This is a genomic window from Cecembia lonarensis LW9 (assembly GCF_000298295.1).
Lineage (GTDB): Bacteria > Bacteroidota > Bacteroidia > Cytophagales > Cyclobacteriaceae > Cecembia > Cecembia lonarensis.
In genome coordinates this window covers 1-55,395 of the sequence record NZ_AMGM01000003.1, presented here as the reverse complement: position 1 = coordinate 55,395, position 55,395 = coordinate 1, and the positions used below count along the sequence as shown (strand labels likewise).

Annotated in this window: 67 protein-coding genes (1 of these 67 only partly in view); 50 read left to right on the top strand and 17 right to left on the bottom strand. The window is 40.7% G+C overall.

All coding sequences use genetic code 11. The features are described from left to right. The 32 genes from rplC to B879_RS01450 all read left to right on the top strand — a co-directional run. On the top strand, positions 1-266 hold the end of the coding sequence (gene rplC / locus B879_RS01600) for a 50S ribosomal protein L3 (RefSeq protein WP_040400094.1). Its footprint begins 367 nt before the window's first position; only the last 266 of its 633 coding nucleotides appear in the window; the start codon falls outside the window, past its left edge; it ends in the stop codon at positions 264-266. Between the two features lie 4 nt (positions 267-270). Then, a complete protein-coding gene (gene rplD / locus B879_RS01595) occupies positions 271-900 on the top strand; it encodes a 50S ribosomal protein L4 (protein WP_009183379.1) in 630 nt (209 codons plus the stop codon). Positions 901-904: 4 nt separating this feature from the next. Then, positions 905-1,192 carry a 50S ribosomal protein L23 gene (gene rplW / locus B879_RS01590; RefSeq protein WP_009183378.1) on the top strand — a complete coding sequence of 96 codons (288 nt, stop codon included), beginning with the start codon at positions 905-907 and terminating at the stop codon, positions 1,190-1,192. Between the two features lie 13 nt (positions 1,193-1,205). Beyond that, complete coding sequence (gene rplB / locus B879_RS01585) at positions 1,206-2,030, top strand: 50S ribosomal protein L2 (RefSeq protein ID WP_009183377.1); 825 nt, start codon at positions 1,206-1,208, stop codon at positions 2,028-2,030. A 2-nt stretch (positions 2,031-2,032) separates the two neighbouring features. Next, the gene (gene rpsS, locus B879_RS01580; protein ID WP_009034213.1) at positions 2,033-2,311 is read left to right on the top strand and encodes a 30S ribosomal protein S19; all 279 of its coding nucleotides are present in this window, start codon (positions 2,033-2,035) and stop codon (positions 2,309-2,311) included. Positions 2,312-2,313: 2 nt separating this feature from the next. Continuing rightward, positions 2,314-2,703 carry a 50S ribosomal protein L22 gene (rplV, locus tag B879_RS01575; RefSeq protein WP_009183376.1) on the top strand — a complete coding sequence of 130 codons (390 nt, stop codon included), beginning with the start codon at positions 2,314-2,316 and terminating at the stop codon, positions 2,701-2,703. Positions 2,704-2,712: 9 nt separating this feature from the next. Next, positions 2,713-3,444, top strand: coding sequence for a 30S ribosomal protein S3 (gene rpsC / locus B879_RS01570; protein ID WP_009183375.1), 732 nt, complete (start codon positions 2,713-2,715; stop codon positions 3,442-3,444). Between the two features lie 23 nt (positions 3,445-3,467). After that, entirely contained in the window at positions 3,468-3,887 is a 420-nt protein-coding gene (rplP, locus tag B879_RS01565) for a 50S ribosomal protein L16 (protein WP_040400091.1), read from the top strand. An 8-nt stretch (positions 3,888-3,895) separates the two neighbouring features. Beyond that, positions 3,896-4,090 (top strand): 50S ribosomal protein L29, encoded by a 195-nt coding sequence (gene rpmC, locus B879_RS01560; RefSeq protein WP_009183373.1) that lies wholly within the window; start codon positions 3,896-3,898, stop codon positions 4,088-4,090. A gap of 8 nt (positions 4,091-4,098) precedes the next feature. Next, positions 4,099-4,362, top strand: a complete 264-nt coding sequence (gene rpsQ / locus B879_RS01555) for a 30S ribosomal protein S17 (protein ID WP_009183372.1) — start codon at positions 4,099-4,101, stop codon at positions 4,360-4,362. 2 nt (positions 4,363-4,364) lie between these two features. After that, the gene (rplN, locus tag B879_RS01550; protein WP_009183371.1) at positions 4,365-4,733 is read left to right on the top strand and encodes a 50S ribosomal protein L14; all 369 of its coding nucleotides are present in this window, start codon (positions 4,365-4,367) and stop codon (positions 4,731-4,733) included. A 2-nt stretch (positions 4,734-4,735) separates the two neighbouring features. Further along, positions 4,736-5,080 (top strand): 50S ribosomal protein L24, encoded by a 345-nt coding sequence (gene rplX, locus B879_RS01545; RefSeq protein WP_009183370.1) that lies wholly within the window; start codon positions 4,736-4,738, stop codon positions 5,078-5,080. Continuing rightward, positions 5,073-5,627: a 50S ribosomal protein L5 gene (rplE, locus tag B879_RS01540; RefSeq protein ID WP_009183369.1), complete on the top strand. Its 555-nt coding sequence runs from the start codon at positions 5,073-5,075 to the stop codon at positions 5,625-5,627. Before rplX ends, rplE begins: the two co-directional genes overlap by 8 nt. Before the next feature lie 8 nt (positions 5,628-5,635). After that, complete coding sequence (rpsN, locus tag B879_RS01535) at positions 5,636-5,905, top strand: 30S ribosomal protein S14 (protein WP_009183368.1); 270 nt, start codon at positions 5,636-5,638, stop codon at positions 5,903-5,905. Positions 5,906-5,990: 85 nt separating this feature from the next. Continuing rightward, positions 5,991-6,386: a 30S ribosomal protein S8 gene (rpsH, locus tag B879_RS01530; RefSeq protein WP_009183367.1), complete on the top strand. Its 396-nt coding sequence runs from the start codon at positions 5,991-5,993 to the stop codon at positions 6,384-6,386. A gap of 9 nt (positions 6,387-6,395) precedes the next feature. Beyond that, positions 6,396-6,953 (top strand): 50S ribosomal protein L6, encoded by a 558-nt coding sequence (gene rplF, locus B879_RS01525; protein WP_009183366.1) that lies wholly within the window; start codon positions 6,396-6,398, stop codon positions 6,951-6,953. Between the two features lie 5 nt (positions 6,954-6,958). Next, positions 6,959-7,309 carry a 50S ribosomal protein L18 gene (rplR, locus tag B879_RS01520; RefSeq protein WP_009183365.1) on the top strand — a complete coding sequence of 117 codons (351 nt, stop codon included), beginning with the start codon at positions 6,959-6,961 and terminating at the stop codon, positions 7,307-7,309. A gap of 8 nt (positions 7,310-7,317) precedes the next feature. Next, on the top strand, positions 7,318-7,836 hold the full coding sequence (gene rpsE, locus B879_RS01515) for a 30S ribosomal protein S5 (protein ID WP_009183364.1): 519 nt from the start codon (positions 7,318-7,320) through the stop codon (positions 7,834-7,836). A gap of 4 nt (positions 7,837-7,840) precedes the next feature. Next, complete coding sequence (gene rpmD / locus B879_RS01510; protein ID WP_009183363.1) at positions 7,841-8,020, top strand: 50S ribosomal protein L30; 180 nt, start codon at positions 7,841-7,843, stop codon at positions 8,018-8,020. Between the two features lie 2 nt (positions 8,021-8,022). Then, the gene (rplO, locus tag B879_RS01505) at positions 8,023-8,469 is read left to right on the top strand and encodes a 50S ribosomal protein L15 (protein ID WP_009183362.1); all 447 of its coding nucleotides are present in this window, start codon (positions 8,023-8,025) and stop codon (positions 8,467-8,469) included. 4 nt (positions 8,470-8,473) lie between these two features. Then, complete coding sequence (secY, locus tag B879_RS01500; protein ID WP_009183361.1) at positions 8,474-9,796, top strand: preprotein translocase subunit SecY; 1,323 nt, start codon at positions 8,474-8,476, stop codon at positions 9,794-9,796. Next, on the top strand, positions 9,793-10,566 hold the full coding sequence (map, locus tag B879_RS01495; RefSeq protein WP_009183360.1) for a type I methionyl aminopeptidase: 774 nt from the start codon (positions 9,793-9,795) through the stop codon (positions 10,564-10,566). The genes secY and map overlap by 4 nt, the downstream gene beginning before the upstream one ends. 2 nt (positions 10,567-10,568) lie before the next feature. Continuing rightward, the gene (gene infA / locus B879_RS01490) at positions 10,569-10,787 is read left to right on the top strand and encodes a translation initiation factor IF-1 (RefSeq protein WP_009183359.1); all 219 of its coding nucleotides are present in this window, start codon (positions 10,569-10,571) and stop codon (positions 10,785-10,787) included. Positions 10,788-10,793: 6 nt separating this feature from the next. After that, positions 10,794-10,910 carry a type B 50S ribosomal protein L36 gene (gene ykgO, locus B879_RS22040; protein WP_009053196.1) on the top strand — a complete coding sequence of 39 codons (117 nt, stop codon included), beginning with the start codon at positions 10,794-10,796 and terminating at the stop codon, positions 10,908-10,910. Between the two features lie 5 nt (positions 10,911-10,915). Next, positions 10,916-11,293 (top strand): 30S ribosomal protein S13, encoded by a 378-nt coding sequence (rpsM, locus tag B879_RS01485; protein WP_009183358.1) that lies wholly within the window; start codon positions 10,916-10,918, stop codon positions 11,291-11,293. 15 nt (positions 11,294-11,308) lie between these two features. Further along, positions 11,309-11,707: a 30S ribosomal protein S11 gene (gene rpsK, locus B879_RS01480; RefSeq protein WP_009183357.1), complete on the top strand. Its 399-nt coding sequence runs from the start codon at positions 11,309-11,311 to the stop codon at positions 11,705-11,707. A 20-nt stretch (positions 11,708-11,727) separates the two neighbouring features. Then, entirely contained in the window at positions 11,728-12,330 is a 603-nt protein-coding gene (gene rpsD, locus B879_RS01475; protein ID WP_009183356.1) for a 30S ribosomal protein S4, read from the top strand. A 31-nt stretch (positions 12,331-12,361) separates the two neighbouring features. Further along, positions 12,362-13,351 (top strand): DNA-directed RNA polymerase subunit alpha, encoded by a 990-nt coding sequence (locus B879_RS01470; RefSeq protein ID WP_009183355.1) that lies wholly within the window; start codon positions 12,362-12,364, stop codon positions 13,349-13,351. Positions 13,352-13,356: 5 nt separating this feature from the next. Beyond that, positions 13,357-13,878: a 50S ribosomal protein L17 gene (gene rplQ / locus B879_RS01465; protein WP_009183354.1), complete on the top strand. Its 522-nt coding sequence runs from the start codon at positions 13,357-13,359 to the stop codon at positions 13,876-13,878. Between the two features lie 127 nt (positions 13,879-14,005). Beyond that, a complete protein-coding gene (gene carA, locus B879_RS01460) occupies positions 14,006-15,103 on the top strand; it encodes a glutamine-hydrolyzing carbamoyl-phosphate synthase small subunit (protein ID WP_009183352.1) in 1,098 nt (365 codons plus the stop codon). Between the two features lie 21 nt (positions 15,104-15,124). Further along, positions 15,125-16,405 (top strand): phosphopyruvate hydratase, encoded by a 1,281-nt coding sequence (gene eno, locus B879_RS01455; RefSeq protein ID WP_009183351.1) that lies wholly within the window; start codon positions 15,125-15,127, stop codon positions 16,403-16,405. A 985-nt stretch (positions 16,406-17,390) separates the two neighbouring features. After that, the gene (locus tag B879_RS01450) at positions 17,391-17,657 is read left to right on the top strand and encodes an FAD-dependent oxidoreductase (protein WP_009183350.1); all 267 of its coding nucleotides are present in this window, start codon (positions 17,391-17,393) and stop codon (positions 17,655-17,657) included. 319 nt (positions 17,658-17,976) lie between these two features. On the opposite strand, the gene B879_RS01445 is transcribed toward B879_RS01450, so the two are convergent. From B879_RS01445 to B879_RS01420, 6 genes are all read right to left on the bottom strand, one after another. Continuing rightward, positions 17,977-19,137, bottom strand: coding sequence for a hypothetical protein (locus B879_RS01445; protein ID WP_009183349.1), 1,161 nt, complete (start codon positions 19,135-19,137; stop codon positions 17,977-17,979). Positions 19,138-19,145: 8 nt separating this feature from the next. After that, positions 19,146-19,853: a hypothetical protein gene (locus B879_RS01440; RefSeq protein ID WP_009183348.1), complete on the bottom strand. Its 708-nt coding sequence runs from the start codon at positions 19,851-19,853 to the stop codon at positions 19,146-19,148. Between the two features lie 78 nt (positions 19,854-19,931). Beyond that, complete coding sequence (locus B879_RS01435; protein ID WP_202949562.1) at positions 19,932-20,453, bottom strand: DUF6340 family protein; 522 nt, start codon at positions 20,451-20,453, stop codon at positions 19,932-19,934. An 88-nt stretch (positions 20,454-20,541) separates the two neighbouring features. Further along, positions 20,542-21,249 carry a gluconate 2-dehydrogenase subunit 3 family protein gene (locus B879_RS01430; protein WP_009183346.1) on the bottom strand — a complete coding sequence of 236 codons (708 nt, stop codon included), beginning with the start codon at positions 21,247-21,249 and terminating at the stop codon, positions 20,542-20,544. 11 nt (positions 21,250-21,260) lie between these two features. After that, positions 21,261-23,003, bottom strand: a complete 1,743-nt coding sequence (locus B879_RS01425) for a GMC oxidoreductase (RefSeq protein ID WP_009183345.1) — start codon at positions 23,001-23,003, stop codon at positions 21,261-21,263. 175 nt (positions 23,004-23,178) lie between these two features. Beyond that, the gene (locus B879_RS01420) at positions 23,179-23,895 is read right to left on the bottom strand and encodes an arylesterase (protein WP_009183344.1); all 717 of its coding nucleotides are present in this window, start codon (positions 23,893-23,895) and stop codon (positions 23,179-23,181) included. 172 nt (positions 23,896-24,067) lie between these two features. Here B879_RS01420 and B879_RS01415 point away from each other — a divergent pair, with 172 nt between their 5' ends. Then, entirely contained in the window at positions 24,068-24,745 is a 678-nt protein-coding gene (locus tag B879_RS01415) for an ABC transporter ATP-binding protein (protein WP_009183343.1), read from the top strand. Next, a complete protein-coding gene (locus B879_RS01410; protein WP_009183342.1) occupies positions 24,738-27,260 on the top strand; it encodes an ABC transporter permease in 2,523 nt (840 codons plus the stop codon). Before B879_RS01415 ends, B879_RS01410 begins: the two co-directional genes overlap by 8 nt. Positions 27,261-27,312: 52 nt before the next feature. On the opposite strand, the gene B879_RS01405 is transcribed toward B879_RS01410, so the two are convergent. Next, on the bottom strand, positions 27,313-28,452 hold the full coding sequence (locus B879_RS01405; protein WP_009183341.1) for an ATP-binding protein: 1,140 nt from the start codon (positions 28,450-28,452) through the stop codon (positions 27,313-27,315). Between the two features lie 145 nt (positions 28,453-28,597). Between B879_RS01405 and B879_RS01400 the strand changes: the two genes are divergently transcribed. From B879_RS01400 to B879_RS01365, 8 genes are all read left to right on the top strand, one after another. Next, the gene (locus tag B879_RS01400; protein WP_009183340.1) at positions 28,598-29,050 is read left to right on the top strand and encodes a hypothetical protein; all 453 of its coding nucleotides are present in this window, start codon (positions 28,598-28,600) and stop codon (positions 29,048-29,050) included. Positions 29,051-29,415: 365 nt separating this feature from the next. Next, on the top strand, positions 29,416-32,232 hold the full coding sequence (locus B879_RS01395) for a S9 family peptidase (protein ID WP_009183339.1): 2,817 nt from the start codon (positions 29,416-29,418) through the stop codon (positions 32,230-32,232). Between the two features lie 106 nt (positions 32,233-32,338). After that, on the top strand, positions 32,339-33,931 hold the full coding sequence (locus B879_RS01390) for an amidohydrolase family protein (protein WP_009183338.1): 1,593 nt from the start codon (positions 32,339-32,341) through the stop codon (positions 33,929-33,931). A gap of 59 nt (positions 33,932-33,990) precedes the next feature. Further along, positions 33,991-34,794, top strand: coding sequence for an alpha/beta fold hydrolase (locus B879_RS01385; RefSeq protein WP_009183337.1), 804 nt, complete (start codon positions 33,991-33,993; stop codon positions 34,792-34,794). Between the two features lie 79 nt (positions 34,795-34,873). Then, positions 34,874-35,326 carry a MarR family winged helix-turn-helix transcriptional regulator gene (locus B879_RS01380; RefSeq protein ID WP_009183336.1) on the top strand — a complete coding sequence of 151 codons (453 nt, stop codon included), beginning with the start codon at positions 34,874-34,876 and terminating at the stop codon, positions 35,324-35,326. A gap of 74 nt (positions 35,327-35,400) precedes the next feature. Next, complete coding sequence (locus B879_RS01375; RefSeq protein WP_009183335.1) at positions 35,401-35,916, top strand: YceI family protein; 516 nt, start codon at positions 35,401-35,403, stop codon at positions 35,914-35,916. A gap of 96 nt (positions 35,917-36,012) precedes the next feature. Further along, complete coding sequence (locus B879_RS01370) at positions 36,013-36,963, top strand: ring-cleaving dioxygenase (protein WP_009183334.1); 951 nt, start codon at positions 36,013-36,015, stop codon at positions 36,961-36,963. Next, entirely contained in the window at positions 36,956-37,567 is a 612-nt protein-coding gene (locus B879_RS01365; protein ID WP_009183333.1) for an alpha/beta hydrolase, read from the top strand. Before B879_RS01370 ends, B879_RS01365 begins: the two co-directional genes overlap by 8 nt. Positions 37,568-37,625: 58 nt before the next feature. Here the strand turns inward: B879_RS01365 and B879_RS01360 are convergent, their stop codons facing one another. Then, positions 37,626-39,200 (bottom strand): calcineurin-like phosphoesterase C-terminal domain-containing protein, encoded by a 1,575-nt coding sequence (locus B879_RS01360; RefSeq protein ID WP_009183332.1) that lies wholly within the window; start codon positions 39,198-39,200, stop codon positions 37,626-37,628. A gap of 303 nt (positions 39,201-39,503) precedes the next feature. Between B879_RS01360 and B879_RS01355 the strand changes: the two genes are divergently transcribed. Further along, a complete protein-coding gene (locus tag B879_RS01355) occupies positions 39,504-40,697 on the top strand; it encodes an ATP-binding protein (RefSeq protein WP_009183331.1) in 1,194 nt (397 codons plus the stop codon). A gap of 144 nt (positions 40,698-40,841) precedes the next feature. Here B879_RS01355 and B879_RS01350 read toward each other — a convergent pair whose 3' ends face one another. The 5 genes from B879_RS01350 to B879_RS01330 all read right to left on the bottom strand — a co-directional run bounded on the left by B879_RS01350 (position 40,842) and on the right by B879_RS01330 (position 48,019). Next, the gene (locus B879_RS01350) at positions 40,842-42,014 is read right to left on the bottom strand and encodes a hypothetical protein (RefSeq protein WP_009183330.1); all 1,173 of its coding nucleotides are present in this window, start codon (positions 42,012-42,014) and stop codon (positions 40,842-40,844) included. 551 nt (positions 42,015-42,565) lie between these two features. Next, the gene (locus B879_RS01345; RefSeq protein ID WP_009183329.1) at positions 42,566-45,598 is read right to left on the bottom strand and encodes an SbcC/MukB-like Walker B domain-containing protein; all 3,033 of its coding nucleotides are present in this window, start codon (positions 45,596-45,598) and stop codon (positions 42,566-42,568) included. Positions 45,599-46,020: 422 nt separating this feature from the next. Next, the gene (locus B879_RS01340) at positions 46,021-47,238 is read right to left on the bottom strand and encodes a metallophosphoesterase family protein (protein ID WP_009183328.1); all 1,218 of its coding nucleotides are present in this window, start codon (positions 47,236-47,238) and stop codon (positions 46,021-46,023) included. 116 nt (positions 47,239-47,354) lie between these two features. Beyond that, a complete protein-coding gene (locus B879_RS01335) occupies positions 47,355-47,774 on the bottom strand; it encodes a type II toxin-antitoxin system VapC family toxin (RefSeq protein WP_009183327.1) in 420 nt (139 codons plus the stop codon). Beyond that, complete coding sequence (locus B879_RS01330) at positions 47,771-48,019, bottom strand: DUF6364 family protein (protein WP_009183326.1); 249 nt, start codon at positions 48,017-48,019, stop codon at positions 47,771-47,773. Before B879_RS01330 ends, B879_RS01335 begins: the two co-directional genes overlap by 4 nt. A 251-nt stretch (positions 48,020-48,270) precedes the next feature. Here B879_RS01330 and B879_RS01325 point away from each other — a divergent pair, with 251 nt between their 5' ends. From B879_RS01325 to B879_RS01310, 4 genes are all read left to right on the top strand, one after another. Next, positions 48,271-48,480 (top strand): hypothetical protein, encoded by a 210-nt coding sequence (locus B879_RS01325; protein WP_009183325.1) that lies wholly within the window; start codon positions 48,271-48,273, stop codon positions 48,478-48,480. A gap of 58 nt (positions 48,481-48,538) precedes the next feature. Next, complete coding sequence (locus tag B879_RS01320; protein ID WP_009183324.1) at positions 48,539-49,702, top strand: hypothetical protein; 1,164 nt, start codon at positions 48,539-48,541, stop codon at positions 49,700-49,702. 2 nt (positions 49,703-49,704) lie between these two features. Next, positions 49,705-50,085 (top strand): hypothetical protein, encoded by a 381-nt coding sequence (locus B879_RS01315; protein ID WP_438501542.1) that lies wholly within the window; start codon positions 49,705-49,707, stop codon positions 50,083-50,085. Positions 50,086-50,342: 257 nt separating this feature from the next. Then, positions 50,343-50,900 (top strand): septal ring lytic transglycosylase RlpA family protein, encoded by a 558-nt coding sequence (locus B879_RS01310; protein WP_009183322.1) that lies wholly within the window; start codon positions 50,343-50,345, stop codon positions 50,898-50,900. A 30-nt stretch (positions 50,901-50,930) separates the two neighbouring features. Here B879_RS01310 and B879_RS01305 read toward each other — a convergent pair whose 3' ends face one another. Together B879_RS01305 and B879_RS01300 are read right to left on the bottom strand one after the other, a co-directional pair. After that, positions 50,931-51,383: a hypothetical protein gene (locus B879_RS01305; protein WP_040400088.1), complete on the bottom strand. Its 453-nt coding sequence runs from the start codon at positions 51,381-51,383 to the stop codon at positions 50,931-50,933. A 51-nt stretch (positions 51,384-51,434) separates the two neighbouring features. Next, positions 51,435-52,604 carry an ATP-binding protein gene (locus B879_RS01300; RefSeq protein ID WP_040400102.1) on the bottom strand — a complete coding sequence of 390 codons (1,170 nt, stop codon included), beginning with the start codon at positions 52,602-52,604 and terminating at the stop codon, positions 51,435-51,437. 455 nt (positions 52,605-53,059) lie between these two features. On the opposite strand from B879_RS01300, the gene B879_RS23110 reads away from it, so the two are divergent. Next, positions 53,060-53,527, top strand: coding sequence for a DUF4934 domain-containing protein (locus B879_RS23110; protein WP_009183318.1), 468 nt, complete (start codon positions 53,060-53,062; stop codon positions 53,525-53,527). Next, positions 53,503-53,892, top strand: coding sequence for a hypothetical protein (locus tag B879_RS23105; protein ID WP_009183317.1), 390 nt, complete (start codon positions 53,503-53,505; stop codon positions 53,890-53,892). Before B879_RS23110 ends, B879_RS23105 begins: the two co-directional genes overlap by 25 nt. Here the strand turns inward: B879_RS23105 and B879_RS01290 are convergent. Further along, positions 53,889-54,263 (bottom strand): type II toxin-antitoxin system VapC family toxin, encoded by a 375-nt coding sequence (locus B879_RS01290; RefSeq protein WP_009183316.1) that lies wholly within the window; start codon positions 54,261-54,263, stop codon positions 53,889-53,891. The genes B879_RS23105 and B879_RS01290 overlap by 4 nt on opposite strands. Further along, positions 54,260-54,487: a hypothetical protein gene (locus tag B879_RS01285; RefSeq protein WP_009183315.1), complete on the bottom strand. Its 228-nt coding sequence runs from the start codon at positions 54,485-54,487 to the stop codon at positions 54,260-54,262. The genes B879_RS01290 and B879_RS01285 overlap by 4 nt, the downstream gene beginning before the upstream one ends. A gap of 193 nt (positions 54,488-54,680) precedes the next feature. Here B879_RS01285 and B879_RS01280 point away from each other — a divergent pair, with 193 nt between their 5' ends. Continuing rightward, entirely contained in the window at positions 54,681-54,977 is a 297-nt protein-coding gene (locus B879_RS01280; protein ID WP_009183314.1) for a hypothetical protein, read from the top strand. Positions 54,978-55,395: the final 418 nt, after the last annotated feature.

Below are 55,395 nucleotides of genomic sequence, written 5' to 3'. Positions count from 1 at the left end.
AAGGTGTTGTAAAAAGGCATGGTTTTGCTGGTGTTGGTGGTCAAACCCACGGTCAGCACAACAGGCAAAGGCACCCAGGTTCTATTGGTGCGTGTTCTTGGCCTTCAAGAGTATTTAAAGGAATGAGAATGGCGGGAAGAACAGGTGGAGACAGAGTAAAAGTCTTGAACCTCAAAGTCCTAAAAATCTATCCTGAAAAGAACTTGCTACTGGTAAGTGGTTCAGTTCCTGGTCCAAAAAATTCTTTCGTTATTCTAGAGAAGTAAGAAAATGGAATTAGCAGTATTAAAACATAACGGCGAAGAGACAGGCAGAAAGGTTAACCTTTCTGAGGAGGTATTTGGGATCGAACCTAATGATCATGCCATTTACCTGGATGTCAAACAATATTTGGCTAACCAGAGACAAGGAACACATAAATCCAAGGAAAGAAACGAGGTAGCTGGTTCAACCAAAAAGATTAAGAAGCAAAAAGGAACAGGTGGTGCGAGAGCTGGTTCATTGAAATCTCCTATCTTCAGAGGTGGGGGTAGGGTTTTTGGTCCAAGACCAAGAAACTACAATTTCAAATTGAACAAAAGCCTTAAAAGATTGGCGAGAAAATCTGCACTATCCTATAAAGTAAAGGAAAATAGCTTGATGATTTTGGAAAATGTGTCTTTTGATGCTCCCAAAACCAAAAACTATTTAGCGCTTTTGAATGGACTTTCACTTGCTGACAAGAAGACTTTATTGGTTTTACCAGAGGTAAACAAAAATGTCTATCTGTCCAGCAGAAATTTACCAAAAGCAAAGGTGGTAACAGTAGACAGTGTAAACACTTACGAACTGTTGGATGCTGACAGCTTAGTACTGTGCGAGGGTTCTGTAAGTAAGTTAGAAAACCTTTTATTGAAGTAAGATCATGCAGATACTCAAGAGACCTTTGATTACGGAAAAAATTTCTGCTATGAATGAGCAGGGAGTTTATGGTTTTGTTGTGGAAAAAACCGCAAGCAAGCCAGAGATAAAAAGAGCCGTAGAAAAAATGTATGGTGTGACAGTAGAGGATGTGCGTACCATGAGGTATGCGGGTAAGCCTAAAACAAGATACACCAAGACAAAAATCGTTACAGGCTACAGTAATGCTTATAAAAAAGCCATTGTAAAAGTAGCTGAAGGTGAAATAATTGATTTTTACGGAGAAATTTAATTGAATCATAATCATGGCAGTTAAAAAATTAAAGCCTGTAACCCCGGGTACCAGATTTAGAGTTGCTCCGGCATTTGATGAGATTACAGCGTCAAAGCCTGAGAAATCTCTTTTGGCACCCAAAAAGAAATCAGGTGGTAGAAATAATGTAGGTAAAATGACTTCCAGATATATTGGAGGAGGTCATAAGCAAAGACTTAGAATCATTGATTTTAAGAGAGATAAGTTTGGCGTACCGGCTGTAGTGAAATCTATTGAATACGATCCAAACAGAACTGCACGCATCGCTTTGTTGTATTATGTAGATGGTGCAAAGACCTATATTATCGCTCCGGAAGGTCTGCAAGTCGGTCAGACAGTGATTTCCGGAGAGAGTGTTGCTCCAGAAGTTGGTAATGCAATGAGATTGATGAGCATACCTTTGGGTACTATTGTTCACAATATCGAATTGAAGCCAGGTAAAGGTGGTGCTATGGCAAGAAGTGCTGGTGGCTATGCCCAGGTAGTTGCAAGAGAAGGAAAATACGTGACCGTAAAGTTGCCTTCCGGTGAAATGAGATTGGTATTGGGAACATGTATGGCAACAGTCGGTACGGTATCCAATGGTGATCACATGAATGTGGTATTAGGGAAAGCGGGTAGAAACCGTTGGTTGGGTAGAAGACCAAGAACCAGAGGTGTGGCTATGAACCCTGTAGATCACCCAATGGGTGGTGGTGAAGGCCGTTCTTCCGGTGGTCATCCAAGATCAAGGAAAGGTTTGCTTGCCAAAGGTAAGAAAACCAGATCTCCTAAGAAGTATTCTAACAAATTCATCATTAGTAAAAGAACCAAATAATTATGGCACGTTCATTAAAAAAAGGTCCTTATATAGAACATCACTTGGCCAAAAAAGTGGATGTAATGAACGAATCAGGGAAAAAATCGGTAATCAAGACTTGGTCAAGAAGATCAATGATTTCCCCAGATTTCGTGGGCCATACCTTTGCTGTGCATAACGGTAATAAGTTTATACCTGTTTTCGTAACCGATAACATGGTTGGGCACAAGCTTGGAGAATTTGCACCTACTAGAAACTTTAGAGGTCATATTGCCAAAAAAGATAAAGGAAAGAGATAATCATGGAAGCAATAGCAAGATTAAAAAATGTTCCTACTTCTCCCCGCAAAATGCGTTTGGTAGCTGACCTCGTGAGAGGTAAAAGAGTAGGACAAGCATTGAGCATACTGAAGTTTACCCCTAATCATGGTTCCATTAAATTGGAAAAGCTTCTGCTTTCTGCTGTGGCCAATTGGCAGGCAAAAAATCCTGATGCAAAACTTGAAGAAGCAGACTTGTATATAAAAACCATCTTTGTGGATGGTGGTCGTACACTTAAGAGATTGAGGCCTGCACCTCAAGGTAGAGCACACAGAATTCGTAAAAGATCAAATCATGTAACCCTCATTGTAGATGCTTTCAATGCTGAAGTTACCGCTGATGAAGTAGAAACAACTGAAAAATCTAATTAAAATCAGACTATGGGACAAAAGATAAACCCAATTGGTTTTAGGCTTGGAGTAATCAAAGGATGGGAATCCAACTGGTATGGAGGTAAAGACTTTGCTGATAAGCTTTATGAAGATCAGCAAATCAGAAAATATGTCAATGCCAGAATCCCTAAGGGGGGTATCTCCAAAGTGATCATTGAAAGAACTTTGAAGAGAATCACCCTTACTATCCATACTGCACGTCCAGGAGTGGTTATCGGTAAAGGTGGTGCTGAGGTAGATAAGTTAAAAGAGGAATTGAAGAAACTTACAAACAAAGATGTTCAGATCAACATTTTTGAAATTAAGCGTCCTGAAATTGATGCTAAATTGGTAGGGGAATCAATCGCTCAACAGCTTCAGGCCAGAATTTCTTTCAGAAGAGCCATGAAGCAATCTATTGCTGCGGCCATGCGTGTTGGAGCAGAAGGTATAAAAATAAAACTTTCAGGCAGATTGGGCGGTGCTGAAATGGCAAGGTCTGAGATGTACAAAGAAGGAAGAATTCCTTTGCATACCCTGAGAGCAGATATCGATTATGCTGTTTCCGAGGCCAATACTGTATATGGAATCATTGGTGTCAAGGTGTGGATATTTAAGGGTGAGGTTTTCGGTAAGAGAGACCTTTCTCCAAACATCGGTGCCGCCAATGAGCCTAAATCTTCCGGTGCGAGAAGCAAAAGAAGAGAGGGCGGTCCAAAAAGAAGAAAGAGAAATAACTAATTTTCACCGTTTAGTGAGAAATCATGTTACAGCCAAAAAGAACTAAATATAGAAAAATGCACAAGGGGAGGATCAAAGGAATCGCCCAAAGAGGACATACGCTCTCTTTTGGCAACTTTGGTATCAAGTCCCTTGAAGCTGGATGGATCACCTCCCGTCAGATTGAAGCAGCCCGTATTGCAATGACGAGAGCCATGAAAAGAGAAGGACAGGTTTGGATCAGGATTTTCCCTGACAAACCTATCACGAAGAAACCTGCAGAGGTTCGTATGGGTAAAGGTAAAGGTGCACCAGAATACTGGGTGGCAGTAATAAAGCCGGGCACAATCCTTTTTGAAGCAACTGGCGTGAGTCTTGAAGTAGCCAAAGAGGCATTGAGATTGGCACAGCAAAAACTACCAGTTAGTACAAATTTCGTGGTACGTAGAGATTACGTAGGTTAATAAATACTATGAAAAACTCAGAAATCAGATCACTTTCCGAAAGTGAGATCGCAGAACGCATAGCCGCTGAGCAGGATAACTTGACCAAGTTAAGATTTGCTCATGCTATCTCTCCAATAGAGAATCCTAATAAAATTAAGGAATCAAGACGTTTCATCGCAAGACTGCAAACGATCTTGAAAGCAAAACAATTAGCTAAATAACAATGACAATGGCTACTACTGAGAGAAATCTTCGTAAAGAAAGAATAGGAAAAGTAGTCAGCAACAAAATGGATAAGTCCATTACAGTTGCCGTGGAAAGAAAGGTGAAACACCCAATTTACGGTAAGTTTGTTGCTAAGACTACAAAATTTATGGTTCATGACGAGAAAAATGATGCTAGAGAAGGCGACGTCGTCAAAATTAGCGAAACTCGTCCGCTGAGTAAAAACAAGCGTTGGAGATTAGTAGAAATTTTAGAAAGGGCTAAGTAATCATGATACAACAAGAATCCAGATTAGGCGTAGCGGACAACTCAGGCGCTAAAGAAGTGCTGGTTATCCGTGTGTTGGGTGGAACCAAAAAAAGATATGCTTCCATCGGCGATAAAGTTGTGGTAACTGTTAAGTCTGCGCTTTCTTCCAGCAACATGAAAAAAGGAACCGTTTCTAAGGCGGTTATCGTGAGAACAAAGAAAGAGATCAGAAGAAAAGACGGTTCTTATATCCGCTTTGAGGATAATGCAGCAGTTCTTCTGAATAACAACGACGAGCCTAGAGGTACCCGTATTTTCGGTCCAGTGGCAAGAGAGTTGAGAGAGAAGCAGTTCATGAAAATTGTGTCTTTAGCCCCAGAAGTATTGTAATCATGGAAAGAAAATTCAATAAGCAACCCAAATTGCATGTTAAAACCGGAGATACTGTCAAAGTGTTGTCCGGTGATGACAAGGGCAAAACAGGCAAGATCCTTTCAGTAGAGCTTCAGAAAAATAGAGCGATCGTGGAAGGCCTTAATATGGTCACCAAACACGTGAAGCCAACTGCTGCCAACCCACAAGGTGGTATCGAAAAGAAAGAAGCTCCTATCCATGTAAGTAACCTGATGTTGGTAGATCCAAAAACAGGTGAAGCTACCAGGACTGGTAGAAAACGTGGAGAAAATGGAAAATTAGTAAGGTATTCTAAGAAAACAGGGGAGGTGATCAATGGCTAAACCTAGAGTTAAAGAAAGATATTTATCTGAAATTGTACCTTCTTTGAAGGAGAAGTTTCAATATAAGTCTGTAATGCAAGTGCCAAAATTGACCAAAATTGTTATCAATAAAGGTATCGGTGCTGCTGTTGCAGACAAGAAATTGGTAGATCACGGAGTAGAAGAAATTTCTCTTATTTCCGGTCAGAAGGCTGTTGCCACCATAGCAAAAACTTCTGTTTCCAACTTTAAGTTGAGAGAAGGTATGCCAATCGGTGCGAAAGTAACCCTAAGAGGGGATAAAATGTATGAATTTCTCGACAGGTTGATGACTGTTGCTTTACCTCGTGTAAGGGACTTCAAGGGAATCAATGATAAAGGTTTTGACGGTAGAGGCAATTATACGCTTGGTGTAACCGAACAAATCATTTTCCCTGAGATCAGTATTGAAAAAGTGAACAAAATTTCCGGTATGGATATCACTTTTGTTACTACAGCACAGACAGATGAAGAGAGCTACGCATTATTGAAAGCTTTCGGGATGCCTTTTGTTAACAAAAATAACTAAGAAATATTATGGCAAGAGAGTCATTAAAAGCTCGTGAGAGAAAAAGAGAAAGACTTGTAGCAAAATATGCTAAGAAAAGAGCAGAACTTAAGGCTGCAGGTGACTTCGAAGCTTTGGACAAACTACCTAAGAATTCTTCCCCGGTAAGATTGCACAACAGATGTAAACTGACTGGCCGTCCTAAGGGATACATGAGGAAGTTTGGTATCAACAGGGTAACCTTCAGGGAAATGGCTTCTGCAGGTAAGATCCCAGGTGTAACCAAGTCTAGCTGGTAAAATTCAAGCAAGAGTTTTTATTCTAACAATCATTGTGTAACTTTGCACGCCCTAAGCGGGAGAGTGCAGTTAGACTTATATAAATATGACTGATCCAATAGCTGATTATCTAACAAGATTGAGAAATGCCATCAAGGCTTCTCACAGAATCGTTGAGATACCTGCTTCTAATATCAAGAAGGAGATCACGAAGGTGCTTCATGATAAAGGATATATTCAAAATTACAAATTTGAAGAAAACGGTCCTCAGGGATCTATCAAAATTGCTTTGAAATATAACCCGTCGACCAAGCAGAATGCCATCGTTAGCCTGTCCAGAATTAGTAAGCCAGGTTTGAGAAAATATGTTAAACATGAAGATCTACCAAGAGTTATCAATGGCTTGGGGATTGCCATTCTTTCTACTTCTAAAGGTGTAATGACCGATAAAGAAGCAAGAGTTGAAGGAATTGGTGGAGAAGTACTTTGCTACGTATATTAAAAAACCGTCATGTCAAGAATAGGTAAAAAACCAATAGATTTACCAGCGGGTGTTACTGTAGACGTAACAGCACACAATGTTGTTACTGTTAAAGGTCCCAAAGGTACATTAACTAGGGATGTGAATCCCGACATCGCTGTAAAGGTCGAGGGCAATCAGATTGTCCTGGAAAGACCTACAGACTCTAAAAGACATAAGTCATTGCACGGATTGTACCGTTCCTTGGTCAACAATATGGTGATCGGTGTATCAGAAGGATACAAAAAGGAACTGGAATTGGTCGGTGTAGGTTACAAGGCGTCTAACCAAGGACAAGTTTTAGAACTTTCTTTAGGTTATTCTCACAACATTTTCTTTGCATTACCGGATTCAATTGCTTTGAAAACCGAAACCCCAAAAGGAAAGAATCCTTTGGTTACTTTGGAAGGTATTGATAAAGAATTGATCGGTCAAGTTGCCGCCAAAATCAAATCACTTCGTAAAGTGGAGCCTTACAAAGGTAAAGGTGTTCGTTTTGTTGGTGAAATTGTTAGACGTAAAGCTGGTAAAACTGCTGGTAAAAAATAAGAGAAATGGCTTTTAACAAGAATCTAAGAAGACTAAGAATCAAGAAAAGTATCCGAAGAAAAATCTCCGGAACTGATTCTAGACCTCGTTTGTCAGTATTTAAAAGCAATACTGGTATATATGCACAGTTGGTGGATGACCTTAAAGGACATACCCTTGCCCATGCTTCCTCTAAAGAACTTGGATCAGTAAAAAACAGTACTGTAACAGTATCCAAGGAGGTTGGTAAAAAACTTGCTGAAAGAGCGGTTGCTAAAGGTGTTTCTGAAGTTGTCTTCGACAGAAGTGGATACATTTATCATGGTAATGTTAAAGCTCTTGCCGAAGGCGCAAGGGAAGGTGGCCTTAAATTTTAAAAGATATTATGTCTCAGTTAAGAAGAAAACCCATTAGGGCAACAGATACAGAATTAAAGGAGAAAGTAGTAGCTATCAACCGTGTTGCTAAAGTAGTAAAAGGTGGTAGAAGATTCTCTTTCTCTGCTATTGTGGTTGTCGGTGACGGCAACGGCGTTGTAGGTTATGGCTTGGGTAAAGCCAACGAAGTAACTGATGCCATTACCAAAGGTATCGAAGATGCTAAGAAAAATTTGGTAAGGGTACCTGTTCTGAAGGGAACCATACCCCATGATCAACTTGGAAAATACGGTGGAGGATTTGTCCTTATCAAGCCTGCGGCTCCTGGTACGGGCGTTATTGCAGGTGGTGCAATGCGTGCCGTTTTGGAAAGTGCTGGCGTAACTGACGTTTTGGCTAAATCCAAAGGTTCTTCTAATCCCCACAATGTGGTTAAGGCGACAATAGATGCGCTTATTCAATTAAGAGATGCGGTCGCTGTTAGCCAACAAAGAGGTGTAAAAATGTCAAAAGTTTTTAACGGATAAGAAGATGGCTAAGATCAAAATAACTCAGGTTAAAAGCACAATCAAGAGACCTAAGGATCAAAAAGCAACTATCATTGCTTTAGGATTGGGTAAAATCAACAGAACAGTGGAGGTTGAGAACAACCCTGCTATCGCTGGTATGGTAAGAAAAGTAAGTCACCTTGTAAAAGTGGAGGAAGCTTAATTATGAAATTACATACACTTAAACCTGCAGAAGGTTCGGTAAAATCCAGAAAAAGAGTCGGAAGGGGCCAAGGCTCAGGTAGAGGTGGTACTTCTACCAGAGGCCATAAAGGTGCCAAATCCAGATCTGGTTACAAGACAAAGCTTGGATTTGAAGGTGGCCAGATGCCACTTCAAAGAAGAGTACCTAAGTTTGGGTTCAAAAGCTTGAACAAAGTAATTAACAAACCTATCAACTTGAATGTACTTCAAGAATTGGCTGCTCAGCATAACTTGGACACTATTTCTGTAGAAACTTTAGTGGCTCACGGATTAGTTTCTAAGAATGATGTTGTAAAAGTCTTGGGTAGTGGCGAACTTACAGCCAAATTAAATGTAAGTGCTCACTCTTTCTCTGCTTCCGCTGTTGAAGCTATCGAAATAGTAGGCGGAACAGTAAACAAGCTTTAATTAGATGAAAAAGTTTATCTCAACAGTTAAGAATATCTTTTCTATTGAAGATTTGAGGATCCGGATCCTGAATACAATCGGTTTTCTGGTTGTATTCAGACTAGGGTCTTTTATCGTACTACCTGGAGTAGATCCTTCAAAATTGGGTGACGCTCCAGAGGGTATCTTTGGTTTGATTGACACTTTCCTTGGTGGGGCATTTAGTAATGCTTCCATTTTTGGTTTGGGAATCATGCCATATATATCTGCATCCATTGTGCTGCAGCTATTAACTGTTGGTGTACCATACTTTCAGAAGTTGCAAAAGGAAGGTGAGTCCGGAAGAAAAAGGATCAATCAGATTACCAGAGTACTTACTATTGCCATTACTGTTGCACAAGGTATAGGCTATATAACTGCCACGATCCTTCCGACCGGAGCTGTTATGGTGAGTACCTCCTTATTTATGTTCAGCTCATTGGTATTGCTGTCCGCAGGTACCATGTTCTGTATGTGGTTAGGTGAGAAAATTACTGAAAAGGGCATAGGAAATGGTATTTCCATGTTGATTATGATTGGTATTATTTCCCGATTCCCAGGTGCCATTATTGCAGAAGTACTTTCTAAAGGAACTTCAGGAATGTTGTTGTTGCTTCTTGAAGCGGCTGTGTTGTTCTTCGTAGTATTGGGAACTGTAGCATTGACAGAAGCAACTAGGAGAATCCCAGTGCAGTATGCTAAGCAGGTTGTTGGTGGAAAAGTTTATGGTGGACAAAGACAGTATATTCCTATCAAGGTTAATGCATCAGGGGTAATGCCCATCATCTTTGCCCAATCATTGATGTTCCTTCCGGCCCTTATTGCTCAGATTTGGTCTGCTGAAAATGACATTGCCAATTACATTGGCAGTACGTTCAGTGATTTTACTTCTTGGCAGTATAATTTGGTGTTTGCTATAATGATTATCCTTTTCACCTTCTTCTACACTGCGATTACGGTGAATCCAGAGCAGATTGCGGAAGACTTGAAGAGAAATGGTGGTTTTGTTCCAGGTATTAAGCCAGGGGCGCCTACCTCTGATTTCATTGACAATATCATTTCCAGAATCACATTGCCTGGGTCCATTCTATTATCAGTTGTCGCGATTATGCCAGCTTTTGCTATTCTAGCAGGTGTTGGTGGTGAATTTGCTCAATTCTATGGAGGAACCTCTTTGTTGATTATGGTTGGGGTAATTATGGATACCCTAAGACAAATTGAAAGTTACTTATTAATGAGACATTACGAAGGAATGATGAAGAGTGGTAACATGAAAAATAATCCTTCGAACTACGCAGCCGCAATATGATTCATTACAAGACTTCCGAGGAAGTCCAGATAATCAAAGAAGGCGCTCAAATATTAGGTAAAGCTCACGGAGAAGTAGCAAAATATGTTAAGGAAGGAGTAAAGACTTCCTTTCTGGACAAAATAGCAGAAGAGTACATCAGGGATAATCAGGGTGTACCTTCCTTTAAAGGTTACAATGGTTTTCCAGCATCTCTATGCATTTCAGTAAATGAAGTGGTGGTGCATGGGTTTCCAAGTGATTATGTTTTGAAAGATGGCGATATAATCTCAATTGATTGTGGAGTCTTTCACCAAGGTTTTCATAGCGATTCCGCTTATACTTACCCTGTCGGTGAAGTCTCCCCCCAAGTATTGTCATTGCTTAAAGCAACTCAGGCCTCTCTTTACTTAGGTATTGAAAAGGCTGTTTCGGGTAACCGTATCGGTGACATAGGTCATGCGATTCAAAAATTTGTAGAAGCTAAGGGTTATACCGTTGTTCGCGAACTCGTTGGGCATGGTTTAGGCCGTAACCTTCACGAAGGACCAGAAGTACCTAACTACGGTAAAAAAGGCAGTGGCCCTTTGATGAAAGAAGGTTTGGTCATTGCGATTGAGCCCATGGTTAATCTTGGTACCCGAAATATTGTTCAGGAAAGAGATGGTTGGACTATCCGTACAGCGGATAGAAAACCGTCTGCGCATTATGAGCATACCGTAGCCATCTTTGAGGACAGAACCGAGATATTGACTACGCACCAGTATATAGAAGAAAATTATAAATTCTAAATATGGCAAAGCAGACATCTATTGAACAGGATGGTACGATTATAGAAGCATTGTCCAATGCAATGTTTAAAGTGGAACTTGAAAATGGGCATCAACTGATAGCGCATATTTCGGGTAAAATGAGAATGAATTACATTAAGATCCTTCCTGGTGACAAAGTAAAGCTTGAACTGTCACCTTACGATCTGACAAAAGGTAGAATCGTTTACAGGTATAAATAAAATGTCATGAAAGTTAAGGCATCAATCAAAAAGAGAAGTGCTGACTGTAAAGTAATCAGGAGAAAAGGTAAGCTTTACGTCATCAATAAAAAGAATCCTAAGTTTAAACAAAGACAAGGTTAATCATTATGGCAAGAATTGCAGGTGTTGACATACCAGACAACAAACGTGGTGAAATCGGCCTTACCTATATTTTCGGTATTGGTAAAAGCTCTGCCAGAGCTATTCTGGAAAAGGCTGAAATTTCTTACGACAAAAAGGTAGGTGAGTGGAATGACGAAGAGTCTACCGCTATCCGTAACATTATTGCTGCGGAGTACAGAACAGAAGGAGCACTGAAATCAGAAATTCAGTTGAACATCAAAAGATTGATGGATATCGGTTGTTATAGAGGTTTGAGACATAGAAAAGGTCTTCCTGTAAGAGGTCAGAAAACCAAAAACAACGCAAGAACTAGAAAAGGTAAGAGAAAGACTGTTGCTAACAAGAAGAAAGCAACCAAATAAATCTTGAATTAGATTATGGCTCAGAAAAGAAACGATAAAGCTAAGGGTAAAAAAAGAGTAGTTAAAGTTGAAGCAGTAGGCCAAGCCCACATTAAGGCTTCTTTTAACAATATTATCATCTCTATTACCAATAATTCTGGTCAGGTGATTTCTTGGGCTTCTGCCGGTAAAATGGGTTTCAGAGGTTCAAAGAAAAATACACCTTATGCTGCACAAATGGCTGCTCAAAACTGCGGTCAAGTAGCTTATGATTTAGGATTGAGAAAAATTGAGGTTTTTGTAAAAGGTCCAGGTGCAGGTCGTGAGTCTGCCATCAGAACTTTACAAAATGTAGGTCTGGATGTAACTACCATCGTTGATGTGACTCCACTTCCACATAATGGTTGTCGTCCACCAAAACGTAGAAGAGTTTAATTTCTTAAAGAAGATATAGAATGGCAAGATATACAGGTCCAAAGGCTAAAATCGCCAGAAGATTCGGTGAGCCTATCGAAGGATACAGCAAAGCTCTCCAAAAGAAAAATTACCCTCCAGGACAGCATGGAAGGGGTAGAAGAAAAAAGCAATCTGAATATGCTATTCAGCTTGCTGAAAAGCAAAAAGCCAAATACATCTACGGTGTATTGGAAAGACAGTTTGCTAAGATGTTTGACATCGCTTCAAGAAAACAAGGAATCACAGGTGAGAACCTGCTTCAATTGTTGGAATCAAGATTAGATAACACCGTGTACAGATTGGGAATCGCCCCAACAAGGAGAGGGGCCAGACAGTTGGTTTCGCACAAGCATATCCTTGTAAATGGAGAAGTAGTTAATATCCCATCATACAACATGAAGCCTGGTGATGTTGTAAGTGTCAGAGAGCGTTCCAAGTCTTTGGAAGCTATCACTTCCAGTTTAGCAGGTAAAAGTAACCGTTATCCTTGGTTAGAGTGGGATAACGCCTCTTTAGCAGGTAAGTTTGTATCAGTTCCTACAAGGGATGACATTCCTGAGAATATTAAGGAGCAACTGATTGTAGAACTTTACTCTAAATAATAAACTATCAGACTTAAATAGAACTATAGATATGTCCATATTAGCGTTTCAAATGCCCGAGAAAGTGGTGATGGAAAAAGCCGACGATTTCCACGGCTTATTTACCTTCAAGCCACTTGAAAAGGGCTATGGGGTTACTATAGGTAATGCCTTGAGGAGAATCTTGTTGTCCTCCCTTGAAGGGTATGCCATCACTTCCGTGAAACTTCCAGGAGTAGTCCATGAATTTTCCACCATCGAGGGTGTTGTTGAAGACGTGACTGATATCATTCTTAACCTAAAGCAGGTTAGACTCAAAAAGTTGCATGATTCCATAGATGGAAAAATCACAGTTGAGGTTAAAAATCAGTCTGTATTCACTGCTGGAGATATCGCCAAGTTCACCTCTTCCTATGAGGTGTTGAATCCAGATTTGGTTATCTGCCATTTGGATGAGACGAAAAGTTTTGAAATTGAATTGACAGTTGAAAAAGGCAGAGGATATCTTCCCGCAGAAGAGTCTAAACCTAAGGAGCAGGTATTTGGCGTGATTCCAATTGATGCAATCTTTACACCTATCAAAAATGTAAAGTATAGCGTTGAAAATACCAGGGTTGAACAGAAAACTGACTTCGAAAAACTTATCATTGAAGTAACTACAGATGGTTCAATTCACCCAGAGAAAGCGCTTCAGGAATCTGCAAAAATCCTGATTCAACACTTTATGCTGTTCTCTGATCAAACTATGGTATTGGATACCGGAGGAGTTTCTGAACCAGAACCAATTGATGAGGAGTTCTTGCACATGAGAAAGTTATTGAAAACTCCATTAGGAGACCTTGATCTTTCTGTGCGGGCATTTAACTGTTTGAAAGCTGCTGATGTGAAGACTTTGGGTGATTTGGCCAAGTTGGAAATTTCTGATATGATGAAATTTAGAAATTTCGGTAAAAAATCCCTTGCTGAACTGGAGCAGTTGATCCAAGAAAAAGGCCTAACCTTCGGAATGGATTTGTCTAAGTATAAACTTGATGAAGAATAAATAAAATGAGACACGGTAAGAAATTCAATCACCTTGGCAGGACAGCCAGTCACAGGAAAGCCATGCTTTCTAATATGGCTACTTCCCTGATTCTTCACAAGCGTATTTCCACTACGCTTGCCAAGGCCAAGGAGCTAAAAAAATACGTAGAGCCTCTGATTACCAGAGCTAAAGAAGATACCACTCACAATAGAAGGGTTGCTTTCTCTTATTTGCAAAATAAAGAGGGTATCAAAGCCTTGTTTGGTGAAGTAGTAGAAAAGGTTGGTAGTAGAGCAGGTGGATATACAAGAATTATCAAAACTGGATTCCGTCTAGGTGATAATGCTGAAATGTGTATCATTGAATTGGTAGATTTCAATGAATTGATGTTGAAAGATGCCAAGCCAGCCAAGAAGACCACCAGAAGAAGCAGACGTGGTACTGGTGCTGCTAAGGCGGCAGAAGATGCACAGGAAACCCCTGAAGCAAAAACTGATGAGGCTCCTGAAGCTGAAGACAAAAAAGAAGAAAAATCCGGCGAATAATACATGTTGGAGGTTTCAAAATATAAGGGGATTGAACGTTGGTTCAATCCCTTTTTTTATATCCTTTCCATTTTAACACAGGTAAAATTCCAAAATTCCTTAACTTTGGCAAGTCCATTTTAATAACATGAACAAACAAAAAGCTACACTCCTTCTTGCTGATGGTACCATGTTTAAAGGTACTTTAATTGGAAGTCCAGGTACCAATGGTGGTGAAATATGTTTCAATACAGGTATGACCGGTTATCAGGAAATTTATACTGACCCTTCCTATACTGGTCAGATTGTCGTGACCACCACCTCACATATTGGAAACTACGGCGTCATTGATACTGAAGTTGAATCAGATCATCCTACTATTGCCGGTATTGTGGTGAATAGTTTTTCCGAAATTTTCAGTAGGTTAGATGCAAGTGGCTCCTTACAGGACTATTTGGTGAAATATGAGATAACAGGAATTGCTGATATCGATACGAGGAAATTGGTAAGACACATACGGTCCAAAGGAGCCATGAATGCCATCATTAGTTCCGAATATGAAGATGATCTTGCTGGTCTTAAGGCCCAATTGAATCTGGTGCCTGACATGAATGGTTTGGAGCTGTCTTCTCAAGTTTGCACCAAAGAACCCTTTTATTTTGGCGATGAAGATGCTCCATATAAGGTGGCCTGTCTGGATTTTGGGATTAAGCTAAATATTCTCAGGAACCTGGCCGATAGAGGCGTTTACTGTAAAGTTTTTCCCGCTAAAACTTCCTTATCTGAGATGGAAGCCTGGAACCCGGATGGTTACTTTTTGTCCAATGGCCCAGGTGACCCAGCTGTAATGGATTATGCAGTGAAGACTACCAAAGATATTTTGGCTACTGATAAACCAGTATTTGGAATTTGTCTGGGACACCAAATTTTGGCTGAATCCTGTGGTGTTTCTACCTATAAAATGCACCATGGTCATAGAGGCCTAAATCACCCAATCAAAAATATCCTCACCGGAAAAAGTGAAATCACTTCCCAAAATCATGGATTTGTCGTGAAAAGGGAAGATGTAGAAATTAGTGATACCGTAGAAATCACACATGTTCATTTAAATGATAATACGGTTGCAGGGATCCGATTGAAAAATAAACCTGCTTTCTCCGTACAATACCATCCTGAGTCCTCACCAGGGCCTCATGATTCAAGGTATTTATTCGATGATTTTGTATCTTTGATGAAGAATAAATAATACTCTTAAACCTTTAAAACTATGACTTTGATTCAATCTATTCACGCTAGACAAATTTTAGACTCCAGAGGTAATCCAACTATTGAGGTAGATGTGGTTACCGAAAATGGTGCTTTTGGAAGAGCTGCAGTACCCAGTGGGGCTTCTACAGGGGTTAATGAGGCAGTAGAACTTCGCGATGGCGATAAATCCAAATACCTTGGTAAAGGAGTTCTGAAAGCTGTTTCCAATGTGAATGATGTCATTGCCCCTGAGTTATTGGGCATGGATATTTTTGAACAGAATACCATTGATCAGATTATGATCGATCTGGATGGTACACCTAATAAAAGTAAACTGGGTGCAAACGCCATTTTGGGTGTTTCCCTTGCCGTGGCCAAAGCTGCAGCTATGGAAGCAGGTCAACCCCTATACCGATATGTAGGAGGCGTCAACGCCAATACCCTTCCTGTTCCTATGATGAACATCATCAATGGGGGGGCTCACTCCGATGCGCCCATTGCCTTTCAGGAATTTATGGTAAGACCTGTAGGTGCAGCTAATTTCTCCGAAGCGATCCGAATGGGTTGTGAAATTTTCCACCACCTCAAAAAAATCCTTCACGATAAAAACCTAAGCACTGCAGTAGGTGATGAGGGTGGTTTTGCCCCCAACTTTTCTGGAGGAACTGAAGAAGCTTTGGCCTGTATTTTGGATGCCATCAAAAACGCAGGCTATAAAGCTGGTGATGAAGTGACCATTGCTTTGGATTGTGCAGCTTCTGAGTTTTTCAAGGACGGGAAATATGATTATAGCAAATTTGAAGGTCCATCCGGTAAAGTAAGAACTAGGGAAGAACAAGTAGCTTATTTGGCCGAGTTGACCGAAAAATATCCAATTGATTCTATAGAAGATGGTTGCGCAGAAGAAGATTGGGAGGGTTGGGCCATGTTGACATCCAAGATTGGTACCAAAATCCAGTTGGTAGGTGATGACCTTTTGGTGACCAATGTGAAGTTTTTGGAAAGAGGTATCAAAGAAAAGTCTGCTAACTCCATCCTGATCAAAGTGAATCAGATCGGAACTTTGACAGAAACGCTAAATGCTATTGCTATGGCGCACAAAGCAGGTTGGACCTGTGTGATGTCGCACAGATCCGGTGAAACAGAAGATTCCACCATTGCTGACCTAGCTGTAGCTACCAATTGCGGTCAAATCAAAACAGGTTCTGCTTCAAGATCTGATAGAATGGCGAAATACAACCAATTGTTGAGAATTGAAGAGCAATTGGGAGATGCGGCGGTGTTTCCTCAGAAGAAATAATTTGCGTTAAACCAAACCAATGGGCCTTGGTTGGTTGCTTCTACAACGAAGGAGATCAAGCAAATGGCATTGGCAAATATTAATTGTCCTTAGGGATACCAAAGACGGTCAGCACTGACCGTCTTTTTTTTGGCTATGCATATTTAAGATTCCATTTAATAAAATGGAGATTTTTAACCACTAAGCACACTAAGCGCATAACCTGTCCCGAGCATCGGGAAAGCAGCTGGCGCTGTTGCCCTGCACAGCCATCAAAAGAAACCACAAATTACTCGAATTACACAAATTCTTATAGAGTTGGAAATAGTAAAATATCTTGAGGCCTTTAGCTTATCCAGGCAGCAAGAGGAAAAAAATTAGGCGCAAGGCTTTTGAATTTCCACGAACCTCAATAGCCATGTCATCTGTAGTTTACGAGAAACAGCCCAGAAAGGGCTTCCTGACGGCAAAGGAAAGGCTGAGCCATGATTAGCCCTGTCCAGTTCGAAATTTGTGGAAATTAGCAAGTCCCGCGCTAATTATCTTTATCCGCAAGGAACGCAAAGGTAGGAATGGTAATGAAGAATGGGTAGGATAATTAAGAGCCAAGTAAAAGACTTGTCCCGAAGAATTTCGGGAGGCAAAAGTAAAAAGGGGTTACGAGCTTGTCTTTAGGACCGTCATCTTTAGAATTCAACATCTAGGAAAATGTTCAGAAAATGAAATGACATTCATTGAAGCTTCGTCCCTCTCTATCGCAGAGGGAAATTTGTGAGAGAGATTTTTTTAACCACATTAGAGAACATAGCACACATAGCTTTTCCTGTATCTACCGTCTGATTTTAATTTTCCTTTGCTGCTTTGGTAAAGCAAAGGCCTCAAGAAACCCCAGGACTTCAAAAGCCTAAAGAATTTTTATCCACTGAGGAGAGCCCCATGCTTTGACCTAGGCTAAGTTTTCATAAATTACAATACCCTAACAAAGGGACAAAAGACAGAACTTGCTTTGGGAGAATTCGACATCGTTATCATAGGAGCAGGGCCTGCAGGCACTACGGCTGCCTGGCATCTGGCAGAAAGTGGGCTCAAGATTGCACTTTTGGATAAAAAAAGGTTTCCCAGAGACAAGGTTTGCGGGGATGCTTTGAGTGGCAATACCATTTTTGAGTTGAAGAAACTGGAGGAAAAAGGGTTGAATCTTTCTTTTTTTGAGGAGGCTGTAAAGGCTTATCCAGTGGATGGATTAAGTTTCTTTTCTCCCAAGGGTATTTGATTGGGTAGTGCATAGGGCCAATTCCAATCCAAAAATCTGGAAATTGATCAACAGGATGGTTTGGAATCCGACTGAAAGAAAGGAGCTGTACAGTCCTTTGTTTTATTTGAAACTTTTCAGGGAAAGCTAATAAAAGCCTATACAGAAAGGATTGAATAGATGTTTCTTTGTACAAACTACCAGGTACTATGTACCAAGTACCAAGTGCTGATCAATGGCGTGGACAAGATACATTAGTCCAAGTGTTTGTGCCCGTAATAACTTTTTAACCGTGGCATAATAATTCTAATGTATACTCAGGAGTTAACTTTTTATATTATTACCTCAATCTTGCCTTAAACAGGACTTCATAATCCCTTTCTGTATCATTTCTATTGGGGGAAATCCATAAGTTGCCTTCCTGGTCTACAAATTCAATCCTCCCCAGGTTGTCAGGTATTTCTACTGGGTTAAGGCTTCCATCTTCCGCAACCAAGGCCCATTCTGCCTTGTTTTTCCGCCCAACAGCATTAAACATCTCCTGGAAATCATCAATACCTTCGGTAGCGAGTTGGTACTCCTCGTCCGAAAGACCTTTGGAGTAACCGACCAATAATTGACCATTTACCCAATAAAGATGGTTGATGGCCCCATAGGCAAACTCACGGGTATCAAAACTGATAACATCCCTATCAACTGATTTAAGATCCTTTCCTTTCATTAATTGAAAGTTGTCTATTTGAAGCTGGATTTCTTTGGAAGGAGTATTCAGATCTTCCCAGGTGTAGTAAAAAAGCTTAGATTCATTTTTGAAACCAATATAAAGCCCCTCTTTAGTGGTTCTGAGTACCGGAATGGTATTGGTGACAGGGAAAATTTCCGAAGTATTGAACCTTGAATTCTCCGAAAAGGGGATAATCGCAGAATAGGTACCACTGTTGAGGTCTATGGCCTCCAATTTGGTGCCTTCAACAGATTCATAGAAACCTGAACCTTCGCTATTTCTTCCACCCAATAATGCAACAGCATACTCTGGGTTTTTAAACTGAAAAACATCAGCGTTGAGGATGATGAAATTCATAGCGGGGTTGAAATCAGGCTTAAACTGTTCTCTCAAATTACCGCTAAAGTCAAAAATGGAAAGTCCTTTAACCCCTAAAAGGGCTATTTCCTCATTATTTCTGAATTGTGGTCTACCCATCAGGTTTGGACCAATGCTTTCGGGTTGATCTCCGGTTTTCTGGAGCGTTTGAATGACCTGTCCTTCGTGGTCGATGAGAATTATTTCTGACCTTTGATGATCCATGGCCAGAAATTTTTGCCCATTCGGACTGATATGGGACCAGGAAAGCAAACCAATATAATCTACCACCAAGGAATCGATGATCTCAAGTTCAAAGGCGCCTTCTGTAAGCCTTTGGTTTTGATTACTTTCTTGTCTCCCACATGCCCATAGCATTGAAAGGAGGGCATAAAGGCCAATTTTCGAACACTTTTTCATAAACAATTTTACTTTTTCTTGCTCAATTTAAACAGATGGGCTGCATATTTTTTGTTTTCCTCCAGTTCCTCAGAAAGCATGATACTCTCATCATCCAGTGCAATCACTTCATATTCTTTTTTGGTGGAAACTACCTCGGCCGATGATTTTCGAATTTTTATTTCCACAAATATCCTCCCGTTTTTTTCAAAAATATCTGTTTCCGGATCTACCTGGATCAGGGAAAGATTTTCCGCAATGGTGTATTTGGCGCCAAATGCATTTCTATTGATGACCATGCGGGATGCACTTCTCAGGTCGTTGTCGACAAAAGCCTGCTTGACAGTGATCAGGTCCATTTGTACATCAGGATGCCTATATAAAACCGCATGGTAGCTGACCAAACGGCCAAATACGCCTGCATCATCAGGCAACTTGTTTTCAATCCAGACATGAGTGGCTCCACGGATGGCCGCTTCTTCTAAGAGCTTTTTCTTGGCCCTGTTGTTCAACGCATTCATTGCTGAGAATATGGTGACACCCCTGGCTTTGGAGTAAGCATCGCCGATTTCTATAAAACCTTTGGTTTCAGAATGATCTCTTAATTGCTGTATATCGGATGCACTTGTAAACCCTTTGATGGGCTTTGTTCCGATTAATTGACCAAATGAAAGAGAAGTAGTTCCTAAATGAAAAATCATTAAAAGGAAAAAAGCAGTACTTAATTTTGATTTCATTATAAAATTAGTTTTTTCAAAACTAAGGGATTCATGGTTCGAAAACAATAGGTTTAGGTTAATTTTCGGTTAATTGATTTATAAAAATTCACCGTAAACTCCCATTACCTCAACCTGCTTTGCATCTCTCCCAGTCCCTTGGGTGACTTTTACCAACTGTCTTTTATCAGTTACTACAAAATCTGAAGAGAATTTTTCCAATACTAAAACGGCATCCGTCTGATATTCTGAACACAAATCATCTATTTGTGCCCAAGTCAAAGGGCTGGGGAATGTTTGTGAAAACAACCCTCCACGAAGCCTTTCCCTAGATCGGATTACCTCATATCTTGGAGATTGGTTGAGTTCTTGTTGAACAGTGGTAAGGGTGGCCTCTGCGGCATTTCTAACTTCAAAAGGTGCTTCTCCGGTTAATATTCCCTGAATGATGGCTACTCCCTCATTTGAAGGAGCTGTCCTATCTACCAAAAGTAAACGTTGAATATGGTTGGGCACAGTAATTTCTGCCGAAGCCATTCGGTTCATAGTTACACTTTTGGAACATGAGCCAAGGTAAATAGAGAAGAAAATGCCAATCAATGAAATTCTTACACTACCCATAAATAGCGTTGTTTTGTCGGTAAAAGTGGTGAAAATTTCCCCATAAAAAAAAGAGGTTCCTGCATGGCAGAAACCTCTATATGTCAACTTACCCTATTAAATTCCCTTCATCGTCCCATACAGCCACTATGCCTCTTTCTTCTGGTTTGAGATAGCGTGCCATGTATTCTGCGGGGTATTCAAATCCATGTTTTTTCATGACCTCATCAGGTACCCCATCCCAAACATTGGGTGTATTGCCTTTATATCCGATGTATTTAAATCCAATTTCTGAAGTAAAATAACCGGTGCAGGTAAGGTTTCTTAATGTATTAAAGAACCTTACTGCTCCTCCTAGTGCTTTAGGGGCTTTGTCCGGCCAAGCGATCAGGTCGATCACTTCCATTCTTTCTTTTTCAGATAAGTTCAGGAATTTTTTTCCGTAGGTATCATCACTGTAATTGTCCAGCCACATTAATCCTCCTCTCATAGGGGTTTGGAAGGAGGGCTGGTCTTTCATCATGAATTCTATGAAGTCAGGAACGCCAGCTTCAGTAGCACTTTCGGAATCATCTCCAGCTGGCAATATGATGTCTACCAGGACATCGAGTTTTTTTCTTTCTTCCTCGGTGAAAAAGGTTTCCGACAACAGCTGCTGATCTCTTTGGATTTCTTCTGCAGTTCTACCTCCAGGCGTGCCACCGCTGATTCTAGGACTGTAATCTTCTACCTTGTCAGCTGGATTACATTGAGTCAGTAATAGGCCTGTGGCCAAGGAACCTGTAAAAAGGAGTTTTAAATTTTCTCTTCTGTTCATCTTTCCAGGTTTTAAATGTTTTTCTTTTTCAATTCAGATACGATGTAGTCGGAAGTCCTCCATGCCAGGGCCATAATGGTCCAAGTAGGGTTTTTGTCTGCCTGGGATACAAATGGTCCAGCATCTACCACAAATAGATTTTTGCAGTCATGCGCCTGGCAATTGCTATTAAGAACAGATGTGTTAGGATTATTGCCCATACGGGTAGTTCCCACTTCGTGAATGATCCGACCGGGAGCTGCCAGTCCATACATGGTATCAGGGCCTGGTTTGTTACCCAATAGAATGGCCCCCGCATCTGTGAGAATTTCTTCAAAAGTATCCTGCATGTGCTTGGCCTGTTTGATTTCCTGATCTGTCCATTTATAATGGAATTTCAGTACCGGAATGCCATATTTGTCCACCACATTGTTGTCAATCTCGCAATAATTGCTGTATTGCGGGATACTTTCCCCTCTACCTGACATCCCTAAGGTAGTTCCATATAGTCTTTTGATGTCCTTTTTCAAACCTTCTCCGTAACCTCCATTGGGAGAAGGATTACCAAATTCATCTTTGAGGTATTTGCGCATGGTATCCATGGCAAAGCCTGTACCATAGGAAGGCATGGCCATTCCTCCCCAATATTCAATATGGTATCCACGGGCAAAATCAAGGTTTTTGTTATCCAGCCACCATGGGGTATATACGTGCATTCCGCCTACACCGTCTTCGTTATACCGATCTCTGTCGACCAGATCCGGTAAAATCCCCATCCTATCTGCTCCCGTAGAATCATGCAGGTACCTGCCTACCATTCCACTGCTATTGCCTACCCCATTGGGATGGGATTTGGATTTGGAGTTCATCATGATCCTGGCAGATTCGCAGGCCGATGCACCTAAGACCACTACCCTGGATCTTAACTTGTATTCTTTCATATCCACGGTGTTGATATAGGATACGCCCGTAGCATTTCCTGAATCATCCGTAGTTACTGCTCTCACCATGGCATGGGTATAAAGGTCTACCTTACCTTTGGCCATGGCCGGTTTGATCAATACAGTTCCTGATGAAAAGTCAGCATAAGCCTGACAAGCCCGGTTGCATTGGTTACAGAAAAAACAGACACCACGCTCATTGTTAATAGGCCTGGTAAGCATGGACAAGCGTGAAGGAATTATGGGAACGTTAGCCTTTTTTGCCCCTTTCATGGCGTAAAGCTCGTGGAGCCTAGGTTTCAGTGGAGGGAGGAAAAAACCATCTGGCTCATTATAAATGCCTTCTTTGGAGCCAAATACCCCGATCAATTTATCAACCTTGTCGTAATAGGATTTGAGGTCCTCATAGCCAATAGGCCAATCGTCCCCCATTCCGTCTATACTTTTTCTTTTGAAATCATTAGGGCCAAATCTTAGAGAAATTCGCCCCCAGTGGTTGGTTCTACCGCCTACCATCCTAGATCTGAACCAATCAAAGGAAGTGCCTTCCCCTCTGGTATATGGCTCGCCTTCAATGTCCCATCCGCCTATGGCTTGGTCAAAGTCTCCAAAAGGACGGATTCGGGTACCAGCACCCCTTCTTGGAGATTCCCATGGTGGTCTGAGCTGGGTGCGGTCTTCTTCTTTCGCTGGGTCAAAATCCCTTCCTGCCTCCAATACTGCAACAGCCAATCCTGCTTCTGAAAGAATCTTGGAAGCCATGCCCCCACCGGCACCGGAGCCTACTATGATCACATCATATACCTCTCCGGTAGATTTGATTTCAAAACTCATGTTTTATAAAATTTTTACGATTGTATTACAAGTTTGTAAAAAAAATCAAATATTCAAATTTCAGCTTATTTATTGTTAAGCACCTGCAGCAGATGGTATTGAAAATGTCAAATACTGCGATGAAATTAGAGGGGAAACAAACACCTTTACCGTAGGTATCTGAGGGAATAGCCCTTTATAGATAATTTTCCAGGTGAGGCCAGATGGTCTTAAAAACAATCTGATGCCCTGCTTCTGTTGGATGGATGCCATCTGGAAGGTTCAATTCAGCATCTCCCGCTACCCCTTCCAATAAAAAAGGGATCAGATGTACTTTTTCTTCTTTAGCTACCTCAGGGTACATTTTCTCAAAAGTAGCCGTATACGCTTGTCCCATATTGGGCGGTATCTGCATGCCGGCCAAGATGATGACAGTATCAGGAAACCGTTCTCTTACTTTCTGGATCATGGCCTTCAGATTCTTTTTGGTTTCATCCAAACTGATCCCTCTTAATCCATCATTGGCTCCTAATTCCAAAATAAAAATAGCAGGCTCTTCCTCAAGAAACCAATCCAGTCTACTTAATCCACTGGCAGTGGTTTCTCCGCTCAGTCCCGCATTGACGACCCGATATTCCAAATTTAAACTATCGATTTTGGTAGCGACCAGTCCTGGAAAGGCATCTTCTTCCTCAATGCCATAGCCAGCAGTGAGACTATTGCCAAAAAATAGAATGAGTTTTTTTTGCTCGGCTTCCTCTTGTGTAATTGGACTTTCTATTGAAGTGCTTTTCTCTTCTTTAGGTGCCGAGCAAGAAAGAAATCCAATTAATAAAAGGAAAAGAAGCAAGTTTTTAAGGTTCATTGACTTCATGGGATAAATGCTGAATGTATAACTTGTAGGAATATGCATTGGTTTCTAAAATATTGGCCATTAATCAAATTATTGAGGACCGTTTAATTTACAAATTATCTTTTTTCCAAAGCCTTAATTTGACTGGAGTTTTGATTTATTTCCAACGGAATAAACCTTTTTCCCGTTTCATATTGTTAAATTTCCGAACTCCTAAACACTTTCCTTTTACATGAGCATTTTGAGCGTGAAGAATGTTTCCAAAACCTATCAGAGTGGAAGCAGAAAATTAACCGTACTGGATCAAATCAATTTCGATATACAAGCCGGAGAGAGTATTGCCATTGTTGGCCCTTCTGGCAGTGGAAAGACAACTTTGTTGGGGTTATGTGCGGGACTGGATTCTGCTACAGAAGGATCTGTAGTCCTTCAGGGCAATGCCTTTGAAAAATTGAATGAAGACCAGAGGGCTGCGGTAAGAAATCAATATGTTGGATTCATTTTTCAGAATTTTCAGCTTTTGCCGACCCTTACTGCCTTGGAGAATGTGATGGTTCCTCTAGAGCTCAAAAGGCGAAAAGATGCCAAAGAGAAAGCGAAAACACTATTAGAAAAAGTGGGTTTGGGGGATAGGATGACCCACTATCCCACACAATTGTCGGGAGGGGAACAGCAAAGGGTTTCCATTGCCAGGGCCTTTGCCAATGAACCTAAGATTCTTTTTGCAGATGAACCTACTGGTAATCTGGATACGGAGACGGGAGACATGATAGAGGATCTGATTTTTGATTTAAATAAGGAGCAGGGGACAACCTTGGTGCTTGTTACACACGACCCTGAGCTGGCGAAAAGGACCAATAGAATTATCCGCATCAAAGGCGGAAAAATACAGGAGGATAAACATGGTTGATTTTTCATGGATCATAAAAATGGCGTTACGGGATTTTAGAAAGAATTTCTCGCGCCTATTATTATTTGTGTCTTCCATGGTGGTAGGGATTGCGGCCTTGGTGGGTATTAGTTCTTTTGGGGAAAATTTGAAAAAGGACATTGATCAGCAGTCCAAGGAGTTGCTAGGAGCGGATTTGGTACTCAGCAAAAGCAGTCCAATAGGGGTCCAAGGACCGGATACTTTGGCCTTGAATATAGCCAATGAAGTCAATTTTGCCAGTATGGTGGTTTTTCCGGAATCGGGAGAAAGCCGCTTGACTCAGGTCAGGGCTTTGGAAGGGGATTTCCCTTTTTATGGAAAGCTGGAAACAGTTCCCGAATCGGCTGAAAGTACTTTCCGACAGGGAGGTAGAAAGGCTTTGGTGGAAAAAATTCTTATGGCCCAATTCAATGCAGTCGTTGGAGACAGCATCAAGGTGGGGGAACTGGCTTTTGTGATAGATGGGGAGCTGGACAAGGTGCCTGGGCAAACAGGTATTACGGCCACGGTGGCACCTGCAGTCTATATTCCTATGGAATATGTGGAGGCTACAGGCCTGATACAGTATGGCAGCCGTTTGCGCTATGAGCGCTATTATGAATTGCCGGAGTCGGTGAATCCCGGTGAATTGATAAAATTAAATGAGGCTGTTTGGGAGGATGATAAAATCAGTGCCGATACAGTGGATGAAAGAAGAAAACGTACAGGAAGGTCATTTGAAAACCTAGGTAACTTTCTCAGCTTGGTGGCATTTATTGCTTTGTTGTTAGGTTGCGTGGGGGTTGCGAGTGCCGTCAATGTTTTTGTAAAGGAGAAATTGCCATCTGTAGCTGTACTCAGGTGTTTGGGAGTTTCCTCCAGATCAGCGATCGGTATTTATCTGTTTCAGATCTTGATTATGGGTTTGATTGGAGCAACGGTAGGGGCCTTCTTAGGATCCGCCTTGCAATTTATTCTTCCTGCTATATTTGCTGATTTTTTACCGGTGGAGGTAAGCTTTCGGGTCTCTTGGGCAAGTATAGGATTTGGGATTCTGACGGGCTTACTCGTTTCGGTTTTATTTGCACTATTGCCCTTATTGAAAATCAGAAAAGTATCACCAATGGCCACTTTACGTCCAGAAGAAGGAGAAGTGAAAATGGGCAAAGATGCGGCAAGATGGATGGTGATCGTAGGTATTGTAGTTTTTATTTTTGGGTTTAGTTGGCTGTTAATAGGGGGTTGGAAAGTGGCTTTAGGCTTTACGGGTTTTGTGATTTTTGCATTTTTGAGTCTCTGGGCGGTAGCCTTGGGAATCATGTGGCTGATCCGGAAAAATCTGCCCATATCCTTGAGGTATACCATCAGGCAGTCCCTCTCTAACCTGTACCGCCCCAATAATCAGACCGTGGCCTTGATTGCTACCATTGGTCTGGGCACAGCCATGATCAGCACCCTGTTTTTCGTGCAAAATCAATTGTTGGATGAAGCGAGGTTGGCTGATAAGGACGACCAACCCAATATGTTGCTTTTTGATATACAGACACATCAAGTGGAAGCAGTCAAAGCAAAAATAGAAAATAAAGGCTTGCCCATTCTTCAGCAGGTGCCAATTGTGACGATGGGACTGGAGTCCATTAATGGCTTGAGCAGAAAGGCCAATGATACCTTGCCAGATGAATTACGAAGATCTAGAAACCTTTATAATCGGGAATTCAGGGTAACTTACAGGGACAGTCTGATCAGTTCTGAGCGTTTGGTAAAAGGAGAACTTCGTCCCTACGAACAGCCGGGGGATTCGGTGTTTATCTCCCTGGATGAGGGTTATGCAGAAAGGACAGGGATCAATCTAGGGGATGAGATTGTCTTTAATGTGCAGGGGAGAAGAATCACTACTTATGTAGGAAGCTTTAGAGATATCAAGTTCAATCAGGTTTCTACGAATTTTCTGGTGCTTTTTCCAGACAATGTATTGGCCAATGCCCCGAAATTCCATGTACTGATTACAAAAACGAAAAATGACAGGCAGTCGGCGGATATCCAAGCAGAAGTGGTCCGGGAATTCCCCAATATTTCCGTAGTGAATTTGGGAGCCATTGTCGAGACCTTGGAGGAAATTCTCGGGAAAATCAGCTTTGTGATCCAATTTATGGCACTGTTCAGTATCGTCACTGGGATTTTGGTATTGATCAGTTCTCTGATCATCAGTAAGTACCAAAGAATGCGGGAAAGTATTTTGTTGAGAACCATTGGGGCCAGCAGTGGTACAGTGACCAAGATCAATACCATGGAATATTTCTTTTTGGGTTCCTTAGCATCCCTGAGTGGCATCTTATTGTCCTTCTTGGCCACCTTTTTACTCAGTAAGTTTGTTTTTCAATTGCCATTCAGAGGGGCTTATGAGGAAGCTTTGATCGTTTATGGTGCCATTACCCTCCTGACGATTTTGTTGGGTTGGCTCAATGGAAGCAAAATCATCAAGAAGCCTCCTATGGAAATTTTAAGGGCTTCATGACATGCCGAAAGGGGGCGGACCGCGGAAGAAAAATCTAATACAATTGCCGTTGCTAATATGGATAGGTGCCTAACCATTGCCAGAAATTTTCTTGGTGGATTGTTTGGGTAAGTACTGGGTTGTAGGCTTCTAAGAAACTGCTTGGAAATTTTGATTTTGCCTTTGGGTTCCATTTGAATTCAAAAGCATAGATTTGCCCATCAATTTCTTCAATATAGTCTATTTCTTGTCCCCTGCTGGTCCTCCAGAAATATGTTTTTCCATGAAAGCCATGGTAGTTGAGCAGTTTTTGACGTTCTGTTATTAAAAAATTCTCCCATAATTGTCCGATATCATTTCTATTACTCAGTGGGGAATAATTCCCGACAATTGAATTCCTCATCCCATTATCGCTAAAGTATATTTTCCTACTACTGCTGATTTCAGATCTTAAATTTCTACTGTACGGGTTAAGTCTAAAAATAATAAAAGCCTTTTCCAATAAGTCTATGTAGGCTGAAACGGTAGCCTTATCAGCTTGGACTGTCCTACTAAGTTCATTGTAACTGACCTCAGAACCTACCTGCCAGGCTAATGCTTGAAGAATTTTACCTAGTAATTCAGGCTTCCTTATCCCATGAAAATTCAAGAGGTCTTTGTATAGGTAGCTTGAGGAAAGATTTTGAAGTAAAGGGATTTCTTCTCCAGGATGTGTAATAATTTCAGGATAAGAACCAAAAACCAGTAGGTTCTCAAGTTTGGTTAAAGTCTTTGCTAATCCTTGCCAAGCTATCAATTCTTCCCATGAGATTGGAAGTAATTTATATTCCCACTTTCGACCTGTGAGAGGCTCGTGAACAGAGCTTGCCAACTCTAGAGAGGAAGATCCTGTAACAATTAGCTGTATGCCAGAAAAGTGGTCAATCATGAGTTTCAGTGTCAATCCTATATTTGGGATTCGCTGAGCCTCATCTATGATTATAACTTTAGACTTACCTATGAAGCTTTTTAAGAATTCTAAATTAGCATTTGATAAAAATCTAACGGTTTGTGCTTCATCCCCGGTTAATAGTAAAAACTCTTGATCCAATTGTTGAGCCAAGGATTTCACTAAAGTTGTTTTTCCCGCCTGTCTTGGACCAAGAAGGATAATTGCTTTTTTCCAGTCCACTCTTTTGGTTAATTCCTCTTGGAGTACTCGGTTTATTTGCATATCTAGTGGTTATAATCTCTTAATATACATATATATGGAGATTTTAATCCCCAAAATTACATTTTTTTTTGAAATAGCTTTTTGGAGATTTTTTGTTTAGGAAAAAAAACTACTACCTTCGACGTATGTCTAAATTTTAAATTATATGATTTTTCTAAAACGTCTACTCATTCTTGTGGTGTTCTCTACCTTCATTTGTTTTCAGGCAGAAGCGCAAAGTAAACTGAGACCCACGCATGTGGGGATTCATCACTCAGGATTGGTAGGTCAGGTGGCCATAGGTACCGATCTGAACCAAAAGTATTTTGGGGACCTTAGGTTTCAGGCTACCGATATCCTGGAAACAAATTTTGGTATAGAAGGTGCTGTCCACAGAAATCTGTTTCAAGATGATTGGTTCAATTTCCATGTAGGTTTTATGGCTGGCTACTATTTCTATGATTCTATTCGGTTGGGCATACCTGTAGGGTTTAGCATCATGCCATTTGAAAACCACAGAAGGTTTGCCTTTTTATTGGAAGCTTCACCGAATGTATTTTTAAGTAATGAGTATTTTAACTTGAGGTCCAATATTGGTATTCGCTACAGTTTTAGGTAATAAGCGGTTAAAAAGATCTAGCTGTTTGTGTCACGTCCTGATTTTATTTGACACTTATTATACTTTCTTCTCTAGAGTTCGACTCCCTTGGAGTCGAGATTTCCGAATAAGAAAATTGTCTCTCAACTCCTTAATTGTTCAAAATCTCCGAAATCCCCCTTTCTCCTTTCCCCTTTCCCCTTTCTCCTCTTGCCTTGTCTCTTTATGAATCCCTTAAAAAACCTTAATTCCTTAATGGTTTAGCTACTCCTTCCGATTTTCGACTTCCCCCTTCAAATCTCCCCGCTTTTCCCAAAAAAGGATTAGCGGTTTTTTTATTTTTTAGGATTGCTCTAATTTCAAAGAATGAATCAAAATATTGATATATGAAGAAGTTGTTTGTGGGGATCCTTTTGGTTTGCCTGGTGCTACCTGCCTTTGGGCAGCGAAAGGCTCAGGCCCTGATGGCTAAAAAGCCCCTGACCCATGCCGCTTATGATGAGTGGAAAAGTATCACCTTTCGTCAGTTGACTCCTGATGGCAAAAACCTGGCCTATACGCTCAATCCCGAGGATGGAGACGGTAAATTGGTTTTCCTGAACCTTGGAAGTAATCAGGTCACCGAGGTGCAGAGAGCTGTTAATATTCAGCTTACAGAAGATAGCAGGCATGCTCTGTTTCTGATAAAAGCACAAAAGGACAGCCTTATCCAGCTTAGACGCTTAAAGAAGAAGAAAGAAGACATGCCGAAAGATTCCTTAGGAATCTTCGATTTTCAAAGCCGCCAAGTTGTGAAAATTCCTCAGGTAAAATCCTTCAAAATCCCTGCAAAGTCAGGAGGTTGGATGGCTTATCAGTCTGAAAACTTGGAAGCTGAAGGGGAAAGTGAGGGTAATGACACCAAACCGAAGAAAGTTTCCGATGACAATGGATATCCATTGGTTTTGATCAACCTAAAGGATAGAAGTGAGTTGAAATTTGATTATGTCAAGGATTTCACCTTTTCTGAGAAAGGGAATGCCCTTGTCTTTTACAGTACTGGAAATGATAAAGGCGGACAGGCGGGTATTTTCTGGCATGATTTGGAAGAAGCCAAGACCAGCCTTCTTTTAGAGGCCCATTCCAAATATAAATTCAAATTCCTAAGCTTGGATGAAGCAGGAGAACAATTGGCTTTTGTGGCAGATATGGATACGACTAAGGCTTTGTTAAGGCAGCCTAAGTTGATGTACTGGAAAAAAGGGATGGAGGCCGCTGAGCAAATCGCAGATGAAAATACGGCTGGTATTCCGGAAAATTGGTTGGTATCGGATAACTTCAGGCCCTATTTTTCTAAATCCGGAGAGCGCCTCTTTTTAGGTACAAATCCACCACCTATCCTTATGGATACTACACTTTTGCCTGAAGAGATGGTGCAAGTTGAAGTATGGCATTGGCAGGATGATTACATTTATCCGGAACAAAATGTAAGAGCAGATAGAGAAAGAAAGAGAAGTTATTTGGCATGGATTGACCTTAATGATCGAAAACTGGTCCAGTTGGGTAGCCCTGAAATTTCAGAAATAAGAGTGGATGAGGAGGGGAAAGCTGGAATAGCTTTGGGTATGGATGACAGGGCGTACCGAATGATGAGGACCTGGGATATCAGTGCCTACAATGATATTTATGCCATTGATCTCAATACCGGAACACCAAGACTGATTGAAGCGGAGATCAAAGGTATGCCAAGGCTTTCTCCTGATGGAGGTTATGTGTTTTGGTACAGTAGCCCGGACATAGCATGGTATGCCCATGGACTTGCTACAGGGGAAACGGTAAATCTTACCGAAGGACTTGATGTTTCCTTTGGCAATGAACTGACAGATGTTCCTGACTTCCCTTCTCCCTATGGCGTGGCAGGCTGGAGTACTGGAGAGGAGTTTGTTCTGGTTTATGACCGCTATGATATCTGGCAGTTGGATCCAAAAGGAGAAAAAACCGCAGTAAGGATTACCAAAAATGGCAGGGAGAACCAAAGGGTTTACCGCTATGAAAAGCTGGATCCCGAGGAGCGCATGATCGATCTCAGTACTGAACTGTTATTGTCTGTTTTTGAAGAGGGAAATAAAGATGCTGGATTTGCCAGATGGGAAAAGGGAAAAGCCAACCCTGAAATGCTGGTGAAAACTGCCCATAGGTACAATCTGCTGCAAAAAGCCAAATCAGCAGATGTATTGTTGTACAGTAGGGAGAACTTTCAAGAGTTTCCTGACTTGCATGTGGCTGATATGAGCTTTGGAAAGGCGAGAAAAGTGACACAGGCTAACCCTCAACAGGGCAATTACCTTTGGGGAACTGCTGAAATTGTGAAATGGAACTCTTTGGACAATATACCCTTGGAGGGCATCCTCTACAAACCTGAGAATTTTGATCCCAATAAAAAATATCCTATGGTGGTGGTCTATTATGAACGTTTTTCCAATACCATTCATCAGCACCATAAGCCTGAGCCGATAAGATCATTGGTCCATAGAACCATGTATGTGAGCAATGATTACCTGATTTTTATTCCTGATATAGTCTATCAAACAGGTTACCCTGGAGAGAGTGCTTTTAACTGTATCATACCTGGAGTCAGTCATTTGATTGCTCAGGGTTTTGTGGATAAGGACAGGGTTGGTATTCAAGGACACAGTTGGAGTGGGTACCAGACAGCCTATATCCTGACACGCACCAATATGTTCAGGGCAGCAGAGGCGGGTGCAATTGTTGCAAATATGACCAGTGCTTATGGAGGTATTCGATGGGAGTCTGGACTTGCAAGGATGTTCCAATACGAAAAAGCACAGTCCAGACTAGGTGTGAGTCTTTGGGAGAACCCTTTGCCTTACCTAGAGAATTCCCCGCTCTTTTTTGCCAATAAAATAGAGACACCTATGCTACTGCTCCATAATGATGCAGATGGTGCAGTACCCTGGTATCAGGGTATTGAAATGTACTTGGCCATGAGGAGGTTGAATAAGCCAACCTGGATGTTGAATTACAACGGGGAACCGCACTGGCCGGTAAAAAGGGAAAACCGTATTGATTTCCAAACCAGGATGATGCAGTTTTTTGACCACTATCTCAAAGATGCCCCCATGCCGCTTTGGATGCAGAGAGGAGTCCCGGCTATAGAGAAAGGCATGAGGCAAGGCTTGGAATTGGTGGATGATAACAATTAAACTTTAGGTTTTTAAACTGATTGCCGGTTATTGCAGCTATGTGATAACCGGTTTTTTAATTCTAATGGAAAAAATTATTTTGTGCCTATTAACCAGCAGATTTACAATGAAAAGACTTATCCATATTCTATTTGTAGGACTAATAGCCTTTCCTTTTACCTTGTTTTCCCAAATCATGCCATCTCCAGATCGTAAAGAAGGGGAAGGGCCGTATGATCGCCTCATTATTCGAGGAGTGACTTTGGTGGATGGTACAGGAGCACCACCGATCGGTCCAGTGGACATAGTGGTAGAGAAAAATATAATTGCTGAAGTAAAGGTAGTCGGTTATCCCGGATTGCCCATCAAGGAGGAGCGCAGACCAAAGGCAGGTGAAAATGATATGGTAATGGACTTGGAAGGGCATTACCTTCTGCCAGGATTTATTGACATGCATGGACACATAGGTGGAACAGGTCAAGGAACACCTGCTGAATATGTTTTTAAATTATGGATGTCTCATGGCATTACCACAGTCAGGGATCCTGCTGCCAGCAACGGTCTGGATTGGGTGCTTGACCATAAACGTAAAGCCGCAGCCAATTCCATTACAGCGCCAAGATTGTTGGCATATACCGTTTTTGGTCAAGGAGCAGGTAAGACGATTACTACAGCAGAAGAAGCTAAAGCATGGGTCAATGAAAATAAAAGACGGGGAGGAGATGGTATTAAATTTTTTGGGGCCAACCCGGAAGTGATGCAGGCGGCATTGGAGGAGAACAAAAGAATTGGATTAAGATCAGCCATGCACCATGCCCAGATGGATGTGGCCAGATGGAATGTGCTGCATTCAGCAAGAGCTGGCTTGACCACCATGGAACACTGGTATGGGCTTCCGGAAGCGCTTTTTACGGACAGGACCATACAGGATTATCGCTTGGATTATAATTACCAAAATGAGCAGCACCGGTTTGCAGAAGCTGGGAAACTGTGGAAGCAAGCAGCCGCTCCCTATTCTGATCATTGGAATAAGGTGATGCAGGAATTGTTGGATTTGGATTTCACTATTGTTCCAACATTTAATATTTATGAAGCCAATAGGGATTTAATGCGCACAAGAAGGGCGGAATGGCACGATGAATATACCTTGCCTTCCTTATGGAGGTTTTATAAGCCAAGTAGAGAATCACATGGATCTTATTGGTTTGATTGGACCACAGAGGAGGAAATCCAATGGAAGGAGAATTACAGGTTATGGATGACTTTTATTAATGAATATAAAAATAGAGGAGGAAGAGTAGTAACTGGATCAGACTCTGGATTTATTTATCAATTGTATGGTTTTGCTTACATAAGGGAAATGGAGTTATTAAGGGAGGCTGGATTTCATCCATTGGAAGTGATCAGGGCATCAACCTTAAAAGCAGCAGAGGCAATCGGCATGGAAAAGGAAATAGGATCCGTTGAGGTGGGGAAATTGGCGGATTTTGTGATTTTGGAAGAAAATCCCCTGCAAAACTTAAAAGTGTTGTATGGTACTGGAGCCATTCGTATCGATGAAGACAACGAGCCCATTAGAGTGGGTGGTGTGAAGTATACAGTAAAAGACGGAATAGTCTATGATGCTAAACAACTCCTTGAAGATGTGCGTACAATAGTGCAACAGCACAAAGACAGGGAGAATGCCAGGAAATTGAAGCAACCTGGGCTTGATTGGTAAGGAGCTTATTGGGTTCCGTTCTTGGCTTTGTAATAGTAATTTGATTAAATTGTGACTACATGCCGCACATACAACTCAACAATGCCAAGATCTTCTATATAAAAGAGGGAGATGGTCCAGAGACCATTATCTTTTCACATGGTCTTCTTTGGAGCCATAAAATGTTTTTGGATCAGGTTGATTTTCTTAAAAAGAAATACACCATAATTGCTTATGATCATAGGGGACAAGGTCAATCTGAAGTGACCGAAGGTCCCTATGACATGGACATGCTTACCCAGGATGCCTTAGAGTTGATAGATAAAGTGGCATGTAAACCTGTTCATTTTGTAGGTCTTTCTATGGGAGGTTTTGTAGGTATGCGGCTTGCTGCAAGGTATCCGGATAAAATAAAAAGTTTGGTCTTATTAGAGACTTCAGCCCACCCCGAGCCAGTAGAAAATTTGCCTAAGTATAAATTTTTGAATGGTATAGTCAAATGGTTTGGCGTTATTCCCAAAGTGGCCAAAGAGGTAATGAAAATCATGTTTGCCCAAAGCTGGTTGGAGAATCCGAAAAATAAGGAAGATTACAAAAAGTGGATCAAAGAACTTCAGTCCAACAAAAGAACCATTACCCGTTCTGTGGAAGCTGTGATATACAGAAAAGGAGTGGAGGAAGAGATCAGACAAATCCAGTGTCCTACGATGGTGGTAGTGGGTGATGAAGACGTGGCCACCAAACCCGAAAAGGCGAAATTCATCCAAATGTCCATTCCCAATGCGGTTTTACACATGGTCCCAGGTGCAGGACATAGCAGTACAATCGAAAAGCCAGAGGAAGTCAATAGACTTATTGGAGATTGGATGGCGTCTCATTCCTGATAAATTTTGAAAATATTTTTGGTTTTTGAAAACTTTTTGATGTCTTTATGTGTATATACATTAAATACCCAAACAACTCATGATGAAAATTGAGGAAGCAATCAAGCAAAAAGAATTCAAAGACCCTTATAACAAGGCGATTGTGAATTTGCTTTACACCCAAAGCCATATTGTTTCACAGCAAAGCAGCCTTTTTAAACCTTTTGGACTATCACCAGAGCAGTATAATGTACTCCGTATTCTGAGAGGACAAAATGGAAATCCAATTACAGTTTCCTCAATTCAGGAAAGGATGCTGAACAGAATGTCCAACGCTTCTAGACTGGTGGAGAAATTGAAGCAAAAAGGGTTGGTCATTAGAGAGGAAAGTGCTAGAGACAGAAGGCAAGTCGATGTTTTGATCACTGACAAAGGTTTAGATGTGCTTCAAAACTTAGAGGCCTCCATTTATCGTTTAAATAGAGAATTGGTCAAATTAAATGAGGAAGAAGTAAATCAATTGAATGACCTACTAGACAGATTGAGAGGGTAAAATTTTTTTGCATAATGTATGTATAAACAATTAATGTATATAAGTAAATTTCAAACCAAATAAAAAAACAGAACATGAGTACTACAGCAAAATGGGCCATTGACCCAACACACTCCGAGGTTTCATTTAAAGTTAAGCACCTGGTGATTTCAACTGTAACCGGTTATTTCAGGAAATTTGAAGGTGCTGCAGAAAGTTCAACAGATGATTTTCAAGGAGCCAAAGTGTCTTTTTCTGCCGATATTGACAGCATTGATACCAACCAATCTGATAGGGATGCACACTTGAAATCAGATGATTTCTTCAATGCCGCACAATTTCCGAAATTGTCTTTTTCAGGAACCTTGGAAGGAGGTACCCTTAAAGGGGATTTGACCATCCGTGATGTAACCAAAGCGGTTGAATTGGATGTTGATTTCGGAGGGGTAGCTGAAGATCCCTATGGAAATACCAAAGCAGGCTTTGAAATTGAAGGAAAAATTTCAAGAAAAGAGTTTAACTTAAAGTGGAATGCAGTGACAGAGGCAGGAAGTGTGGTTGTCTCTGACCAAGTTAAAATCATCCTTAGCGTTCAATTGGTTAAACAATAAGATATAATTCAATTGATATAGGGTATGGAATTTTCCATACCCTATTACCCACTGACCCCATTAGTTTAAAAAACATTAAAAATAACTCAAAAGGCCATGTCAACACTTATTTCAGGCATTCACCATATCACGGCTATTGCTGGAAATCCACAAAAAAATGTAGATTTCTACACAGGGATTTTAGGTTTAAGAATGGTGAAAAAGACCATCAATTTCGATGCTCCTGATGTCTACCATTTTTATTTTGGAGATGAGTTGGGAAGCCCGGGCACGGTGTTCACTACTTTTCCATTTGATGGTGCCAGAAAGGGGACCAAGGGAACAGGGGAACTGACATATACGGCTTTCTCCATTCCAACACAATCCTTGGGTTTTTGGATGGATAGACTTGCCAAGTATCAAGTACCCACTTCTGATGTTTTGACACGTTTCGGAGAAAAATTTATACGCTTTGAAGACCATGATGGTATGGGTATAGAGCTTATTGCCAATGATAAAGATGCTAGAACCGGATGGACCTATGGCAATATCCCGGTTGAATATGCCATCAGAGGTTTTTACGGAGCGACCCTTAACCTTAAGGCCAAAGATTTGACCGAAAAGCTGCTCACCCAATTTATGAATTATCAATTCATAGCCGAAGAAAATGGGCGGTACAGGTATGGAACAGAAGGTAAGCCTGGAGATATTGTAGATATTGTATTGGACAAGGAAGGAAGACAAGGAGTTCAAAGTGCAGGTACTGTGCATCATATCGCCTTCAGAACGGCAAATGATACCACACAGGCCAAAATCCAAAATCTTCTCATCGAAAACGGTTATCAAGTAACAGAAGTAAAAGACAGGAATTATTTCAAGTCCATTTATTTTAGGGAACCAGGAGGAGTCTTATTTGAAATAGCGACCGATGAGCCAGGCTTTGCCATTGATGAGGATGAAGCACATTTAGGTGAACTGCTAAAATTGCCACTTTGGGCAGAACCTCATAGGGAAAAGATAGAAAGCCGTTTGGCGAAAGTAACTTTAAATATTGAAAATTATGGTTGACATAGACTTTAAGGGGCAAGCACTTGAAAAGGCCAAGAAAGTAGCCATCATGGTCCATGGACGAGGTGGGAATACTGCTAGTATACTAAGTCTTGCAGCACACCTAAATCTTGATGGATTTGCTTTGGTAGCCCCCCAGGCTCCTGGCAATACTTGGTACCCTTTTAGCTTTATGGCTCCAGATCATAACAATGAGCCTGCTTTCTCCAATTCGATGAAGACTTTGGATGGGATCGTGGAGGATTTGAAATCCAAAGGATTTTCATCAGGGCAGATTTACTTTATAGGCTTTTCACAGGGAGCTTGCCTTTCTTTGGAATATAGTGCTCAACATGCCCAAAAATGGGGTGGAGTGATTGCCTTTACAGGTGGATTGATCGGAGAGAAGTTTAACCCTTCCAAGTATGAAGGGGACTTCGATGGTTGTCCGGTATTCTTCGGCTCAAGCCATCAGGATATGCATGTTCCCTTATCCAGAATTGAAGAATCTGCGGCACAATTTGAAAAAATGGGTGCCCAGGTCAAAACCCTGATTTTCAAGGATACGTTACACACCATAAGGGAAGAAGAAATTAACTGGGTGAATGATCATATTTTGAAATAGTCTCCATACTAAACCAACTATTGATGTCCGGGCAGTAATTGCTGCCCGGACATTCTTTTTATGGTTGTTTGATGACTTTGAACGAATGCTTTGCTGCATGTTTCTTTCCGAACATGTCAGTAGCCTCGACTTCAATGATGTACTCCCCCGCAGATAAATCCCCCGGCATGGCAGCTCTCCACAGGTGATCTGTTAAAGCAGGGTTGGAAGGTCTTCTACCTGGAATAAAGTATTCAGTAGTGTCCCATTCCAAAACCTCCAACCAAAAACTTGGGTCTGTTCCTTCATAATTATACATGGATTTCCATTCCCCCTGGTTGATTCTAAATTTAACCTCATCCTGTGTGGCACCGGTAAAAAAGTTGGCAACGATTTGCGCTGTAGTTCTCACTCCCTCGATCAAGATTTTTGGAGCGTGAATATTCAATTGGTGTTCTGAAGACTTCCCTGCTGCTTTGTATTTGGTTTGGTAGGTGTTACCATCTATCTCCAAAAACACATACCCTTTAGGAGATCCATCACGCATGGTGGAAGCGGGAGTTCCATCTGCTAATATTTTTCCACTGTACCAGTCTCCTGATGGAGTACCAATGTTGAAGTGGTGATGGGGTTTTTCTTGATTATATCCATCTTCTTTTCCAAAAAAAGTCTGTTTCATGTAATGCGTATGCGCTGAAAGTGAAAGGGTATTTGAAAAGGGTGAGATAAGCTCCAAAATTTTTTCCCGATCTGCATTACGGAAACTATCTCCATTTTCTTCAAAAAGTGGAATATGCATCAATAAGACCACTAACTTGTCTTTTGGGACGAATTCTAAATTGTTTTCTACAAAAGCAAGCTGGTCCTTTCTAAGACCTCCCCAATAGCCCTGTCCATCTCTTGGATCTGGGTAAAGAATATTTTCTAAGACGATAAAATGAGCGTCTCCATGATTGAAAGCATAAGTGGCAGGACCAAAGGCAGCGGTAAAAGATTCGTCACTGAATTCATCTGAACTAGCATCAAAATTCATGTCGTGATTTCCCATAACCTGAAACCAAGAAACTCCAACCTTACCAATGATATCTTTGTAGGCAGGAAAAAAATCGGGCCTATCCCCGACTATATCACCTAAGGAAACACCAAAGCTTATGCCTTGAATTCCTGCCACTTCTTTCACTATACCTTCATAGAACCAGTCTAATTCATTCTCATTATATGGTTGGGGATCTCCAAAAATCAAAGCAGTAAAAGATGACTTTTTTTCAGAAGGGTATAAGCCAAAATCAACCGATTTTGGTAGTGGTCCGGTTGGTGAAACTCCTGGATAATTCAAACCTGAAGGTGACCCATTCGGTTTGTGGATATAATAAAACTGTGGAATATTATTTTCATCATGGGGAAGATTATAGTCAGATGGTTTGATGACAAAAAGGGTTTGATGTTCAGCAATCGGGATTTCGTATTTCCCTTTATCATCAGTAAGCACCACTTGGATTCCATTGGAAACAGCTACACCAGGAATTCCTTTTTCCCTCCTTTCTTTTTTTCCGTTTTTATTTAGGTCTTCATAGACTATGCCACTGGCTTTTTCTTGGGCAAGTGCTAAGGAGGTTAAAAACAGGGCGATTAGAAGGATTTGGAGCTTTTTCATTGGGCTTTTGAATTTTTCAATAAAAATAAAGGATTTGCTGAAATCCTCTGTTTTCAAATGGTTACGATTAGGTTAAGGATGTTGAGCGGCTTGAAGCATATAGTAATTGGTTCAAGATTGAATACTTTGAACTATTTGACTGATATTATTAAATAGAACGTTTTATATTTTTTGGATCTAAAAATTATTTTGTAAATATCTGTATATCTATATTTTATGGCATAAAATGAAAAATTACTCAATAAAATGAGTAAAATTACGTAATTGAATGATTAAATTGGCAGTTCATTAATTTTCAATAGTATGTCTTATCAAAGAGTAGATAAAAAAATACTTCTCAAGAGACTCAAAGATGAACCTAGGAGGTTTATACAGGTGGTATATGGTCCTAGACAGGTAGGGAAAACAACCTTGGTCCGACAGGTGATGAGGGAGCTTAAATACCCTGCGCAATTGGTAGCTGCGGATGCTGTCCCGGCAAGTGATAAGTTGTGGATTGCCCAACAATGGGAAGCAGCTAGGTTCCAACAGGCCAAGCAGGCTGACCAACCATTTTTGTTGGTGATCGATGAGGTTCAGAAAATTGATAATTGGAGCGAGCAGGTCAAGGCAGAGTGGGATAAAGATAGTGCCGATGAGCAGGATATCCGTTTGGTACTATTGGGTTCTTCGCGTCTGATGCTGCAGCAGGGGCTGACAGAGTCCTTGGCTGGAAGATTTGAGGCTACTTACTTGGGACATTGGTCTTACAGGGAAATGAAGGATGCTTTTGGTTTGACAGCTGAGGAATTTGTATGGTTTGGGGGCTATCCGGGAGCCATCACGCTAAAAGATGATGAAGACCGATGGAAAAGCTATGTCCGTGACGCATTGTTGGAAACCAGCATTTCCAAAGACATCCTGATGTTGACCCGCGTGGATAAACCTGCCCTGATGAAGCGGCTCTTTGAGTTGGGCTCTTCCTATTCGGGTCAGGTGTTGAGTTTTACCAAGATCATGGGACAATTGACTGAAGCGGGCAACACCACCACTTTGGCAAATTACCTTGAACTCCTTAATGATGCAGGACTTCTTGGTGGACTTGAGAAATACAGTCCCAATATGGTAAGGAAGCGTGCTTCAAGCCCCAAATTTCAGGTCCATAATACCGCCATCATGTCCGGGATATCCGATGAAAGTTTGGATACGCTACTGGAATCCCCCAAAATTTGGGGAAGGTGGGTAGAGTCGTCTGTGGGAGCACATTTGGTCAATCAGGTATTTAAAGACAAAAAGCTTTCTCTCTATTACTGGAAGGAGGGGAATGACGAGGTGGATTTTGTTTTGGAATACAAGAAAAAAGTCATTGGGCTGGAAGTAAAATCCGGGCATACAGGGCGATTGACAGGTTTGATTGCTTTCAAAGAAAAATTCAACCCTGACAAAGCATTAGTGATAGGCTCAGGTGGAATTCCTTGGCAGGAGTTTTTACAAATGGATGTATCGGATTTATTTTAAAAAAGACAGCCCTATTGGCTGTCTTTTTTGGTTAATATTGCTTAAAAATATTTGTTTAACTTACTGATAATCAATTTATAAATTGTGTTTTTATAAATTTACTCAATATATTGAGTAAATTAACTTTATGGGATGAGTATTTTTTTATTGCTCCAACCAAAGTTTATATAAAGTATAAAAATCCTCTTCAATTTCATTGTTTGCTGCTTTATTGAAATAGAGAAAACCATCTCTCGCTATAAATCCCCAATAGCTGTCCAAAAAATTTGGCAGTTTGATATCAGACAATTCTTCTCCTTTTAAAGTGAACACTTTCATTCTTTTTTCCCTTTTGGAAACTTCAGTTTCATATGCTGCGTCGGCTTTGAGTTCGTCTATTTCATAAAGTTGTTCGATTTCTGCCAATCGTTCTTTTGGGATTCCTTCAAAATACATCAAGTAAACATACCTGTCGTCCACTTGCAGGTTTCTCAAACCTCCTTTGGAGGCATCTAAATACACCTCATAATCAACATATTCTGCAGGCATTCCCTCACTTTGGTTAATATTGATAAGTCTCAGCTCCCTTTTGAAGGAAAGTTTATATGGATGAGTTTTTTCATAGGCATACAAAACAGGATTGGAATCATAGGTGACATAGACAAAATCTTTCCCCACCGCCAGACGGGAATATAAGTCTCCATCATCATAGAATTTCCCATCAAAAAACCGGGAATCTTTTTCCAAGGGGAAAATATGCTCCAAATCAAAAGTCTCAGGATCAATCAAAGTTCCTCCTCTGATTTTTTCCAAATAGCCAGGTTCTGTTCTTTTGCCATTGACTGCACCGCCCCGATAAAGAATCTTTGTATTTCCCCGATCTTGTAGGATAATTGGTCCTCCACCGGTATTTCGCATGATTCCTTTCAATTGGTATTCGGAATTGAAAGGGACAAAATTGGTTTCATTTCCGGTTAAACCGTACCATTTAAGTCCTTTTGAACCGATTACAAAAATGGTTTCATCATCCCAGAAGATCATTTCGGAATAAGCAAACCCAAAGGCCTCAGGCTGATCACCTGATTTATTTATTTCGCTGATTTTTTCGCCATTACGGTTAATGATGAAATAGGTGTTTTTCTGATAATCGGCAGTCAGGAAAAGTTCCTGATTGGGGGAGATATCCAATAGCATCATTTCTCCCAAATGCCCGACCTGCAATGAATCCACCAGTACCAAACTCCAATTGGACGCTGAAGTCTCTTCAGAGGGCTGCTTACAAGATTTTAGGGAGATTTGCAGGAGTGCTACAGCTAAAAGTAATTTGATTGTTTTCATGGATATCTAAAGTCATTGTTATTTAATCACCAATTATCTCATTAGGGCTATGATGCTGTATTTTTTGTTTAAAGCCCTCTTGAAATATAGAATAAATTATCGGATAGAGCAGTCTGAAACTTGAACTTGACAAAGACAAGGACATTTTTTTTAACCACATTAGGAGAAGATAGCACACATAGCTTCTACAGTATCAACCGGTTGATTTTAAAAATAAAGATTTGCTGCTGCCCTGCTATGTTTTCTCCTATGTCCTATATGGCGGATTTTTTTAATCCCAAACATAGTGTATATAGCTTTCCAAGAGCCAACTTTCTGGTTTTAAAAAAGGCTTGGTGTCGCCAGCATCCTTCCCACATCCGCCTTCCGACATCCCTCTTTACTCCGATTTCTCCCTTCTTGATTCTTGCCTCTTGTTTCTTATCTCTCGCCTCTCGCTTCTCACCTCTTAATGAACCCCTTAAATCCCTTAACTTCTTAATGGTTCAATATCTCCGATACATCCTTCTGACATCCGCCTTCCGACATCCCCCTTACCCCATCTCTTGCCTCTAAAAAGAATATCCCACCAAACTTCCCCTCTCCGCATCCAGCTCCACCTTAGCGTAAACGCCGATTTCCTGCTGCAATTCTTCCACATGGGAAATGATACCGACAATGCGGTTCTCATGGCGAAGGGATTTGAGGGTTTCGAAGACCACCCTTAGGGCATTCTTGTCCAGTGCTCCGAAACCTTCATCCAGGAAAAAGAAAGATTGATCGGCCTGATTGAGGGCTTTGACTTTTTCCGCCAAGGCCAATGCCAGACAAAGGGAAGCCTGAAAGGTCTGTCCCCCGGAAAGGGTTTTCAGCAAGCGCTTTTTGCCCCCGTTCAGGTAGTCAATCACCCAGAAGGTATTGTTGTCGTCAATGTCCAGACTGAGGCTATTTTTGGTCAGCTTCATAAAACGCACGTTGGCGGTATGGCATAATTCCTTGAGGTAAATGGAACTCACATACTTCACAAAGCCACTGCCCTTAAACAATCTTTCCAGTTCTTTGAGGTTGGATTCCCTGTTTTCCACTTGGGCAAAGAGCCCCTGCAATTCCTTCTTTTCCTTCAATTGGGATTGGACTGTCCTGATTTCCTGCGCCAACAGGGCCTGTGTTTTCTGGCTTTCGCTGTATGCGGCCTTGCATTCCTCCAGGGCTTCTGTAACTTTTCTAAAGGCTTCTTCAGAAAATGTCTGCAAACCTTCCATCGACTCCAGTTCCTGGATTTTGGTTTTGACCACAAGGCTTCTGTCCTCAAACTGACGGATTTCGGCATCCACCTTGTCCGCATCCAGGGAATGGTGGAAAAGCGCGATCAAGGCTTCCTGATCCGGGAAGCCATGTTCCACTTTCAGTTTTTCGAATTGTATTTCCAGTTCTTTTATTTTATTCAGGTTTGCTTCCAGGTTTTGCTCATAGGTCTTTAGGTTGGCCAGGTTCGTCGCAGCCTTATGCCTCGTTTCCTCCAGCACTTTGAGTTTGCCTTCTAGTTTGTCTGCCGTGGTCTGTATGTCAGTTTCTACTTTTTGGATTGTTTCATGAATTGTCCTTGCCTCCTTGGTATAAAATGGCTGGCAAAACGCAGGGTCATTGATTTCCTCCTTTTTGGAAAGGGCTTTGCTTTGTATAGCGATCAATTCCTGTTCTGCAAGCCTTAATTTGTTTTCTTCCTCCTCCAAATGGAGCCTTTCCTTTTCCCATTTTGCCCTGACATGTTTCAGCTGTAAAAGCCCCTCTTCTTTTTTTCTAAAAACGCTATCCGATTCCGAGATTTTTTCGGCCAATGCGTCCTTGGAAGGGATGCCCTGTAAGGTCAGCTGCCGCTTGAGGAAGTCGAGTTTATTTTCGGATTCCTCGAGTTCATCCTCCAGCTTTTTTTGCTGCTGCAGAAAATTGTCCAAGTGGATGCCTAATTCCCGGAATTGCTGGGATTGTCTTTCAAGCTGCTCCAGATTTTGTTGGAGCTTTTTGATCTCCTCTTGCTTTGCAATCAAGAGCGCTGATTCTTTTTCTCCCTGAAGGGGAGCGGGATGTTCCGGCGAACCACACAATGGACAGGCTTCTCCCTCTTGTAGCAGATGCACATGGGCGGCAAGCCCGGCCTTCTCTTGTAGCATTTCCTTCTCGGTTTCCAAGTCCTGCTTTTGTTTCTTGGTGGCTTCAATAGCTGCCTCAAAGTCAGTGAAGTCAAGCGGTAAAATGGCCTTTAAGCCTTTTCTCTTGTCTTCCAGTAGGGCTGTCTTTTGCTTTACTTCGCTTAGGTCCTCCTGTTTTTTACGGATCAAATCCTCTTCCTGCTGCCAGTCCTTGGCGGCACTTTTCCATTCGGCCAGTAAGTTATGGTTCGGGACTTCCATGTTTTCCAGCTTTTGCTCCAAGGATTGGATTTCCTGCTGTAATTGTTGGATGCTGTTTTTTCGCGTATTTACCGCAGGTTCAAGTGTTTCTTTTCTTTTCTCCAAGGTTTCTCGCTGGGTTTCCAGAAGTTTGATCTCTATGACCTTTTGTAGGTCACGAATTTTGGCTTCCCTGGCGGATTTTTGGCTGGCTTTTTCTTTTAGGTCCTGCAGTTCTTTTTCATCCGCTTCAATTTCCTTTTCATAGGATTCCTTAAACCGGCTGCAATCAATGATACTGACCTTGTTTTTCTCAGCTTCGGCCTGCTGATCTTTCAATTGCTCCCAAACGGGCTTGAGGTAGGTTTTGGCCTTGAGAAAGTCCTTCCATTCAGACTTCTTGTTTTCGATTTCAGGTCTTTTGGTTTCCAGTTTTTCCCATTCGGCTTGGTAGTTTTTCCAGGCTTGGTGTTTTTCCTGTAATAGCTCCTGTTTTTTGAAAAGTGCTTCTGCTGCGTCAAGGGCATTTTTTTGCCGGAGGATTTCTTTCTGGGTGGCTTCCAATAGATTTTCCTTTGATTTTAAAAGCTCCTCCTGGATATCCTCCAGACCCTGCAACTGGGTTTCCAGTCTGATTTTTTCCTCTTTGGTAATCTTCAAAAGCGAGCCCGTCTTGGCTGAGAGATCGAAGCGCTCCAATCCGAACAGTTCCTTCATCATCTCCGCCCTTGGTCCGGGGGTGAGGTCGATAAATTCCCTGAATTTCCCTTGAGGGATGATTACGGTCTGCTTGAAATGCTCCTTTTTCATGCCTAAAATTTCCTCTGCCCGCTCGGAAATCGGCTCCAGCTGTTCGCCTGATTTTTTGTAAAAGGTATGTTCGGCAGGTTTGACATCCTCAAAATTCTTGGGATTCCTTTTGGCGGAATAGCGGGCCAGGTAAGTTTGGGTATTGTTTTTCCCTGAGCGGAATTCAAAGGAGATCAGCAAAGCTTCCGATTGCAGGTTGAGCATGCTGTTCTTTTCTCCCCGGTCAGAAAGCCTTTCTGTACTGCCGTAGAGGGCGAGCAAGATGGCTTCCAAAATGGAAGACTTGCCGCTGCCTACGGCCCCAAAAATACCGAATAGCCCCGCAGCCGTGAGTTGGGTAAAATCTATGCTTTGTTTTTCTTTATAAGAGTATAGGCCTTCTATGTCGAGTCGGAGGGGGATCATTGTTTATTTTTTTTAAAAATCTGATTAATGGAGTTTTAGCTGAATTTTTGAGTTCCGGGCACTGTCCGATATTCTTAGGGATAAACTAAAATGAATTCAAATTTATAATTTCATATAACTTAACACTAATTGGGATTAAAACATAAGTTGCATTTCAACCTGACTGAGGGGATTTTAACATTTTTTTCTTTGTCACTTTTTTTCTTGATAAAAAAAGTAACCAAAAAAATCAAGAATTTCGAATCCTTCCCCCCGCAAGGCCAACGCCGGCCCGGACGAAATTCATTCCTCCCCGCCCTACTTAGACGATCCCGTTTTCATTATCAATAAATATCTTTTCCTTAGGTTATCATCCCGATTTTGTCTGAATAACTATTTCAAAACAGCGGAAAGATTTTTAACCCTTGGAGGGCTATAGGGATTTATTCCTGACTGATGACTTCTTTGAAGAGGTCGAGCAGTTCGGGATTGGGTTCCAGTCCTTTTTCGCTTTGGTAATACATCTTAAACAGGCTGAGCATGTCTTTTTCCAAGTCTTCTACTTTGAGACTCAGGCTTTCCTGTCCCTGAGGGTTTTTGATCTGCGGAATCAGATTGACAATGCCGTCATGGGCTTTCATCAGGGCCTTTCTGGTGGAGGCATCAATGGCATGTTCGGTGACATAAGTCAACTCCACAAAGCAATAAGGATTTTCCCCCAACCATTCTAAGGCGGTTTCTAGGTCTTGGAAAGTTTTTCTGTAAAGCGGCCTGCCTTTTTTGAGTGCCAATGGGGTATAGTTGACGGTTTTTCCTGGCAGGGCCTCAATCAGTACTACTTGCTTTTCTTGGTCTGCCTCGCTGAAGGAATAGGCCAGGGGAGAGGAGGAATAGACGATGGGACAGGGCTTTTGGGCTACGGCATGGTAGCGGTGGAGGTGTCCCAAGGCGGCATATTGGATTTGGGAAGGAATATTATGGGTAAAAAGGGCCTGCGTGCCACCCACGTGCAGGATGGGCCTTTCGGATTCAGGTTCCGCTTCGGGCTTTTGCCCTTCCTGTACGAAAAAGAAATGACCGACAAAGAGGTTGACACCCTTTTCATCGCAGTATTTGTCGGCGAGTGATTGCCAACGCTTGGCCATGACCTGTCTGAATTCCTGTTCCCGGTCCCCTTCACCCAGATAGGTTTTGAGCAGGAGTTCATTGGCATAGGGAGCCAAAAGTATTCTCACAGGAAACCCATATTTGGGAAGTTTCAGCTCAACAAATCCAGTTTCACTTTGAAGTACCTGAATGCCATTGTCAAGCTGTCCTATTGGGATCAAGCTGTCGTATTTGGAGTAGAAGAAAATGCCCATTTCCCTGGCCAACGGGTCGGGGGCTTCGATAAACTGCGTAGAGTCATGGTTGCCTGAGATGGCGATGATGGGTCTTTGGCCGTTGTTGGACAGTTTTTTCAGGGTTTTGTATAGGAGCTCGACCGCTTCATGGTTGGGGTTGAAGCTGTCAAAAATATCCCCGGCCAGTAGGACAAGGTCCACGTCTTCCTTTTCGGCGATGTTTACGATTTCCTGAAGGACTTCCTTTTGTTCTTCCAATCGGGGGTATTCCTGGAGTCTTTTGCCTAAGTGCCAGTCTGCGGTATGGAGTATTTTCATGTTTTAAAAATAAGGGTTTTTGGTGGAAAGACACCAAGATTTTGGGTGCACCCAAAGGCGCGAATGCGAGAAGTTTTTTATGGATTGGCCATAAAGTCGCAATGAATTCACTGTAGCTATTTTCCTTCGATCATAGCGACCATTGCTTCCGGTCCGATAGCAGGGATTGAGGTGTCCTTGAAATCTCTCAAATTTCTGGTGACAATGTAGGCCATTCCTGAAACGGATTCTGCATTTAAAAGCTGTATACCATCTTCAAAATCAGCTCTGTCTGAAATCAAAGCTTTTTTTACTTGGGATTTGGTTACATCCAAAACCTCTAATAGGTCCATCAAATCAAGTAATTTTCTTCTCAGAGATTTGTCATCAGTGTATTTTTTTAAAATATAGTAGGTTGTTGCAATTGCATGTGAAGAAGTGTATATGCTTATTTTCTTTTTACTGGCAAATTGAAATAGGATGGTGGCATATTTGGTAAATGCACCTCTGTCGCTTAAAAAATCGATCAGGATATTCGTATCAAAAAACACTTTCATTTTAAATGCTTTTCTTCAAGGAATGATCTTAATGCCTCTGCTTCATTAAAATCTTCGGGAAGCTTAATTTTGCCCGAAAGCCTGGAAATTTTTTCATCAATAAGACTGTTTGGTTGCTCGCGGGCAACTAAATCTCTTAAATAATTCTCCACCAGGCTAGATAGACTCCTTCCCGTCTGATGGGCATAGGTTTTAGCCTTTTCGATGATTGTTTCATCGACGTTAAGGGTGAGCTTTTTAGGCATATACGTAATATTTTCGTAAATATACGTAAATTTTATTTTTCTTGTTTAATCACCTTCATTTTATGATTGGTTTTGACTCTTTTTCAATGATTTATCTTGTTGATTAAAAAAACTTAGTGAAAACTTGCTTTTTAATTCCGGGGGGGGGTAAATTTAGTCTGAAAAGTTAAGGTATTTCGGAAGCATTACTTTTTAGGGAAGGAATCCCTGCCCTGCATGGTGCGAAAGGTGGGGATTAAATTTTAGAAATTATGAAAAAGTTTCTTTTAGCGTCTTTTTTCTTGTTTTTGGTGGGCATGCTTTGCCTACCTTATACTTCAGAAAAAGCCCATGCCCAAAACATTGAAACGGGACATTGGGTGGATGTTTACCTAGGTAATCCAGTTCCAGTCATGCAGTTGTGTGCAGGTGTAGGTGTTTCTTGTGTTTTAGGAGATTGGAGACCTCCTGGTGAACAATAAAAAACAAACGTCTTCAAAACCAAGTTTTTTGGCTTTGAAGACGTTATATTTAAGGCATATGAAAGCTTTTTTCCTGTTATTTGTCTGTTTCTTTTTGGTTTCCTGTTCATCTAGAAATGAAGCAGAAATTGACCTTGATCTACATGATTTTCAAATTAAGTTTGAAAGTGTACTGAATATTCGGACAGAGTCTCCCATTAAGTCAAGTTTTCAAGTCCATCAGGTTTACGAAGATTCTCTTTTTTATGGGCTTAATCCGTTTGAAGAACCAAATGTATTGTACGTGTTTGATCTGAAAAATGAAGTATTTGTGAAAAAAATAGTCTTGGATCAAAACCTTTTTAAGGTTGATATGATGAATTTTTTGGTACACCGACCTGATAGTATTTTTTTTCATGCCTTCAGCACCAAGGATGTGTATTTGGTTAATGGGAATGGGGATCAAATAGGGCATTGGGATTTAGATAAGGCCCAAGGAGTAAATTATCCCGGAGAGTTTGGCTATTTTCTGCCATTCAGTATCTACCATAAATTTTATTATGAAAATGAATGGGGACATTTGGTATTGCCAATTTCCGACAATTATTTTCATGAGGAGCGAGGAGATTCTGAATTGCCAAAAGTGTTGATTTTTGATATTTATAAAAATGAAATTGTAAGATTTATCGCTCCTCCATCAGGAAGGATGGCAAATAGAGGATCGGCAAGCTTTCCAGGGGATATCCTGATTCCCCAAATACTCATTCATAATGGGTTTTTGTATATTTCATATCCTTTTGATGATGAAATCAATGTTTTCGAACTCAGTACTGGAGAGTTGACCCTTTCCAAAAATCCTTTGAATGGCAGGGAATTGGGTCTTTATGAACCTAAGTCTCCTGAAATCATGTCTGATAGGTCCAAGTCTTGGCAATTTAGATCTGAAATGCCATTTTTTGAAAATCTCTCTTTTCATCCCCAATTGGAGTTGTTCTCAAGGATATACCAACATCCTTATCATTCTGAAAAAGATCCAGAGAAGACTTATGTGAGAAAATCAACTATTGTTTATTTCGATAAAAATCTTTATTTTAAAGGTAAACAGGATTTTGTTCCGGGAGAATTAGGGGTGTATAAAAATTCCTCTATGAATAAAGGCTATTTATCAAGCAAGAGTGATTTTTTTATAGAATCTGATGAGTTTCTTAATCATAAACAAATTGTAAAATTTGAAGAATTATGAAAGTGTTAATATTGTTTTCCTTTTTATTGGCTTCATCATTTGAATGTTTTGCTCAGCAGTTAGAGGTGAGGGATTTTAATTATAAACCCGATAAAATTGTAAAAGGTAGCTCGGTGCTTTTATCTTTTTCTATTTATAATGGTGGGAAAGACCTTCCTGCAAATGCATTTAAGATGGAATGTACAATCAATGGTAATTTGGTCTCACTGGATGATGATACCAACTCTCTCCTGAAAAATGAGAAGCAGAGATATTCTAAACAACCTGGTAAGTTTCATTGGGAAGTACAAAATGAAAAAGAATTGGTTGTTGAAATTATATTGACTCCCAAGGTCGGCTATCTGGGAAAAACTGCTTTTAAAAGAATTATTCCGGTGGAATAAGTTTATTCTTTTGTTTTTTCAAAATTTAAAAAATTGAAAGAAATTCAATTAAACAGATTAGCCCCTGATATGAGCCCTTTTTTCATCTCATTTCCTGATGGTTTATTTATCAAGTCTAAAAACCAACCCAATGAAGAAAAATTAGATTATTATTTTATTCCCACAGAAAATTTTATAGCATATTGATTTTAATCAATGACAACACAAACGAGGGCTGATTCAAAAAAAATGGTACGAGAATTGCTATCATACAGCAAATGAAAACTTTGGCTTTTGTATTCCTTTTTTTCTTTAGCGCTTCAGTATTTGCAGAGCGGGATGATGCGCTATCTTCGGATGAAGAAAGACTAAAAATCCAGGAAGGTGTGGCGAGCTATTATGGGAAAAGATTCCATAACCGGAAAACTGCCAGTGGAGAGATTTTTGATATGAATGAATTGACTGCAGCGCATAAACATCTCCCTTTTGGCACCCAACTTAAAGTGACCAATCTGAAAAATGGGAAGGAAGTATGGGTGCGTATCAATGATCGCTTGCCCCAGTCCTCCAAAAGGGTGATTGACCTATCGCGTGGAGCTGCCGAAGCATTGGACATGGTCAGAGACGGCATCACGAAAGTCAGGATAGAAGTATCAGAGGAAGAGGTGGTCATGGAATTGATGGAGTATTTTCAAGACCATAAACCGGAAGATTTACGATTGAGACCTTATGAAAAACCCATCGAGAATGGGCTGCAAAAACCAGAGATCTTTACTTTTCCGCTTAAAAGTCATTTTGTAGAAAATCTAGCCTATGCCCATAAAAAGCAATCCTGATCTGATGATCAGGATTGGAGGGTTAAATTTTTATTTTTTTCCTAAAACATACCGGATGTTAAGTCCGAAACCACTTGCCCGAAAACCTGTGGTTTCAATAATATCAATCCTAGGCCGCCAGTCCAGTCCAAGGGCTAAAGGAACCTCCTTGAATTTGTATTCCAGACCTATTTCCCCACTTGCACCAAGGATAAAAGGGTCTCCGCCCACCAATAAAGAAGGGCCCACACCCACATACCAGTTAAAAGCTTCATCACCCAAGGGCCGATAGATGAAATTCCACAGTGCTTCAATCCCCACGCCTCTGTTGCCAAAGGCAATGTCACCATGTACCCGGCTGAACTGCCCTAAGGCAAAGACACCATCTATGGCCACATTATTGCCCAAAACATCTCCAAACCTCAAGCCGATTTCCTGTGCTTGGGCCTGATTCCATACCATCATGATGAAAAATACAAAGGGGAATAAAATGAATTTTTTCATAAGTAAAACGTTCAGGTGCATTAGATCTAAATTATTGTAAGGATAGTTAAATTACTCCAGAAAACCATCGATCATGAGGTTTTTCCAACTTGAGACCTTAATCCCATTACTTCTGTTTTGGTCCATTTCACCTGCGTAGAGGACGATTCCATTGGTGGCTCCACTCAGTTCCATCCAGTAACTAAGATTTTTAAAATATTCACTGGTGACTGTTTTTCCGGATTTAATTTCAACCGGTAAAAGGTTTAATCCTTCATCAACGATGATGTCAATCTCTCTTCCTGTCTTATCACGCCAATAAAACAGGTTAACTTCCTTACCTGCATTGGTTCTTTTTTTCACTAATTCAGAAACAATGAAGGTCTCAAAGATACTTCCCCTTAATGGGTGAATGGATAACTGATCTTCCTTTAAAATTCCAAGTAAGGAACAAACTAATCCAGTGTCATAAAAATACACCTTGGGCCTTTTGGTAATCGTTTTGTTGAAATTTCTATGGTGTGGTCTGAGCAGAAATACAATAAAACTACTTTCAAGGATCCCGATCCAGGACTGTATTGTTTTTGTATCCACTCCTACTTCAACAGCTAATGAAGTCATGTTTAATTCCTGCCCGGTCCTTCCTGCAAGTATTCGGATGAATCGCTCAAATACAATCAGGTCTGTTACATTTTTGATTTGTCTGACATCACGCTCAACATAGGTTCTGAGGTAGTTTGGGAACCAATCAGTTGGTGGAATTCCACGGTCATGTACAGGAGGATAAAAGCCGGTAAACTGAATTTTATCCTCAATCAATTCATTCTGTGGGTCCGCCCCATAAAATTCACTCAGGCTGAAAGGAAGTAATTGCAAATAGGCAACTCTCCCGGCAAGGCTTTGACTGATAGTTTGTTGCAATAAAAAATTATTGGAGCCGGTTAATATGAATTGACCAGATTCATCACTTTTATCAGTGATTCCCTGCAAATAGGAGAACAGGTCTGGAGTTCGTTGGACTTCGTCTAAAACGGCTCCTTGAGGGTAGTTGCCCAAGAAGCCTCTCGGATCTTGTAGTGCATAATTTCGAGTATCAGGATCTTCCAAAGAAACATATGGCTTATTTGGGAATAAGGATTTGACCAACGTTGTTTTTCCAGATTGTCTTGGTCCAATTACAGCAACAGCTTTAAACTTGGAAGCTAGATGCACTAGTTTAGAGGAAGCGGCTCGTTCAATCATAGGATAAAAATACGGAAAAATATGGAATCTGATTCCATATTTTTCCGATAAGTATAAAAATTTGGCAGTTAAAAATTTATTTTTAGGTTTATTACAGTGAGTAATAATTTGAGAGATTACAGCTGCTACAACTGTTCTACATACTACCTGAATGCAAATAACGGCCAAAACCAACCCGGATAATTCATCAAACATGCTTTTCAAAATTTAATATGAGTCATTCCAAGCTTGCTTTACTCGTTTTTCCATTGTTCCTGTTGCTAAATTGTGGAGATAAAAATAACTTGGATGCTATAGTGTCTATCAATACTATAGAGATCAGGAAAGATTTTTTGTTGGGAGATTCCCCGGAATTGCAGATTTAAATTCTGGACACGATTAACCTTGGATCCCCAGGAAATCCTGTTCTTACTACCGTCCAGGACATAGCCTTCTCACAGCACTTTTTCCTTCTATTGGACAGAAAACAGGGACTTTTAAAATATGACAACAGCGGTAATTTTCTCCAAAAAATCGGAAAGAATGGAGAAGGTCCTGAGGAATATATTATGCCCTATGCGATTCATTTGGATGATAAAGAAAATATCATACTTGTGGCAGAATGGGAGAAAAGGATTGTGATTTCCTATGACTTTGAAGGAAACTTTATTTCGTCAAGCCAACGACTGCCGGGGCATTCGGTCTCCTTTTATAAAGAGAATGACACCGTACTGGTAGTTCAGGAAACACTTAATGGTACCAAGGAGAAGTCTCGGCAGGTCTTGATAAGCTCAATTGAACCAAAAACCCTTGAAGTCAAACACCAAGAAAAGCCGCTTTACGGCTATCAATCAAATTACACAATTATCCATCCAATCCCTAGGATCATAAGTCGTGTAGGTAATAAAACCTTTTTTATATGCCAATCATTCGGGGAGATATAACTTCGTTTAATGATACCGATACGATCTTTAAAAAGGAGGGGGATTACTTGGTTCCGGAATACTTACTTCATTTAACAGGGTTTGACAATACGAGTAAGCTGAGAATAAGCAATGTATTGATGACAGGTAGCTATGCCTTTTTACATGTTGGATATGACAATCATTCCTATTATGTGGTAATTGATATGGAAAACAACCGGCCTTTGATTCATTTAAAGGAACTATTTGACCGGGAATTGGCACTTGAGAGTGTCCCAAGACAATTAGATAGGGATGTGTTTTATTCCATCTTAAGGGATGAGGATGGTTTTGAGGAGAAAAATCCAATGATAATATTGTATCGTTTGAGTTTTGCTAGAAATTAAATTAAAACTAGCCCATCAATTCTTTGAAAATGCTTTTTATTTAAGGTGGCTAAAGGAATATTGTGGGATTTCGCCGTAGCTCCTATTAATAAATCTGCTAAGTCAATCAATTTGTTTTTTCTTTTTAAAGTAGCATAGATTTCAATTGCTTCAATTGAGCAACTTTGGTCAAAAGATAATATAGTTAATCTATCATTTAATTCATTCCAAAAATCAGAAGTGGACACTTTGTTGCCTATACCTATTTCATATTGTGTTACAGTTGAAATTGCAAAATCATTTTCCTCTGACAATAAATTAAAGAAGTATGATTTAGTTTTGTCTTTTTTCCTAAAAAGGTCAATTAATACCGAGGAATCTAAAAGTATCATGCTATCCTTGAGAGATTAATATGTTTTCTGGCATTTTGGGAGGCCTCTATTTGCTCACCAGACCATGTCGGTGCATGCAACAAAAACTTCTGAAAATCTTCTTTTGAAAGTTTTGTTTTCTTTTTCTGGATAACCGACTCAAACAGTTTTGATTTCATTTCGTCGGGTAGTTGTTTTACTATTTCAACTAATTGCTCAAATTTAATATTCATCGTCAATTCCATTTTTCTTAGGTTAGGTTTTGCATATCCAAAATAAACTTTTTACCAATACATTCAAAATCCAGACAAATGTTATCTCTTGGCGTTATATTGAACCATTGTATTTCAGAAACTCCTAATCCCATTCTTCTTAGAAGAGTCGTGGGAAAAGAAAGGCAAGCAGGTTTGTTGGGATATAGTAAGTACATCAGCACGAATGGTCTATATTTCAGATCCAGCTTATGGTCTGATCCGGTATTCCAAAGAAGAATTTATCTCCAGGTGGATCGGCAACAATGCCGATGAACAGACCAAAGAAGGTATTACCCTCCTTCTCGAACCTACCCCTGCCTTCAGGAAAATGAAATGGGAGGATAAAGAAAAACGTTCCCTTAGCTTTCTGTTCAAATACCTCTTCAATTATAAAAACTATGAAAAAAGTCAAAAATTCTGTAAACCATCAATTTACTTATCAATTAGTTTGAAGATGGGGGGGGTAAAACGAAAATTTTAAAATATAATTCTGAACTATGAGCTTAGAATAATGCAATTTATTGATTTTCATGGGATTGTAGTGTTTTATGTTTTTGGAATTTCAAAATCTAATGATTAAGTTCAAAAGTGCTTTTATTATTTTAAAGCACTTGGTAGAATGATTGGGTGTCTTGGAAATTTTAGTTTTTATGGAGAATTCCTTTTTGATTTTGAAGAAAATGCTGTTGCTACTGGATATTCCTTTTTCAAAGGGCTACCTGAAAGAAAGAGTAGCATCCCATCCCGAGTAGGAATCCTTGCTTTCCATTTCGGCTGACCTTAATGTCCGGAGATTTTAATATTCAATAAATCTTAAAATCATGAAAAAGTTAAGTTTAGAAATGCTCAGACTTACTTCCGATGAAGTACTGGGAAGAAGTCAGATGAAGAAAATCCAT

What these genes read in the sequence shown, in the direction of transcription:
- rplD (WP_009183379.1), top strand. Translation starts at nt 271, where the DNA reads ATGGAATTAGCAGTATTAAAACATAACGGCGAAGAGACAGGCAGAAAG.
- rplW (WP_009183378.1), top strand. Translation starts at nt 905, where the DNA reads ATGCAGATACTCAAGAGACCTTTGATTACGGAAAAAATTTCTGCTATG.
- rplB (WP_009183377.1), top strand. Translation starts at nt 1,206, where the DNA reads ATGGCAGTTAAAAAATTAAAGCCTGTAACCCCGGGTACCAGATTTAGA.
- rpsS (WP_009034213.1), top strand. Translation starts at nt 2,033, where the DNA reads ATGGCACGTTCATTAAAAAAAGGTCCTTATATAGAACATCACTTGGCC.
- rplV (WP_009183376.1), top strand. Translation starts at nt 2,314, where the DNA reads ATGGAAGCAATAGCAAGATTAAAAAATGTTCCTACTTCTCCCCGCAAA.
- rpsC (WP_009183375.1), top strand. Translation starts at nt 2,713, where the DNA reads ATGGGACAAAAGATAAACCCAATTGGTTTTAGGCTTGGAGTAATCAAA.
- rplP (WP_040400091.1), top strand. Translation starts at nt 3,468, where the DNA reads ATGTTACAGCCAAAAAGAACTAAATATAGAAAAATGCACAAGGGGAGG.
- rpmC (WP_009183373.1), top strand. Translation starts at nt 3,896, where the DNA reads ATGAAAAACTCAGAAATCAGATCACTTTCCGAAAGTGAGATCGCAGAA.
- rpsQ (WP_009183372.1), top strand. Translation starts at nt 4,099, where the DNA reads ATGGCTACTACTGAGAGAAATCTTCGTAAAGAAAGAATAGGAAAAGTA.
- rplN (WP_009183371.1), top strand. Translation starts at nt 4,365, where the DNA reads ATGATACAACAAGAATCCAGATTAGGCGTAGCGGACAACTCAGGCGCT.
- rplX (WP_009183370.1), top strand. Translation starts at nt 4,736, where the DNA reads ATGGAAAGAAAATTCAATAAGCAACCCAAATTGCATGTTAAAACCGGA.
- rplE (WP_009183369.1), top strand. Translation starts at nt 5,073, where the DNA reads ATGGCTAAACCTAGAGTTAAAGAAAGATATTTATCTGAAATTGTACCT.
- rpsN (WP_009183368.1), top strand. Translation starts at nt 5,636, where the DNA reads ATGGCAAGAGAGTCATTAAAAGCTCGTGAGAGAAAAAGAGAAAGACTT.
- rpsH (WP_009183367.1), top strand. Translation starts at nt 5,991, where the DNA reads ATGACTGATCCAATAGCTGATTATCTAACAAGATTGAGAAATGCCATC.
- rplF (WP_009183366.1), top strand. Translation starts at nt 6,396, where the DNA reads ATGTCAAGAATAGGTAAAAAACCAATAGATTTACCAGCGGGTGTTACT.
- rplR (WP_009183365.1), top strand. Translation starts at nt 6,959, where the DNA reads ATGGCTTTTAACAAGAATCTAAGAAGACTAAGAATCAAGAAAAGTATC.
- rpsE (WP_009183364.1), top strand. Translation starts at nt 7,318, where the DNA reads ATGTCTCAGTTAAGAAGAAAACCCATTAGGGCAACAGATACAGAATTA.
- rpmD (WP_009183363.1), top strand. Translation starts at nt 7,841, where the DNA reads ATGGCTAAGATCAAAATAACTCAGGTTAAAAGCACAATCAAGAGACCT.
- rplO (WP_009183362.1), top strand. Translation starts at nt 8,023, where the DNA reads ATGAAATTACATACACTTAAACCTGCAGAAGGTTCGGTAAAATCCAGA.
- secY (WP_009183361.1), top strand. Translation starts at nt 8,474, where the DNA reads ATGAAAAAGTTTATCTCAACAGTTAAGAATATCTTTTCTATTGAAGAT.
- map (WP_009183360.1), top strand. Translation starts at nt 9,793, where the DNA reads ATGATTCATTACAAGACTTCCGAGGAAGTCCAGATAATCAAAGAAGGC.
- infA (WP_009183359.1), top strand. Translation starts at nt 10,569, where the DNA reads ATGGCAAAGCAGACATCTATTGAACAGGATGGTACGATTATAGAAGCA.
- ykgO (WP_009053196.1), top strand. Translation starts at nt 10,794, where the DNA reads ATGAAAGTTAAGGCATCAATCAAAAAGAGAAGTGCTGACTGTAAAGTA.
- rpsM (WP_009183358.1), top strand. Translation starts at nt 10,916, where the DNA reads ATGGCAAGAATTGCAGGTGTTGACATACCAGACAACAAACGTGGTGAA.
- rpsK (WP_009183357.1), top strand. Translation starts at nt 11,309, where the DNA reads ATGGCTCAGAAAAGAAACGATAAAGCTAAGGGTAAAAAAAGAGTAGTT.
- rpsD (WP_009183356.1), top strand. Translation starts at nt 11,728, where the DNA reads ATGGCAAGATATACAGGTCCAAAGGCTAAAATCGCCAGAAGATTCGGT.
- B879_RS01470 (WP_009183355.1), top strand. Translation starts at nt 12,362, where the DNA reads ATGTCCATATTAGCGTTTCAAATGCCCGAGAAAGTGGTGATGGAAAAA.
- rplQ (WP_009183354.1), top strand. Translation starts at nt 13,357, where the DNA reads ATGAGACACGGTAAGAAATTCAATCACCTTGGCAGGACAGCCAGTCAC.
- carA (WP_009183352.1), top strand. Translation starts at nt 14,006, where the DNA reads ATGAACAAACAAAAAGCTACACTCCTTCTTGCTGATGGTACCATGTTT.
- eno (WP_009183351.1), top strand. Translation starts at nt 15,125, where the DNA reads ATGACTTTGATTCAATCTATTCACGCTAGACAAATTTTAGACTCCAGA.
- B879_RS01445 (WP_009183349.1), bottom strand. Translation starts at nt 19,137, where the DNA reads ATGAAAAAGTGTTCGAAAATTGGCCTTTATGCCCTCCTTTCAATGCTA.
- B879_RS01440 (WP_009183348.1), bottom strand. Translation starts at nt 19,853, where the DNA reads ATGAAATCAAAATTAAGTACTGCTTTTTTCCTTTTAATGATTTTTCAT.
- B879_RS01435 (WP_202949562.1), bottom strand. Translation starts at nt 20,453, where the DNA reads ATGGGTAGTGTAAGAATTTCATTGATTGGCATTTTCTTCTCTATTTAC.
- B879_RS01430 (WP_009183346.1), bottom strand. Translation starts at nt 21,249, where the DNA reads ATGAACAGAAGAGAAAATTTAAAACTCCTTTTTACAGGTTCCTTGGCC.
- B879_RS01425 (WP_009183345.1), bottom strand. Translation starts at nt 23,003, where the DNA reads ATGAGTTTTGAAATCAAATCTACCGGAGAGGTATATGATGTGATCATA.
- B879_RS01420 (WP_009183344.1), bottom strand. Translation starts at nt 23,895, where the DNA reads ATGCATATTCCTACAAGTTATACATTCAGCATTTATCCCATGAAGTCA.
- B879_RS01415 (WP_009183343.1), top strand. Translation starts at nt 24,068, where the DNA reads ATGAGCATTTTGAGCGTGAAGAATGTTTCCAAAACCTATCAGAGTGGA.
- B879_RS01410 (WP_009183342.1), top strand. Translation starts at nt 24,738, where the DNA reads ATGGTTGATTTTTCATGGATCATAAAAATGGCGTTACGGGATTTTAGA.
- B879_RS01405 (WP_009183341.1), bottom strand. Translation starts at nt 28,452, where the DNA reads ATGCAAATAAACCGAGTACTCCAAGAGGAATTAACCAAAAGAGTGGAC.
- B879_RS01400 (WP_009183340.1), top strand. Translation starts at nt 28,598, where the DNA reads ATGATTTTTCTAAAACGTCTACTCATTCTTGTGGTGTTCTCTACCTTC.
- B879_RS01395 (WP_009183339.1), top strand. Translation starts at nt 29,416, where the DNA reads ATGAAGAAGTTGTTTGTGGGGATCCTTTTGGTTTGCCTGGTGCTACCT.
- B879_RS01390 (WP_009183338.1), top strand. Translation starts at nt 32,339, where the DNA reads ATGAAAAGACTTATCCATATTCTATTTGTAGGACTAATAGCCTTTCCT.
- B879_RS01385 (WP_009183337.1), top strand. Translation starts at nt 33,991, where the DNA reads ATGCCGCACATACAACTCAACAATGCCAAGATCTTCTATATAAAAGAG.
- B879_RS01380 (WP_009183336.1), top strand. Translation starts at nt 34,874, where the DNA reads ATGATGAAAATTGAGGAAGCAATCAAGCAAAAAGAATTCAAAGACCCT.
- B879_RS01375 (WP_009183335.1), top strand. Translation starts at nt 35,401, where the DNA reads ATGAGTACTACAGCAAAATGGGCCATTGACCCAACACACTCCGAGGTT.
- B879_RS01370 (WP_009183334.1), top strand. Translation starts at nt 36,013, where the DNA reads ATGTCAACACTTATTTCAGGCATTCACCATATCACGGCTATTGCTGGA.
- B879_RS01365 (WP_009183333.1), top strand. Translation starts at nt 36,956, where the DNA reads ATGGTTGACATAGACTTTAAGGGGCAAGCACTTGAAAAGGCCAAGAAA.
- B879_RS01360 (WP_009183332.1), bottom strand. Translation starts at nt 39,200, where the DNA reads ATGAAAAAGCTCCAAATCCTTCTAATCGCCCTGTTTTTAACCTCCTTA.
- B879_RS01355 (WP_009183331.1), top strand. Translation starts at nt 39,504, where the DNA reads ATGTCTTATCAAAGAGTAGATAAAAAAATACTTCTCAAGAGACTCAAA.
- B879_RS01350 (WP_009183330.1), bottom strand. Translation starts at nt 42,014, where the DNA reads ATGAAAACAATCAAATTACTTTTAGCTGTAGCACTCCTGCAAATCTCC.
- B879_RS01345 (WP_009183329.1), bottom strand. Translation starts at nt 45,598, where the DNA reads ATGATCCCCCTCCGACTCGACATAGAAGGCCTATACTCTTATAAAGAA.
- B879_RS01340 (WP_009183328.1), bottom strand. Translation starts at nt 47,238, where the DNA reads ATGAAAATACTCCATACCGCAGACTGGCACTTAGGCAAAAGACTCCAG.
- B879_RS01335 (WP_009183327.1), bottom strand. Translation starts at nt 47,774, where the DNA reads ATGAAAGTGTTTTTTGATACGAATATCCTGATCGATTTTTTAAGCGAC.
- B879_RS01330 (WP_009183326.1), bottom strand. Translation starts at nt 48,019, where the DNA reads ATGCCTAAAAAGCTCACCCTTAACGTCGATGAAACAATCATCGAAAAG.
- B879_RS01325 (WP_009183325.1), top strand. Translation starts at nt 48,271, where the DNA reads ATGAAAAAGTTTCTTTTAGCGTCTTTTTTCTTGTTTTTGGTGGGCATG.
- B879_RS01320 (WP_009183324.1), top strand. Translation starts at nt 48,539, where the DNA reads ATGAAAGCTTTTTTCCTGTTATTTGTCTGTTTCTTTTTGGTTTCCTGT.
- B879_RS01310 (WP_009183322.1), top strand. Translation starts at nt 50,343, where the DNA reads ATGAAAACTTTGGCTTTTGTATTCCTTTTTTTCTTTAGCGCTTCAGTA.
- B879_RS01305 (WP_040400088.1), bottom strand. Translation starts at nt 51,383, where the DNA reads ATGAAAAAATTCATTTTATTCCCCTTTGTATTTTTCATCATGATGGTA.
- B879_RS01300 (WP_040400102.1), bottom strand. Translation starts at nt 52,604, where the DNA reads ATGATTGAACGAGCCGCTTCCTCTAAACTAGTGCATCTAGCTTCCAAG.
- B879_RS23105 (WP_009183317.1), top strand. Translation starts at nt 53,503, where the DNA reads ATGCCAATCATTCGGGGAGATATAACTTCGTTTAATGATACCGATACG.
- B879_RS01290 (WP_009183316.1), bottom strand. Translation starts at nt 54,263, where the DNA reads ATGATACTTTTAGATTCCTCGGTATTAATTGACCTTTTTAGGAAAAAA.
- B879_RS01285 (WP_009183315.1), bottom strand. Translation starts at nt 54,487, where the DNA reads ATGGAATTGACGATGAATATTAAATTTGAGCAATTAGTTGAAATAGTA.
- B879_RS01280 (WP_009183314.1), top strand. Translation starts at nt 54,681, where the DNA reads ATGGTCTATATTTCAGATCCAGCTTATGGTCTGATCCGGTATTCCAAA.